This is a genomic window from Kitasatospora sp. NPDC004240, assembly GCF_053603215.1.
In genome coordinates this window covers 1-47,890 of the sequence record NZ_JBSGFD010000054.1, presented here as the reverse complement: position 1 = coordinate 47,890, position 47,890 = coordinate 1, and the positions used below count along the sequence as shown (strand labels likewise).

37 protein-coding genes and 2 tRNA genes are annotated in these 47,890 nt (G+C 72.5%); 12 read left to right on the top strand and 27 right to left on the bottom strand.

The window, feature by feature from the left end:
- The 5 genes from mreC to folC all read right to left on the bottom strand — a co-directional run.
- On the bottom strand, positions 1 to 891 hold an 891-nt coding region (gene mreC, locus ACWEQL_RS17065; RefSeq protein ID WP_452151053.1), incomplete at its 3' end, for a rod shape-determining protein MreC.
- A 106-nt stretch (positions 892 to 997) separates the two neighbouring features.
- The gene (locus ACWEQL_RS17060) at positions 998 to 2,023 is read right to left on the bottom strand and encodes a rod shape-determining protein (protein WP_452151055.1); all 1,026 of its coding nucleotides are present in this window, start codon (positions 2,021 to 2,023) and stop codon (positions 998 to 1,000) included.
- Between the two features lie 307 nt (positions 2,024 to 2,330).
- Positions 2,331 to 2,744 (bottom strand): nucleoside-diphosphate kinase, encoded by a 414-nt coding sequence (ndk, locus tag ACWEQL_RS17055; protein ID WP_452151052.1) that lies wholly within the window; start codon positions 2,742 to 2,744, stop codon positions 2,331 to 2,333.
- A gap of 130 nt (positions 2,745 to 2,874) precedes the next feature.
- Positions 2,875 to 3,219 (bottom strand): DUF4233 domain-containing protein, encoded by a 345-nt coding sequence (locus ACWEQL_RS17050; protein WP_452151051.1) that lies wholly within the window; start codon positions 3,217 to 3,219, stop codon positions 2,875 to 2,877.
- A gap of 2 nt (positions 3,220 to 3,221) precedes the next feature.
- A complete protein-coding gene (gene folC / locus ACWEQL_RS17045; protein ID WP_452151050.1) occupies positions 3,222 to 4,622 on the bottom strand; it encodes a bifunctional tetrahydrofolate synthase/dihydrofolate synthase in 1,401 nt (466 codons plus the stop codon).
- Between the two features lie 554 nt (positions 4,623 to 5,176).
- Here folC and ACWEQL_RS17040 point away from each other — a divergent pair.
- A complete protein-coding gene (locus ACWEQL_RS17040) occupies positions 5,177 to 6,712 on the top strand; it encodes a chitinase (protein WP_452151049.1) in 1,536 nt (511 codons plus the stop codon).
- Between the two features lie 13 nt (positions 6,713 to 6,725).
- Here ACWEQL_RS17040 and ACWEQL_RS17035 read toward each other — a convergent pair whose 3' ends face one another.
- Positions 6,726 to 7,271, bottom strand: a complete 546-nt coding sequence (locus ACWEQL_RS17035) for a hypothetical protein (protein WP_452151048.1) — start codon at positions 7,269 to 7,271, stop codon at positions 6,726 to 6,728.
- Positions 7,272 to 7,542: 271 nt separating this feature from the next.
- A complete protein-coding gene (locus tag ACWEQL_RS17030; protein WP_452151047.1) occupies positions 7,543 to 10,182 on the bottom strand; it encodes a valine--tRNA ligase in 2,640 nt (879 codons plus the stop codon).
- A 187-nt stretch (positions 10,183 to 10,369) separates the two neighbouring features.
- On the opposite strand from ACWEQL_RS17030, the gene ACWEQL_RS17025 reads away from it, so the two are divergent.
- Positions 10,370 to 11,206 (top strand): hypothetical protein, encoded by an 837-nt coding sequence (locus ACWEQL_RS17025; RefSeq protein WP_452151046.1) that lies wholly within the window; start codon positions 10,370 to 10,372, stop codon positions 11,204 to 11,206.
- Positions 11,207 to 11,346: 140 nt separating this feature from the next.
- On the top strand, positions 11,347 to 12,147 hold the full coding sequence (locus ACWEQL_RS17020; RefSeq protein WP_452151045.1) for a hypothetical protein: 801 nt from the start codon (positions 11,347 to 11,349) through the stop codon (positions 12,145 to 12,147).
- A 162-nt stretch (positions 12,148 to 12,309) separates the two neighbouring features.
- Here the strand turns inward: ACWEQL_RS17020 and clpX are convergent, their stop codons facing one another.
- The 5 genes from clpX to ACWEQL_RS16995 form a co-directional block, all read right to left on the bottom strand.
- A complete protein-coding gene (clpX, locus tag ACWEQL_RS17015) occupies positions 12,310 to 13,599 on the bottom strand; it encodes an ATP-dependent Clp protease ATP-binding subunit ClpX (protein ID WP_452151044.1) in 1,290 nt (429 codons plus the stop codon).
- A 248-nt stretch (positions 13,600 to 13,847) separates the two neighbouring features.
- Positions 13,848 to 14,510, bottom strand: a complete 663-nt coding sequence (locus tag ACWEQL_RS17010) for an ATP-dependent Clp protease proteolytic subunit (RefSeq protein ID WP_452151043.1) — start codon at positions 14,508 to 14,510, stop codon at positions 13,848 to 13,850.
- Positions 14,511 to 14,566: 56 nt separating this feature from the next.
- The gene (locus ACWEQL_RS17005; RefSeq protein ID WP_380360698.1) at positions 14,567 to 15,184 is read right to left on the bottom strand and encodes an ATP-dependent Clp protease proteolytic subunit; all 618 of its coding nucleotides are present in this window, start codon (positions 15,182 to 15,184) and stop codon (positions 14,567 to 14,569) included.
- Positions 15,185 to 15,471: 287 nt separating this feature from the next.
- On the bottom strand, positions 15,472 to 16,887 hold the full coding sequence (tig, locus tag ACWEQL_RS17000; protein WP_452151042.1) for a trigger factor: 1,416 nt from the start codon (positions 16,885 to 16,887) through the stop codon (positions 15,472 to 15,474).
- A gap of 339 nt (positions 16,888 to 17,226) precedes the next feature.
- Positions 17,227 to 17,300: transfer RNA gene (locus ACWEQL_RS16995), tRNA-Pro, on the bottom strand.
- 176 nt (positions 17,301 to 17,476) lie between these two features.
- On the opposite strand from ACWEQL_RS16995, the gene ACWEQL_RS16990 reads away from it, so the two are divergent.
- A tRNA-Gly gene (locus ACWEQL_RS16990) sits at positions 17,477 to 17,547 on the top strand.
- A gap of 151 nt (positions 17,548 to 17,698) precedes the next feature.
- Here ACWEQL_RS16990 and ACWEQL_RS16985 read toward each other — a convergent pair.
- Complete coding sequence (locus ACWEQL_RS16985) at positions 17,699 to 18,235, bottom strand: DUF6197 family protein (RefSeq protein ID WP_452151041.1); 537 nt, start codon at positions 18,233 to 18,235, stop codon at positions 17,699 to 17,701.
- 178 nt (positions 18,236 to 18,413) lie between these two features.
- On the opposite strand from ACWEQL_RS16985, the gene ACWEQL_RS16980 reads away from it, so the two are divergent.
- Positions 18,414 to 19,205 carry a DUF6348 family protein gene (locus tag ACWEQL_RS16980; RefSeq protein ID WP_452151040.1) on the top strand — a complete coding sequence of 264 codons (792 nt, stop codon included), beginning with the start codon at positions 18,414 to 18,416 and terminating at the stop codon, positions 19,203 to 19,205.
- Positions 19,206 to 19,250: 45 nt separating this feature from the next.
- Here the strand turns inward: ACWEQL_RS16980 and ACWEQL_RS16975 are convergent, their stop codons facing one another.
- From ACWEQL_RS16975 to ACWEQL_RS16960, 4 genes are all read right to left on the bottom strand, one after another.
- Complete coding sequence (locus ACWEQL_RS16975) at positions 19,251 to 19,445, bottom strand: hypothetical protein (RefSeq protein ID WP_452151039.1); 195 nt, start codon at positions 19,443 to 19,445, stop codon at positions 19,251 to 19,253.
- Positions 19,446 to 20,024: 579 nt separating this feature from the next.
- A complete protein-coding gene (locus tag ACWEQL_RS16970) occupies positions 20,025 to 21,254 on the bottom strand; it encodes a PP2C family protein-serine/threonine phosphatase (protein WP_452151038.1) in 1,230 nt (409 codons plus the stop codon).
- Positions 21,255 to 21,515: 261 nt separating this feature from the next.
- Entirely contained in the window at positions 21,516 to 22,004 is a 489-nt protein-coding gene (locus tag ACWEQL_RS16965; protein ID WP_452151037.1) for a ribose-5-phosphate isomerase, read from the bottom strand.
- Positions 22,005 to 22,061: 57 nt separating this feature from the next.
- A complete protein-coding gene (locus ACWEQL_RS16960) occupies positions 22,062 to 22,658 on the bottom strand; it encodes a biotin transporter BioY (protein ID WP_452151036.1) in 597 nt (198 codons plus the stop codon).
- Positions 22,659 to 22,946: 288 nt separating this feature from the next.
- On the opposite strand from ACWEQL_RS16960, the gene ACWEQL_RS16955 reads away from it, so the two are divergent.
- Complete coding sequence (locus ACWEQL_RS16955; RefSeq protein WP_452151035.1) at positions 22,947 to 24,368, top strand: amino acid permease; 1,422 nt, start codon at positions 22,947 to 22,949, stop codon at positions 24,366 to 24,368.
- Positions 24,369 to 24,553: 185 nt separating this feature from the next.
- Here the strand turns inward: ACWEQL_RS16955 and ACWEQL_RS16950 are convergent, their stop codons facing one another.
- On the bottom strand, positions 24,554 to 25,186 hold the full coding sequence (locus tag ACWEQL_RS16950; protein ID WP_452151034.1) for a mycothiol-dependent nitroreductase Rv2466c family protein: 633 nt from the start codon (positions 25,184 to 25,186) through the stop codon (positions 24,554 to 24,556).
- A 231-nt stretch (positions 25,187 to 25,417) separates the two neighbouring features.
- Between ACWEQL_RS16950 and pepN the strand changes: the two genes are divergently transcribed.
- The gene (gene pepN, locus ACWEQL_RS16945; RefSeq protein WP_452151033.1) at positions 25,418 to 27,985 is read left to right on the top strand and encodes an aminopeptidase N; all 2,568 of its coding nucleotides are present in this window, start codon (positions 25,418 to 25,420) and stop codon (positions 27,983 to 27,985) included.
- Between the two features lie 142 nt (positions 27,986 to 28,127).
- Here pepN and ACWEQL_RS16940 read toward each other — a convergent pair whose 3' ends face one another.
- On the bottom strand, positions 28,128 to 29,429 hold the full coding sequence (locus ACWEQL_RS16940) for a glycoside hydrolase family 18 protein (protein WP_452151032.1): 1,302 nt from the start codon (positions 29,427 to 29,429) through the stop codon (positions 28,128 to 28,130).
- A gap of 293 nt (positions 29,430 to 29,722) precedes the next feature.
- Entirely contained in the window at positions 29,723 to 32,368 is a 2,646-nt protein-coding gene (gene acnA / locus ACWEQL_RS16935; RefSeq protein ID WP_452151031.1) for an aconitate hydratase AcnA, read from the bottom strand.
- A gap of 455 nt (positions 32,369 to 32,823) precedes the next feature.
- Here acnA and ACWEQL_RS16930 point away from each other — a divergent pair, with 455 nt between their 5' ends.
- The 4 genes from ACWEQL_RS16930 to ACWEQL_RS16915 all read left to right on the top strand — a co-directional run bounded on the left by ACWEQL_RS16930 (position 32,824) and on the right by ACWEQL_RS16915 (position 35,945).
- Positions 32,824 to 33,348, top strand: a complete 525-nt coding sequence (locus ACWEQL_RS16930; RefSeq protein WP_452151030.1) for a SigE family RNA polymerase sigma factor — start codon at positions 32,824 to 32,826, stop codon at positions 33,346 to 33,348.
- A 152-nt stretch (positions 33,349 to 33,500) separates the two neighbouring features.
- Positions 33,501 to 34,526, top strand: coding sequence for a hypothetical protein (locus tag ACWEQL_RS16925; RefSeq protein ID WP_452151029.1), 1,026 nt, complete (start codon positions 33,501 to 33,503; stop codon positions 34,524 to 34,526).
- A gap of 244 nt (positions 34,527 to 34,770) precedes the next feature.
- Complete coding sequence (locus ACWEQL_RS16920) at positions 34,771 to 35,193, top strand: type II toxin-antitoxin system VapC family toxin (protein ID WP_452151028.1); 423 nt, start codon at positions 34,771 to 34,773, stop codon at positions 35,191 to 35,193.
- Between the two features lie 182 nt (positions 35,194 to 35,375).
- Positions 35,376 to 35,945 carry a superoxide dismutase family protein gene (locus ACWEQL_RS16915; RefSeq protein ID WP_452151027.1) on the top strand — a complete coding sequence of 190 codons (570 nt, stop codon included), beginning with the start codon at positions 35,376 to 35,378 and terminating at the stop codon, positions 35,943 to 35,945.
- Between the two features lie 46 nt (positions 35,946 to 35,991).
- Here the strand turns inward: ACWEQL_RS16915 and argF are convergent, their stop codons facing one another.
- From argF to ACWEQL_RS16900, 3 genes are all read right to left on the bottom strand, one after another.
- The gene (argF, locus tag ACWEQL_RS16910) at positions 35,992 to 36,993 is read right to left on the bottom strand and encodes an ornithine carbamoyltransferase (RefSeq protein ID WP_452151026.1); all 1,002 of its coding nucleotides are present in this window, start codon (positions 36,991 to 36,993) and stop codon (positions 35,992 to 35,994) included.
- Between the two features lie 214 nt (positions 36,994 to 37,207).
- Entirely contained in the window at positions 37,208 to 39,976 is a 2,769-nt protein-coding gene (locus ACWEQL_RS16905) for a polynucleotide kinase-phosphatase (RefSeq protein WP_452151025.1), read from the bottom strand.
- Positions 39,973 to 41,619, bottom strand: coding sequence for a 3' terminal RNA ribose 2'-O-methyltransferase Hen1 (locus tag ACWEQL_RS16900; RefSeq protein WP_452151024.1), 1,647 nt, complete (start codon positions 41,617 to 41,619; stop codon positions 39,973 to 39,975). Before ACWEQL_RS16900 ends, ACWEQL_RS16905 begins: the two co-directional genes overlap by 4 nt.
- Before the next feature lie 274 nt (positions 41,620 to 41,893).
- Between ACWEQL_RS16900 and dapD the strand changes: the two genes are divergently transcribed.
- A complete protein-coding gene (gene dapD, locus ACWEQL_RS16895; RefSeq protein ID WP_452151023.1) occupies positions 41,894 to 42,883 on the top strand; it encodes a 2,3,4,5-tetrahydropyridine-2,6-dicarboxylate N-succinyltransferase in 990 nt (329 codons plus the stop codon).
- Positions 42,884 to 43,273: 390 nt separating this feature from the next.
- Here dapD and ACWEQL_RS16890 read toward each other — a convergent pair whose 3' ends face one another.
- From ACWEQL_RS16890 to ACWEQL_RS16875, 4 genes are all read right to left on the bottom strand, one after another.
- Positions 43,274 to 44,443: a DUF6099 family protein gene (locus tag ACWEQL_RS16890; protein ID WP_452151022.1), complete on the bottom strand. Its 1,170-nt coding sequence runs from the start codon at positions 44,441 to 44,443 to the stop codon at positions 43,274 to 43,276.
- Between the two features lie 113 nt (positions 44,444 to 44,556).
- On the bottom strand, positions 44,557 to 44,922 hold the full coding sequence (locus ACWEQL_RS16885) for a nucleotide pyrophosphohydrolase (RefSeq protein WP_452151054.1): 366 nt from the start codon (positions 44,920 to 44,922) through the stop codon (positions 44,557 to 44,559).
- Positions 44,923 to 45,025: 103 nt separating this feature from the next.
- Entirely contained in the window at positions 45,026 to 46,576 is a 1,551-nt protein-coding gene (locus tag ACWEQL_RS16880; RefSeq protein WP_452151021.1) for an ATP-binding protein, read from the bottom strand.
- Between the two features lie 128 nt (positions 46,577 to 46,704).
- Positions 46,705 to 47,658, bottom strand: a complete 954-nt coding sequence (locus ACWEQL_RS16875) for a putative RNA methyltransferase (RefSeq protein ID WP_452151020.1) — start codon at positions 47,656 to 47,658, stop codon at positions 46,705 to 46,707.
- Positions 47,659 to 47,890 lie beyond the last annotated feature (232 nt).

The window sequence follows — 47,890 nt, the reverse complement described above, 5'->3', positions numbered from 1 at the left end:
CGGGGCGGCGGGTGCGGCCGGGGCCGCGGGCGTGGCCGGCGGCAGGACGGCGTCGCGGGGGTCGGTGCGCGGCGGGACGACCACCACGCCGACCAGGTCGAGCCGGGTGAACTGGACGAAGGGCTCGACCAGGATGGTCTTGGTGAGCTGTCCGGGGGTGGCCTCGACCTCGACGACCTTGCCGACCGGCACGCCGGGGACGAACGGGCGGCCGCTCTGCGAGCCGAAGGTGACCAGCCGGTCCCCGGCCTTGACCTGGGCCTTCCCGTTGAGCAGCGAGACCTTCATGGCGCTGGTGCCCTGGCCGGCGGCGAAGCCGATCTCCCCGCTGCCCTCCAGCCGGGCGCCGGCGGTGAAGCCGGGGTCGGAGGCGAGCAGCACGGTGGCGGTGGTGGGCGCGACGGTGGTGATCCGGCCGACCAGGCCCTGGCCGTTGATCACGGTCATGTCGCGGGTGAGGCCGTCGTCGCTGCCGGCGTCGACGGTGATGGTCCAGGAGAAGCCCTGGGCCGGGCCGATCGCGATGACCTGCGCGGCCTTGACGGTGTAGCCGCCGGCGCCGGCGGTGCGCAGCATCTCGTCGAGCTGCTTGGTCCGTCCGCCGGCCGCGTCGGTGGAGGCGAGCCGCTGGCGCAGCTCGGTGTTCTCCTTGGCGAGCTGGTCGGTGCGGCCGCTGTGGGTGGCGGCGTCACGGAAGGCGCGGACGGTGTCGGCGACCGGGTCGACGGCGGTGGCGGCGGCGCGCTCGACCGGTCCGAGCACCTCGGCGGCGGCGCGGCGGGCCCCGCCGAGCGGGGAGGTCTCACCGCCCTTGATGTCGACGGTGATCAGGGCGAAGGCGACGGCCACCAGCAGGATGAGCAGCAGCCGGCTCTCTCGTGTGTCCCTCACGGTGCTGGTACTGCCCCTTCGTACCTGGCCGCCCACCCCGGGCCGTGGGCCCCGGGTGAGGACCGTTCAGTTGCGTTCGGTCGGACGTGACTGGCTGTCGGTGGTGCTAGCGGCGCGGCTGGGCGTCGAGTACCTGCTGGAGCGCCTCGAACTCCTCGACGCACTTGCCGGAGCCGAGGGCCACGGAGTCGAGCGGGTTCTCGGCGATGTGGATGGGCATGCCGGTCTCGCGGCGCAGCCGCTCGTCGAGGCCGCGCAGCAGGGCGCCGCCGCCGGTGAGCACGATGCCGCGGTCCATGACGTCGCCGGCGAGCTCCGGCGGGCACTGGTCGAGGGTGGTCTTGACCGCGTCGATGATGGAGTTGACCGGCTCGTCGATGGCCGCGCGGACCTCGGCGGCGGAGATGACCACGGTCTTGGGCAGGCCGGAGACCAGGTCGCGGCCGCGGATCTCGGCGTGCTCGTCCTTCTCGCCCTCCAGGGCGAAGGCGGAGCCGATGCTCATCTTGATCTGCTCGGCGCTGCGCTCGCCGAGGAGCAGCGAGTACTCCTTCTTGATGTGCTGGACGATGGCGTTGTCCAGCTCGTCGCCGGCGACCCGGATGGACTGCGCGGTGACGATGCCGCCGAGGGAGATCACGGCGACCTCGGTGGTGCCGCCGCCGATGTCGACCACCATGTTGCCGGTGGCCTCGTGGACGGGCAGGCCGGCGCCGATCGCGGCGGCCATCGGCTCCTCGATGATGTGCACCTGCCGGGCGCCGGCCTGCGAGGAGGCCTCGATCACGGCGCGGCGCTCGACGCCGGTGATGCCGGAGGGCACGCAGACCACGACCCGGGGGCGGGCGAGGTAGCGACGGCGGTGGATCTTGAGGATGAAGTAGCGGAGCATCCGCTCGGTGATCTCGAAGTCGGCGATCACGCCGTCCTTGAGCGGGCGGATGGCGACGATGTTGCCCGGGGTGCGGCCGATCATCTTCTTGGCCTCGGCGCCCACGGCGAGGATCCCGCCGGTGTTGGTGTTCACGGCCACGACGGACGGCTCGTTGAGGACGATGCCCTTGCCCCTGACGTACACCAGCGTGTTGGCAGTTCCGAGGTCGATGGCCAGGTCGCGGCCGATGAACGACAGGTTGCTCGCCATGGGGTGTAGTGCCTTCCCGGGCTCGGAGTCATTGCGGGGGGTGGACGACAGGCGCACGCTCACTGCTCGGTGTGCGGACACCGGCTGAGCGGCCGTACCGGGCCCGTGAGTTGTGCCCATCGTAGCCACGCCGGTCAGTACGGACGTCGACGTGGGGCATGCCGTCCATTGTCCGGGGCGTGATCGCTTCTCGGAGCATTGGGACGCCGTGTCGGCGACCCTAGTTCCTTATTTCACGATAAGAATGCCCCGGCCGGGCCAACCGTCCCGACCGGGGTATTCCTTCACGCTTCTTTCACGCGTGCGAGGGGAAGAAGATCTTGATCTCGCGCTCGGCGGAGGCCTCGGAGTCGGAGGCGTGGATCAGGTTCTCGCGGGTGATGGTGGCGTAGTCGCCGCGGATGGTGCCGGCGCCGGCCTCCAGCGGGTTGGTCGCGCCCGCCAGCATGCGGATCCCGGCGATGACCTCCTCGCCCTCGACGATCAGCGCGATGGAGGGACCGGAGGTCATGAACTCCAGCAGCGGCTCGTAGAACGGGCGGCCGACGTGCTCCGCGTAGTGCTGCTCCAGCGTCGCCCGGTCGAAGGTGCGGAGCTCGACGGCGGTGAGCCGCCAGCCGGCCTTGCGCTCGATGCGGCTGATGATCTCGCCGGCCAGGCCGCGCTTGACGGCGTCGGGCTTGAGCAGGACGAGAGTGCGCTGGGACACGGTGCGTCTCCTGGGAAAATCGGTTCGGCGCGCACGCGGTCCGACGTGCGGCGTGCGACTACCCCCAGAGGTTACCTTGCGTGAGCAGCCCGGACACCAGCCCGGGCCACCCTCGCGAACCGGCCCCGGATCAGGCCCCGGCGACCTGCGCGGCGGCCCGCGCGGCCTTCATCTCGTCGACCTTGCGGCCGTAGTGCACCGAGCACCACCACAGCCCGGCGAAGACCACGCCGAGGCCGAACATGGTCGGCAGTACGAAGCCACTGGCGATCAGTCCGACCTGCAGCGCCCAGCCGACCGCCACCGCGCCGGGGCGGGTGATGAAGCCGCAGAGCAGCACGCACAGCGTCATGGCGACGCCGGTCACCGTCCAGAGGGTGGCCGTCGGCACGTCCGAGAGCTGCATCGCGACCAGGGCCGCGAACAGCATCAGGAGCGCCTCGCCGATCAGCGTCGAGGAACAGAGCTGCCTCATGATCACTTCCTCCCGAGCAGCAGGCGCGCCTCGCCCACCGTGATGACCGAACCCGTGACCAGCACACCGGCGCCGCCGAGGTCGCCCTCCTCCTCGGCGAGGGTGACGGCGGCCGCGATGGCGTCGTCCAGGCGCGGCTCGACCTGCACCCGGTCCTCGCCGAACACCTCGACGGCGAGCGCGGCCAGCGCGTCCACGTCCATCGCGCGGTGGGTGGAGTTCTGGGTGATGACCACCTCGGCGAGGACCGGCTCGAAGGCCTCCAGCAGCCCGGCCACGTCCTTGTCACCGCTGGTGCCGATCACGCCGACCAGCCGGCTGAAGCCGAAGGACTCGCCGATCGCGGCGACGGTCGCCCGCGCGCCGTGCGGGTTGTGCGCGGCGTCCAGGATGATCGTGGGGCTGCGGCGGACGACCTCCAGGCGGCCCGGCGAGGAGACGCCGGAGAACGCCTGGCGGATCTTGTCCGCGTCCAGCTGCCCGCCACGCGCGCCGCCCACGCCGAAGAACGCCTCGACGGCGGCCAGCGCGAGGGCCGCGTTGTGCGCCTGGTGGGCGCCGTGCAGCGGGATGAAGACGTCCTCGTACTCCTCGCCGCCGAGCCCCCGCAGCGTCATCACCTGTCCGCCGACGGCGACCTCACGGCGGATCACGCCGAACTCCATGCCCTCGCGGGCCACCGTGGCGTCCACCTCGACCGCCCGCTTGAGGATGGTCTGCGCGGCGTCCAGCTGCTGCTGGGCGACCACGGCCACCGCGCCCGGCTTGATGATGCCGGACTTCTCGACGGCGATCTCGCCGGTGGTCTCCCCCAGCTTGTCGGTGTGGTCCAGGCCGATCGGGGTGATCACGGCGACGGCGGCGTCGATGACGTTGGTGGCGTCCCAGGAGCCGCCCATGCCGACCTCGACCACGGCCACGTCCACCGGGGCGTCGGCGAAGGCCGCGTACGCCATGCCGGTCAGCACCTCGAAGAAGGACATGGCCACCGGCTGCCCCTCGTCGACCATCCGCACGTAGGGCTCGATGTCGCGGTAGGTCTCGACGAAGCGCTCGACGCTGATCGGGGCGCCGTCCAGGCTGATCCGCTCGGTGACGCTCTCCACATGGGGGCTGGTGTAGCGGCCGGTGCGCAGCTCGAAGGTGTTGAGCAGCTGCTCGACCATCCGCGCCGTGGAGGTCTTGCCGTTGGTGCCGGTGATGTGGATGGAGGGGAAGGACCGCTGGGGCTGGCCCAGGATGTCCATCAGCGCCTCGATCCGGTCGAGCGAGGGCTCCAGCTTGTTCTCCGGCCAGCGCTCGGCGAGCTCCAGCTCGACGTCGCGCAGCGGGTCACCGGACTCGTCGACGGCGGGGTCGGCGGGGCGGGTGGTGTAGGGGTTCGGGTCGGCCTTGTCGCTCACGACCACAGTCTACGGAGCCCGCGGCCCCCGTCCTCACGGGGTGAGAACCACCACTTTGACCGTAATGGGTGATTTTCCATGCCTGCCATTGATTATGCAAGCTTGGTCCTGATTTAGGCATCGATTCGCACCATCAGTGGACGCAAGACCTTCGAATCACCAGGGATACCTTCGGTCTCGACCCGCTGCGCATCGCCGGGCCCGCCGGCCACGGCGAGCTCCCGGACCCCCGGGCCCAGCCGGCCCGTCGGCGAGTGACCGGGCCGCCACCCCCGGCCCGCACGGCGGCGGCCCGACCTCCGCACGGCAACGGCCCGACCTCCGCACGGATCACCCGGCCGACCTCCCGGATCGCCGGGCCGGCCGGCGACGCAACCTGGGGCCCTGGGCGCCAGGCCCTCTTGACAGCCGGATTGGTCTACTCCACCTTGTGAGGCAAGTCTCCTTCCCCGACAGGGACTTGAGTTGTCGGTAGCTCCCGCACGCCTACTCATCGACACCCGGACGGCTCGCCCCCACATGAGCCGCCGGCCTCCCCCACAGGAGATGGAGCCATGCCACCTGCCCGACACCGGCGCTCGCGCGCCGTGCACTCCCTGCTCGCCGGGGCCAGCGCCCTCGCGATCGGCCTCAGCGGACTGGTCATCGCGTCCAGTGCCTCAGGCGCCGTCACCGCCGCGGACGTCGAACTCGTCACCAACGGCGGCTTCGAGAACTCCGACCGGCTCTCCGGCTGGACCTGCGGCTCGGCCACCGCGGAGACCACCACCGTCCACTCCGGCTCGGGGGCGCTGCGCTCGTTCCCCGGCGCCGGCAGCACCGGCGAGTGTTCGCAGACCGTCACCGTGAAGCCCAACTCGACGTACACGCTGAGCGCCTGGGTACAGGGCTCGTACGTCTACCTCGGGGCCCGGGTCACCGGCGGGGCCGCCCCGAGCACCTGGACCAACGCGGCCGGCTGGACGAAGCTGACCACCACCTTCACCACCGGCGCGAGCGCCACCACCGCCACCGTCTACCTGCACGGCTGGTACGGCCAGCCGTCGTTCCTGGCCGACGACGTGTCACTGGTCGGGCCCGGCGACCCCAAGCCCTCCCCCACCGTCACCACGCCCACCCCCACCGGCACGGTGAGCCCGACCCCGACCGACACCGGCACGCCGACGCCCACCGACACCCCGACCGACCGGCCCGGTCTGCCCAAGCACCTCCTCACCGGCTACTGGCAGAACTTCGACAACGGCGCCACCGTGCAACGGATCAAGGACGTCCCCGCGGCGTACGACATCATCGCGGTCTCCTTCGCCGAGACCACCACCTCGCCCGGGGCCCTGGCCTTCGCGCTGGACGGCACCCTCTCCAGCCGGCTCGGCGGCTACACCGAGGCACAGTTCAAGGCCGACATCGCGGCCAAGCGGGCGGCCGGCAAGAAGGTGATCCTCTCCGTCGGCGGCCAGAACGGCACCGTCCAGGTGAACAGCGCCACCTCGGCCGCCAACTTCGCCAACTCGGCCTGGTCGCTGATGCAGACCTACGGCTTCGACGGGGTCGACATCGACCTGGAGAACGGCATCAACGCCACCTACATGGGCCAGGCGCTGCACTCGCTGGCGGCGAAGGCGGGCAAGGGCTTCGTGCTCACCATGGCGCCGCAGACCATCGACATGCAGTCGACCGGGATGGAGTACTTCAAGCTGGCGCTGAACGTGAAGGACATCCTCACCATCGTCAACATGCAGTACTACAACTCCGGCGCCATGCTGGGCTGCGACGGCCAGGTCTACTCCCAGGGCAGCGTCAACTTCCTCACCGCGCTGGCCTGCATCCAGCTCAAGGGCGGGCTGCGGCCCGACCAGGTGGGCCTCGGCGTGCCGGCCTCCACCAGTGCGGCGGGCGGCGGCTATGTCAGCCCCTCCGTGGTCAACAGCGCGCTGGACTGCCTGGCCACCGGTACCAACTGCGGCTCCTTCAAGCCCGACACCAAGTGGCCCGGCATCGGCGGCGCGATGACCTGGTCGACCAACTGGGACGCCAAGGCGGGCGGCGGCATCGCCAACACCGTCGGCTCCCACCTGCACGCGATGCCCTAGCTCCACCAGGGCGTCACACCCCCGCCCGGGCCTCCGGGATCCCGGCGGGGGTGTCCGGGCAGCGGTCGCCGCAGTGGCGGCGGCGCAGCTCGGCCACGATCTCGGCGACCTCGCCCTCCGGCAGCAGCGGCAGCATCATCGCCACGCCCTGGAGCAGGCCGCCGACCAGGAAGGTGGTGTCGGCGGTCGCGGTGACCAGGTCGCGCACCGTCGACACCTCGCCGGCCGCCACCGCCTCGATCAGCCGGGCCGCGTCGGCGCTGTCCTCGTCGATGAGGACCCCCGAGGTGTCCTCCGGGGCCCGCCGGGCCATCGCGCGCAGTACCCGGTCGCCGACCTCCGGCGCGTACGCCTTGCGGACCGCCTCGGCGGCGATCCAGGTCAGCAGGGTGGTCACCTCGCGCCCGGCCTGCTCGTCGAGGAGGCGGTCCAGCGCGTCGTCGAAGGCGAGCTGGTTGCCGTGCCGGAAGGCCAGCAGCAGGGTCGCCGCCCGGGCCTTCGCCTCCTCGACAGCCTCGGTGGGAAGTTCGTCGGCCAACTCCTCGGTCGCCACCACCACGCCATGCCCTCCCGTCGGTCGCCGACTCAGCGGAACTCCTGCACACCGTACACATCCGACCTGCGAACTTATGGGAACCCGCCCGCACAAGACCCGAATGAATTCGGGCGGAATAGGTCTTCACACGGTCCAGGATGAATATTCGCCGGAACAGAGCAATGCCCGGAGTAATCCCGCGGGGAAACGGGCACCGGCCCGGACGGCGCCGGAAAGCCCCGGGGGCCGCATCCCGCGCGTGCGGGATGCGGCCCCCGGGGGGAGCGTCGGCGGGTCAGCCCTGCGGCAGCGCGGCCAGCTGCGCGGTGATCCGGGCGATGTCGGCCTCGGCGGCCTCCTGACGCGTACGGATCTTGGCGACCACGTCGTCCGGCGCTTTGGCGAGGAACGCCTCGTTGCCGAGCTTGGCGGTGGTCTGGGCCTTCTCCTTCTCGGCGGCCGCGAGGTCCTTGGCGAGGCGCTTGCGCTCCGCCGCGACGTCGATGGCACCGGAGAGGTCCAGCGCCACGGTGGCGCCGGCGACCGGCAGCGAGGCGGTGGCCGAGAAACCCTCCTCGGGCGCGGTCAGCCGCAGCAGCGAGCGGATCGCGTCCTCGTGGACGGCCAGCGCGGTGCCGTCCAGGTCCAGGCGCGCCGGGACCTTCTGGGTGGGCTTGAGGCCCTGGTCCGAACGGAACCGGCGGACCTCGGTCACCACCTGCTGGAGCGCGGCGATCTCGGCCTCGGCCCCGGCGTCGCGGTAGCCGGTGTCCTGCGGCCAGTCGGCGATGACCACCGACTCGGCGCCGGTGAGCGTGGTCCACAGGGTGTCGGTGACGAACGGCACGATCGGGTGCAGCAGCCGCAGCGTGACGTCCAGGACCTCGCCGAGCACCCGGCGCGCCGCGTCGGCCTGCGGGCCGCCCTTGGCCAGCGTGGTCTTGGAGAGCTCGACGTACCAGTCGAAGACCTCGTCCCACGCGAAGTGGTAGAGGGCCTCGGAGAGCTTCGAGAACTGGTAGTCCTCGTAGTACGCGTCGACCTCGGCGACCGTGCTGTTCAGGCGCGACAGGATCCAGCGGTCGGCCGCGGTCAGCTCCTCCGGCGCGGGCAGCGGGCCCTCGACGGTGGCGCCGTTCATCAGCGCGAAGCGGGTCGCGTTCCAGATCTTGTTGGCGAAGTTGCGGGCCGCCTGGACCCAGTCCTCGCCGATCGGGACGTCGACGCCCGGGTTGGCACCGCGCGCCAGCGTGAAGCGGAGCGCGTCGGAGCCGTACTTGTCCATCCAGTCCAGCGGGTTGACCACGTTGCCGAAGGACTTCGACATCTTCTTGCCGTTCTGGTCACGGACCATGCCGTGCAGCGCGATGGTGTGGAACGGCGGGGTGCCGTCCATCGCGTAGAGGCCGAACATCATCATCCGGGCGACCCAGAAGAAGAGGATGTCGTAGCCGGTGACCAGGACGGAGTTCGGGTAGAACTTCGCCAGGCTCTCGGTCCGCTCCGGCCACCCCAGGGTGGAGAACGGCCACAGGCCCGAGGAGAACCAGGTGTCCAGGACGTCCGTGTCCTGGTGCCAGCCCTCGCCGGCCGGCGGCTGCTCGTCCGGGCCGACGCAGACGACCTGGCCCTCGGGGCCGTACCAGACCGGGATCCGGTGGCCCCACCACAGCTGGCGCGAGATGCACCAGTCGTGCAGGTTGTCGACCCAGTCGAAGTAGCGCTTCTCCATCTCCTGCGGGTGGATCTTCACCCGGCCGTCGCGGACCGCGTCACCGGCGGCCTGCGCGAGCGGGCCGACCTTGACCCACCACTGCATGGACAGCCGCGGCTCGATGGTGGTCTTGCAGCGCGAGCAGTGGCCGACCGAGTGGACGTACGGCCGCTTCTCGGCGACGATCCGGCCCTCGGCGCGCAGCGCGCCCACGATGGCCGAGCGGGCCTCCAGCCGGTCCAGGCCGAGGAAGGGGCCGTGCGCCGTGATGACGGCGTGCTCGTCCATCACCGCGATGGAGGGCAGGCCGTGGCGCTGGCCGATCTCGAAGTCGTTCGGGTCGTGGGCCGGCGTCACCTTGACGGCGCCGGTGCCGAACTCCGGGTCGACGTGCTCGTCCGCGACGACCGGGATCTCGCGGTCGGTCAGCGGCAGCTTGATGGTGCGGCCGATCAGGTGCCGGTAGCGCTCGTCCTCGGGGTGGACGGCCACCGCGGTGTCGCCCAGCATCGTCTCGGCGCGCGTGGTGGCGACGACGATGGAGTCCTCGCCCTCGCCGTAGCGGATCGAGACCAGCTCGCCGTCGTCGTCCTGGTACTCCACCTCGATGTCCGAGATGGCGGTCAGGCAGCGCGGGCACCAGTTGATGATGCGCTCGGCGCGGTAGATCAGCTCGTCGTCGTAGAGCTTCTTGAAGATGGTCTGGACGGCCTGGGAGAGGCCCTCGTCCATGGTGAAGCGCTCGCGGGACCAGTCCACGCCGTCGCCCAGGCGGCGCATCTGACCGGAGATCTGCCCGCCGGACTCGGCCTTCCACTGCCAGACCCGCTCGACGAAGGCCTCGCGGCCGAGGTCGTGGCGGGACTTGCCCTCCTTGGCCAGCTCGCGCTCGACGACGTTCTGGGTCGCGATGCCGGCGTGGTCCATGCCGGGCTGCCACAGCGCCTCGTACCCCTGCATCCGCTTGCGGCGGACCAGGGCGTCGATCAGCGTGTGCTCGAAGGCGTGGCCCAGGTGGAGGCTGCCCGTGACGTTCGGCGGGGGGATGACGATGGTGTACGGCGGCTTGTCGCTCTTCGCGTCGGCGGCGAAGTAGCCACGCTCCACCCAGCGCTCGTACAGCTCGCCCTCTACCTCGGCCGGGGCGTAGGTCGTCGGGAGGGTGGCTGCGTCGTCCCCGGCGGAGTTTCTCGCGGGGCGCTGGTTCGTCGTGTCGGTCACGACGCACAGTTTACGTAACGGGGGGCGCTGGTTACGAACCGCTTTCGGTGTGCGGTGTCCGACGCACCGGCCGGGCGCGTCGTCGGCCGGGTGCGGTACCGTGCCCCGACGCTCGTCCGGAAGTTCGTACGGGCACGGACGATTCCACACCACAGGCCGCGGGTGCGGCGGGGGAGCACGAACGCATATGTACGGTCAGGGACAGCAGTACCCGCAGGGTCAGCCGCAGCAGCCCTACGGCGCTCCTCAGCCACCCTACGGGGCGCCGCCGCAGTACGGCCAGCCCCAGCAGCCGCCGGTTCCCCCGCAGGCCGGTCCCCCGCAGTACGGCGCGCCGCAGCCGCAGTACGGCTACCCGCCCCAGCAGCCCGGTGCCGTGCAGGTCGGCTACGGCGCGCCCGGCTACCCGCCGGCGCCCCCGAAGAAGAGCCAGACCGGCCTGGTGATCGGCCTCGTGGTCGGCGCCCTGGTCCTGGCCGGCGGCGGCTTCGGCATCTACAAGCTGGTCTCCGGCGCCGACGACGCGGCCCCCGGCACGTACAAGATCGGCGCGCCGCAGACCCTGCCCGGCGGCTACACCCTCGCCGACACCGACGAGGACCCGGTCTCCGAGTCTGAGGCCGCCAAGGACGGCATGGGCAGCAACCTCACCGAGGTGTCCAGCACCTACAACGACCCCGAGACCAACAAGGCCAGCCTCAAGGTCAGCGGCGAGTACGGCAACGTGGCCGACCCCGACACGGTCATGCAGAAGATCAAGGAAAAGGCCAACGAGCCGTCCAGCTCCGGCAAGGCCCCCGTCTGGCAGAGCCCGCTGCGCGACTACGACGCCAAGGACCCGCACGACAGCAAGGCCCGGCTGGCCTGCGGCGTGATGCAGGTCTCCAGCGCGGCCGCGACCGTCTGCTACTGGGCCGACCACTCCACCCACGGCGCGATGGTGTTCAAGACCCAGGGCCTCACGCCCGACGCCGCCGCCGCCAAGGTGCGCGAGCTGCGCGACGCCACGCTCGTCAAGAAGTAGCACCCGGGCGGGGCCGCGCCACGCGACCGCGCACCACCGAACGACGAAGAGACGCACCACCCGCGGCACGCCCGGCCACCACCACGCGCCCCGCCGCGTACGCCTGCCTGCCCGCACGCCTCCGAAAGGGAGAGCCAGCCTTGTCCGAGCAGAACCCCTACGGCACCACGCCGCCCGCCGGCCAGCCGTACGGCACCGCCCAGCCCCCCGGGTACGGCCCGGCCCAGGGCGCCGCCGCCCCGCAGTACGGCGCGGTGCCCCCGCAGGCCCAGCCGGCCGGGTACCCGGGCGCCCCGGTGGGCGGCCAGCCGGGCTACCCCGGCTACGGCGCCTACGCGCCCGTGCCGCCGCGCAAGTCCCGCAAGACGCTGTGGATCCTGCTCGGCTGCCTGGCCGGCGTGATCGCGCTGATCGGCGGCCTGCTGGCGTACTTCTACTACGACGTGACCTCCGACGCCGGCACCCACAAGATCGTCCTGCCCGCCAAGTACAAGGACCTGACCAAGGACGACAACAACCCGATCGCCAAGCAGCTCCAGTCGACCCTGACCAGCGAGTTCGGCAAGGGCGACGGCTCCTGGAACCCGACCGGCGTCAGCGCGGTCTACCAGGACAGCAACGAAGAGCCCCAGGTGATCGTCGCCGGTGCCTACGGCAAGGTCCTGTTCCCCAAGCAGGAGCTGGACACCATGTGGAAGGGCATGAACAGCGAGGGCACCACGGTCTCCGGCAAGCGCCAGATGGACCCGGGCCCGATGGGCGGCACCCTGGAGTGCGCCAAGGCCGAGAGCAGCGGCGTCGAGTTCGGCGTCTGCGCCTGGGCCGACAAGAGCAGCCTGGTCATGGTGATGAAGACCGAGGACAGCGGCAAGGCGCCCGACCTCGACAAGCTCGCCGGCGAGACCCGTGAGCTGCGCGCCGTCGCCGAGGTCCCGCAGTAACGGCCGGGCCCAGGACGCGCCGCCACCGGACGACCCGGCACCGGACGACCCGGCAGACACCGGCCCGGCAGCGGTCCTGAGGAACGGCAGCGGTCTGAGGAACGGCAGCGGCCCCCGCACCTACCCGAGGTGCGGGGGCCGTTCGCATGTCGTGCGGGCCGGTCAGGCGCTCTTGTCGCGCCGCTCACGCTTGATCATGTCGCGCGGGACCAGCGTCGGGATCGCGTGCTTGGAGACCACGTCCCCGGTGACCACCACGCGGGCGACGTCCTGACGCGAGGGCACCTCGTACATCACGGACATCAGCACCTCCTCCATGATGGCCCGCAGCCCGCGCGCGCCGGTACCGCGCAGGATCGCCTGGTCGGCGATCGCCTCCAGCGCGTCGCGGGAGAACTCCAGCTCCACGCCGTCCAGCTCGAAGAGCTTGCGGTACTGCTTGACCAGCGCGTTCTTCGGCTCGGTGAGGATCTGCAGGAGCGCCTCGCGGTCCAGGTTGTGCACGCTGGTGATCACGGGGAGGCGGCCGATGAACTCCGGGATCATGCCGAACTTGACCAGGTCCTCCGGCATCACCTGACGGAAGTGGTCGCTGGCGTCCGACTCCCGCTTGGAGCGGATGTTGGCGCCGAAGCCGATGCCCTTGGCACCCGCGCGGCCCTCGATGATCCGCTCCAGGCCGGCGAACGCGCCACCCACGATGAACAGCACGTTGGTGGTGTCGATCTGGATGAACTCCTGGTGGGGGTGCTTGCGCCCGCCCTGCGGCGGCACCGAGGCGGTGGTGCCCTCCAGGATCTTCAGCAGCGCCTGCTGCACGCCCTCGCCGGAGACGTCCCGGGTGATCGACGGGTTCTCGCTCTTGCGGGCGACCTTGTCGATCTCGTCGATGTAGATGATCCCGGTCTCGGCCTTCTTGACGTCGTAGTCGGCCGCCTGGATCAGCTTGAGCAGGATGTTCTCGACGTCCTCGCCGACGTAGCCCGCCTCGGTCAGCGCGGTGGCGTCCGCGATGGCGAACGGCACGTTCAGCATCCGGGCCAGCGTCTGCGCCAGCAGCGTCTTGCCGGAGCCGGTGGGGCCCAGCAGCAGGATGTTGGACTTCGCGAGCTCGATCGCGTCGTCACGGCCGTTGCCGCCGCTGCGGCCGGCCTCGCCCGCCTGCACGCGCTTGTAGTGGTTGTAGACGGCCACCGACAGCGCCTTCTTGGCGAGGTCCTGGCCGACCACGTACTGGTCCAGGAACTCGTAGATCTCGCGCGGCTTCGGAAGCTCCTCGAAACGCACCTCGGAGGTCTCGGCGAGCTCCTCCTCGATGATCTCGTTGCACAGGTCGATGCACTCGTCGCAGATGTACACGCCTGGGCCGGCGATCAGCTTCTTCACCTGCTTCTGGGACTTGCCGCAGAACGAGCACTTGAGCAGGTCGCCACCGTCTCCGATGCGTGCCACGAGGTGCTTCCCCTTCGCCAGGGGCCCCGCGGGGGTTCCGGGGCCTGGTGCTGTGGACCGTCAACGCCGTACGGCGATCGGTCTCGCTATCCGACGGTACTCTGCCGGGCCCCTGATTCCGTCCTCTTCGCCGGGTCTGCCCTACGCCCTGGGCGAATTGATACCGAACAGATGCCGTCGGCGCTGCCGCACGGGTGCCGCGGGGCGGGACGCGCGGTGTGGCGCGCCCCGCCCCGCGGGTGCCGGCCTCAGGAGGTCAGCGAGGACTTGCGGGTCGAGATGATCTGGTCGATCAGGCCGTACTCGGCGGCCTCCTCGGCGGTGAGGATCTTGTCACGCTCGATGTCGTCGCGCACCTGCTCCACCGACTTGTTGGAGTGCTTGGAGAGCATCTCCTCCAGCTGCTCGCGCATCCGGAAGATCTCCTTGGCCTGGATCTCCAGGTCGGACACCTGGCCCCGGCCGGTCTCGGTGTACGGCTGGTGGATCAGGATGCGGGCGTTCGGCAGGGCCATCCGCTTGCCGGGGGTGCCGGCGGCGAGCAGCACGGCCGCCGCCGAGGCCGCCTGGCCCATGCAGACGGTGGTGATGTCCGGCTTGACGTACTGCATGGTGTCGTAGATGGCCGTCAGGGCCGTGAACGAGCCACCGGGCGAGTTGATGTACATCTGGATCTCGCGGTCCGGGTCCATCGACTCCAGGCACAGCAGCTGCGCCATGATGTCGTTGGCCGACACGTCGTCCACCTGCGAGCCGAGGAAGATGATGCGCTCCTCGAACAGCTTGGCGTACGGGTCGTACTCGCGGATGCCCTGCGAGGTGCGCTCGACGAAGCGCGGGACGATGTAGCGGCCCTCGGCGCGCATGTCCTCGACGCGTGCCTTGGCGCTGGACAGGCTGGGGATGTTCATGGGGGTTCTTGTCCTCCGGAGCGTTGGGGCTGTGGTCTCGTGGGCCGGGCCGAGGCTCAGGCGCCCGTGCCGCCGCCGCCGGGGACGTCCGCGGCACTGTGCATGATCGCGTCGATGAGGCCGTACTCCAGGGCCTCCTCCGGGGTGAACCAGCGGTCGCGGTCGGAGTCGGAGGTGATCTGCTCGAAGGACTGGCCGCTGTGGAAGGCGATCAGCTCGGACATCCGCTTCTTGGTGCGCAGCAGCTGCTCCGCCTGGATGCGGATGTCGGTGGCCGAGCCGCCCAGGCCGGCCGAGGGCTGGTGCATCAGGATGTTGGCGTTCGGCAGCGAGAAGCGCTTGCCCTTGGCGCCCGCGGTCAGCAGGAACTGGCCCATCGAGGCCGCCATGCCCATCGCGATGGTCACGACGTCGTTCTTGATGTACTGCATGGTGTCGTAGATCGCCATGCCGGCCGAGATCGAGCCGCCCGGAGAGTTGATGTAGAGGAAGATGTCCTTGTCCGGGTCCGCGGCCAGCAGCAGCAGCTGAGCGGTGATCTTGTTCGCGATGTCGTCGTCGACCTGCTGGCCGAGGAAGATGATCCGCTCGTTGAGCAGCCGGTTGTAGACCTGGTCGCCCAGGCCGCCGAGCACGTCACCAGAGGCGGCGTGCGGCGCCATCGGGCCAGGCATCTGCATCTGCGGGAACGTCACTTAGCCACCTGCTCAGTCGATTTGGACGGTCGCTCCACGGCCGTCACGGTGTCGCACAGCTTCTGGGATATCACTGCCGTGATTGTTGCTGTCCAAGGACCCTAACGCGCAGGCCCGGCCGCAGAATCCCCCACGCAGAACTGTTCGCTGTCAGCGCAGGCTCCCGGCTCCGGCCGCGGGAACGCGGCACAGACGCCGGTGGGCCCGGACACCGCGTACGGCGTCCGGGCCCACCGGTCCGGCCCCTGTCGGGGCCTCCGGGGCGATCAGGCCTCGGTCTTCTCCTCGGAGACGGCCTCGGCGTCACCCTCGGCGGCGGCCTCGACGGCCTCGACGGTCTCGGCCGACTCGTCGGTCTCGTCGTCGTCGAAGTTGATCTCGTTGCCCTCGGTGTCGACGACCTTGGCGGCCTCGACCACGGTGGCCAGCGCCTTGCCGCGGGCGACCTCGCCGACCAGCAGCGGCACCTGGCCACCCTGGACGACCTGCTGCGCGAACTGGTCCGGGGTGAGGCCCGAGCCGGCGGCGCGGCGGATGAGGTGCTCGGTCAGCTCCTCCTGGTTAACACCCAGCTCCTCGTCGGCGACGATCTGGTCCAGGACGAACTGGGTCTTGATGCCCTTCTTCGCCTGCTCCTCGGTCTCCGCGAGGTACTCCTCCAGGGACTTGTCCTGGGTGGCCAGCCAGGCGTCGAGGTTCAGACCCATCGGCTCCAGCTGGTGGTGCTCCAGGTTGTGCTTGCGGGTCTCGATCTCGTCCTTGAGGAGCTTCTCCGGGTACTCGATCTCGACCAGGCCGAGCAGCGCGTCCAGCACCTTCTCCTGGGCCTGGGTGGCCTGGTCGTACTCCTTCATGCGCTCCAGGCGCTTGCGGGAGTCGCCGCGCAGGTCCTCCAGGGTGTCGAACTCGCTGGCCAGCTGGGCGAACTCGTCGTCCAGCTCCGGCAGCTCCTTCTCCTGGACGGCGGTGACGGTGACGGTGACCTCGGAGGTCTTGCCCGCCTGGGTGCCGCCCTTGAGCTCGGTGGTGAAGGTGGCGGTGCCACCGGCCTCCAGGCCGACGACGGCGTCGTCGATGCCGTCGATCAGACGGCCGGAGCCGATCTCGTAGCTGACGCCGGCGGCGGTGCCGTCCTCCGGCACCTCGCCGTCGACCTTGGCCTCGAGGTCGACGACCACGATGTCACCGGCGGCGGCGGCGCGCTCGACGTCCTTGACCGACGAGAAGCGCTCGCGCAGCTGCTCCAGCGACTTGTCGATGTCCTCGTCGGTGACGACGACCGGGTCGACGGTGACCTCGATGGACGAGAAGTCCGGCAGGGTGATCTCCGGACGGACGTCCACCTCGGCGGTGAACTTCAGGTCGCCACCGTCGACGAGGGTCTCGACGCCCTCGATGTTGGTGATGTCCGGCTGGCCGAGGACCTCGATCTTGCCCTCGTCGACGGCCTGCGAGTAGAAGCGCGGCAGGGCGTCGTTGACGGCCTCCTCCAGCACGGCGCCACGGCCGAAGCGCTGGTCGATGACACGGTTCGGGATCTTGCCCTTGCGGAAGCCCGGGACCGAGACCTGCTGGTTGATCTTCTTGTACGCCGCGTCGAGGCTGGGCTTGAGCTCCTCGAAGGGCACCTCGACGGTGAGTCGAACCCGGGTCGGGTTCAGAGTCTCGACGGCGCTCTTCACGGTTAGGTCTCCTATGGGCTTGCGGTCAGGTTGCCTCCGCCCTCTCCTGCGGCCGGGGCCGGGTCGGATCGGGCGAGACGGGCGATGGGCGGTTGGAGCTGCATCTCCCGTGGGGGGTGGACGGTGAGCGTGACTCCTCGCCCTCGTGCGGTCGACCTGGGTGGACGCCACAGGGACTACCGCCAGCGCCCCATCCTACCGGTACCACGAAAGGCCGACGCCAGGACGCCGCCGGGACGCCACCGCCGGGCCCGCGCGACGCCGTCCGGCGGACGCCCGGAACGCTCCCGGGAGAGACAGAACAGGGCCCCGCCGCATCGGCGAGACCCTGCCGCACTGTCGGGGTGACCGGATTCGAACCGACGGCCTTCCGCTCCCAAAGCGGACGCGCTACCAAACTGCGCCACACCCCGTGGTGCCGAGAGGAAGCGTACACGCCGGGCCCTGCCCGTTCGGCGACATATCCGGGGCGCTCCGGGGCGTGCGGGGCGGCCGGAAGCGCATACGGAAGTGAATGTGATGTGCACGCACCCGACCGGACCAGGTACGCTGTTCCCGACCTACCGACCGGCAGCGGCCGGAGGGTCACGCGGGCGTAGCTCAATGGTAGAGCCCTAGTCTTCCAAACTAGTCACGCGAGTTCGATTCTCGTCGCCCGCTCAGCACGTGCAGTCCGGCCCCGGAGCGATGCCCTCGCCCCGGGGCCGCTGCCGTTCCCGGACCCGTCGTCCAGGGCTCCGCGCCGGTCCGGAGTGCGGCCGTCCGGGGGACACCGCCCCCGCGCGGACGTCCCGCCGGCCGGGCGCGGGCGTCAGAGGCCGAGGCGCCGGGCGCGGGCCGCGGCCCGGTCCAGCAGCTGGTGCACGTCGCCCTGACGGGTGGTGGGACGGTCGTTGTACTCGTCCGGTGAGCTCGCCGGCCGCCCGGTCGCGTGCAGCACCTCCATCACCTGGACCCGCGCGGTGCGCACGGTCCCCTCCGTCCCGTACCCGTGCGCCAGGACGGCCGCCTGGGCGCCGAGCAGGCAGACCCGTCCGGCCGAGTCCCACATCGCGCCCTGCAGCCAGCCGGCGGCGGCGATGTAGCGGGAGGCGAGCCGCAGGTGGTCCGCCGCGGTGACCGGCACCGGACGGGCCGGACGGCGCAGCGCCCGCTCCAGCAGGGTGGCCCGGGGCCGCGGGTACCCGGCGTGCCAGGGCTGGGTGACCGAGCCCAGCGGGCAGACGTACGGGACCGGCGTGCGCGCCGGGGCGGGCAGGGCGGCCAGGTACTCCTCGATCTCGGCGACCAGCGTGGAGGCGTCCGGGGTGAACAGGGGCGGAGGGAGCGTCAGTCCGGTGCGCGGCATGGGGGTTCTCCTGGCGGTCGCCGACGGGTTGCCGCTACCCAAAATGGTGCATATGGGGCAATCCCGCGACCGGAGGAACGGAGCCCCGCGATCCGCGGCGGCGTCCCGGCGGTTTCCCGGCAGGGCCTCGGGCCGCTAGCCTCGACCGCGTTCGACGTCAGTTCGAGAGGAGTCCCCGGTGCGCCCCCAGGAGCGACTGGACGTCATACAGCGCTGCGTGGTCCGGGAGATGGCGCGCTTCGGGCAGGAGTTCACCGTCGACGGCGAGGTGGTCCGCGGGCCGGGGACCACCGCGGTGGCCGTCCGGGAGCACCCCGGCGACGACGGCGGCGCCGGTCACGTCGACCTCGGCTTCGTGCTGCGGCTGGGCCGGGCGGACGCGCCGGTGGTCTGGGACTGCGCGGCCGGGCTGGGCAAGACCGAGGAGGAGAAGCTCGCCAACGCCGTCCGGATGTGGGCGACCACGACCGCCTCGGCCCTGGTCGAGCTGCAGGGCGGCCACGGCGAGCACGGCGACCACCACGACCACCCCGAACTGCCCGGCTGGCACGCGGTGCAGGGCCCGGCGGCGGTCTTCGGGTTCGGCAACGAACGGCTGGCGGACTGGCTGACGGAGCACCAGGTGCTGCCGGCGCTGGCACCCGCGCTGCTGCCGGAGCTGGCGGGCCGGCCGCTCAACGGCGTGAAGCTGTTCCTGGGCGGCAAGGCCGGGGACGACGTCGCCGAGGTCAGGGTGAACGGCGAGGTGTCGGAGGCCGCGTCGGCGGCCCTGCGCGCACTGGACTGGCCGCGCGGTGAACGGCTCTGCTGGGCCCGGCTGTTCGCGGTGCTGACGGCGGAGGGCGTCCCGCCCGTACCCGTCGTCGCGGCCGTGGCGGCGGCCGCACCCGCCCCCGTGCCGCCCCTCGCGGCGCTCCGGCCGCGGGGACTGTTCAGCCGGTGGCGGCAGGCCCGGCGGGCCGACCGGTAGCACGCACCGTCGGCCCGGTTCCCCCGGTGTCGGTCGGGCGAAGGCTCAGCTGGTGATGCCGGAGATGCTGTTGGCCAGCTGGGTCAGGAAGTCCGCGATCGGCTTGGCCGCCGTGGTCTCGTGGAGCATGAAGCCGAACAGGGCGGCCAGGACGGCGTGGCCGACCTTCAGCTGCTTGTTGCGGATGAAGATCACGCAGATGATGCCGAACAGGACCAGCGCGGAGACGGAGAGTGCCACCCGGACTCACTTCCTCGTTTCATAGCGGGGCCCCGGCCGGAGCCCCCAGTGATAGCCGGACCCCGGCCTGTCCGACGGTCCCGAGGCGGAAGACAGGTCGAACACGCCAGGCCCGGAAGGGAAGTTCCGCGCGGCCCCGTGATGCCCGTCGCGCCGCACCCGCTGCCCCCCATCCCCCGAGTCCCGACCAGTCCCGCCCAGACTCAGTGTGGTCGACCGTGCCGGTTGCGTAAAGGTCTGACCGAAAGGCGACCGTCGACATCCCGTGCGTGGGACGAGTTTCCGCCGACCGAGACGATAGCGGAGGCCTGCTGACGAATCGTCGGCGGGGCACCGCTGAGCGGCCGGGAAACCCCCGGCCGACCGGACCGGAGGAGGGCGGTCCGCTCCGGTGGCGGCCGTCCGGAAATGGCCGAAGATCAGCACTCGGGGCTTGACAGTCCGCGCAGCTGCCCCTGGCATGTGCCAGATCGCGGGGCGGGCCCCGGCCGGCCCTGGTAGGGGCACGGCAGGGCGCGCGGGCAGGGGGCGGGTGGAGGTGCGGAGGTGCGCGAAGGAGCCGGCGGGCGCCGGGATCCGTCAGTCGCGCCAGAGCAGCAGGACGGCCCGGTCGTCGTTGATGTCCCGGGCGACCGTCTCGATCAACCGGCCGGCCGCACCGAGGCCGCTGCCCGGTCCGGCGCCGGGGACCAGCCGGTCGGCCTCGCCCATCAGCCGGTCCATGCCCTCGGAGAGGTCCCGGCCGGGCGCCTCCACCATGCCGTCGGTGCAGAGCATCAGCACGTCGCCGCGGCCGAGCCGGCCGCGGACGCCCTCGAACTTGGCGCCGTCGTAGATCCCGAGCAGCGGGCCCTCGGCCGCCTCCTTGACCTCCCAGCGACCGGCCCCGGCGAGGCGCTGCATGCCCGGCAGGTGGCCGGCCGACAGCAGCTCGTACTCGCCGGTGTCCAGGTCCAGCACCAGGTGGACGGCGGTGGCGAAGCCCTCCTCCCAGGACTGCCGGAGCAGGTAGCCGTTGGCGGCGGGCAGGAAGTCGTGCGCGGGCAGCGAGCCGAGCAGGCCGCCGAAGGCACCGGAGAGCAGCAGGGCGCGCGAGCCGGCGTCCATGCCCTTGCCGGAGACGTCCGCGAGGACCACCTCCAGCACCCGCTGGCCGGGGCCGGTGCGGGCGGCGACCACGAAGTCACCGGAGAAGGACTGCCCGCCGGCCGGGCGCAGCGCCATGTCGGCGTGCCAGCCCTCGGGCAGCGCGGGCACCCGGCTCTGCACCCGCAGCCGTTCGCGCAGGTCGAAGAGCATGGTGGAGCCTCCCCACCAGGGGACGCCGACCCGGCTGCGGAACTGGGCGAGCAGCAGGCCGCCGACCCCGGCCGCGCCGACCACCAGGGCGGCGCCGGGGGTGACCCCGTAGGTGTAGGCGTCCGGGTCGGCGCTGGCGACCCGCTGCCCGGTGTGGATCACGGACTCGGCGGACAGGCCCAGGGCGGCCAGCGCGTAGAGCACCACCAGGCTGCCGGGGCGCAGCAGCAGCGCGGCGGCCAGGATCGGCAGCACCAGCGAGGTCGGCGGGGCCCAGGCGGGGAACCAGATGTTGGCCAGGATGAGCAGCGGGACGAGCAGGGCGAGCACGCAGAGCACGGGCCAGTCGGCGGCGCCGCCGCGGAAGTAGTCGACGCCGGCGGTGCGCAGCCTTCGGCGGACCCGGCGCAGTCTCTTGCCCAGCCGGGCCGTCACGGGGTCCTTCACCGGGGCGGCGTCGGGCCTCGTCGCAGTCGTCCGGGGCGGTGTGCCCTGCGCTCTGCCAGCCATGGTGACCGACCATATCCAGCGTCGTGGGTCGTCGTCGACGGGCCGGACGTGGCCGGTCGGGGCGTGGCGCGGGCGCGTCAGCGGGTTTCGGCCGAATGGCACGGGGGCAGCCGGGGCGTCAGGAGGCGTGCGCCGGTTGGGCGTACCCGCGGCCGGCCGCGGCACGCGCCCCGCGCACCCCTCCGCCCACGCGCCCCCGGCGACGAACGGGCCCTGTGGCCGATGCCACAGGGCCCGTGGGGCCGGTCCGGGGGGTGGAGGTCAGCTCTCCTGCGGGTGGTGGGCCGGGATCGGCGGGAGCTCGCCGGTGGTCTCGTACTCGCTCAGCATGTCGATCCGGCGGGTGTGCCGCTCGTCACCGCTGTACGGGGTGTTGAGGAAGACCTCGACGAACTTGGTGGCCTCCTCCTGGCTGTGCATGCGGCCGCCGATGGAGATCACGTTGGCGTTGTTGTGCTCGCGGCCGAGCGCGGCGGTCTGCTCGCTCCAGGCCAGCGCGGCCCGCACGCCCTTCACCTTGTTGGCGGCGATCGCCTCGCCGTTGCCGGAGCCGCCGATCACGATGCCCAGCGCCTGCGCGTCGGCCGCGGTGCGCTCGGCGGCGCGCAGGCAGAACGGCGGGTAGTCGTCGAGGGCGTCGTAGATGTGCGGCCCGCAGTCGACCGGCTCGTGGCCGGCCTCCTTGAGCCACTCGACGAGGTGGTTCTTCAGTTCGTATCCGGCATGGTCGGAGCCCAGGTACACGCGCATGGGAGCAGTGTGGCACGTGCGTGCGCCCGGGCTCCGCAAGGGGGCCCCGCGGCCGGCTCAGCGGCGGCCGAGCAGCTTCCAGGCGAGCGGCAGGGCGCCGGCGGCGAGGACGGCCTTGAGGGTGTCGCCGACCAGGTAGGGGTAGAGGCCGAGCTCGGCGGCGCGGGCGAGCGGGACGTCGAGCGAGAACGCCAGGTAGGGCACCCCGACGGCGTAGATCGCGACGCTGCCGAGGACCATCGCGACCGCGGTGTCCAGCGGCTTGCGGTCGGCGCCGCGGCGGGCCAGCGCACCGGTGAGGCCGGCCGCCACGACGAAGCCGATGATGTAGCCGAGCGTGGGCATCGACCAGCCGGAGGTGGCGTGGGCGAACCACGGCAGGCCGGCCATGCCGGCCAGCAGGTAGAGGCCGAGCGAGGCGATGCCCCGGCGGGCGCCGAGCGCGGTGCCGACCAGCAGCACGGCGAAGGTCTGGCCGGTGACCGGGACGGGCGAGCCGGGGACGGGCAGCGCGAGCTGGGCGGCGAGGCCGGTGAGAACGGCGCCGCCGGCCACCAGGGCGAGGTCGCGGGCCTGGGCGCCGAGGCGGGTGCCGGCCGCGGGCAGCAGGTCGGCGAGCACGGCGCGGGCGGGGGTCGGGCTGGCAGTGGCCATCGGTTTTCTCCGCTTCCGGATGATCAATGAGGTGAACGGTTGTCAACCTACGCAAGGATCTGACGGTGCGCCGCCTTCGGATCCGACAACCCCCGAGGGCGGTCATTGTCGGATCCGACCGAGTCGATGACAGCTTTCAGTCTCAATGCGATCACTTTCGGTCATTGATCGGTCCGTATCGTGGGCCCGCGCGGAGATTTCTTGGCATGGGCGACGGAGTGCCCGGATATTGGGCGGCCTAGCCCGATATCCGAACGGGGATATCCAGACAGTCGGGATTCCACCCTCATGGCCCGTACCTCCGCGCCCTCGGCGCCCGGGACGACCTCCACCCCCACCCCCACCGACGGACCGCAGCAGCTCACGCACGGCCTCAAGCAGCGCCACCTGTCGATGATCGCCCTCGGCGGAGTGATCGGCGCCGGCCTGTTCGTGGGCTCCGGCGCGGGCATCGCGGCCGCCGGCCCGGCCATCGTGCTCACCTTCGTCCTCGCCGGCCTCCTGGTCATGCTGATCATGCGGATGCTGGGCGAGATGTCCGCCGCCCGTCCCGCCTCCGGCTCGTTCTCGGTGCACGCCGAGAAGGAGATCGGCACCTGGGCCGGCATCACGGCCGGCTGGATGTACTGGGTGATGCTCTGCTGCGGCGTCGCGGCCGAGGCCACCGCCGCGGGCAAGATCATGAACGGCTGGGTGCCCGGCGTCTCCGCCTGGGTCTGGGTCGGCCTCTTCATGGTCTTCTTCTGCGCCAGCAACCTGACCGCGGTGAAGAACTTCGGCGAGTTCGAGTTCTGGTTCGCCGCCGTCAAGGTCGCCGCGATCGTCGCCTTCCTGGTGATCGGCACCCTCGGCGTCACCGGCGTGCTCGGCGACGGCGCCCCCGGCACCACCAACCTCACCGGCCAGGGCGGCTTCCTGCCCAACGGCACCAGCGGCCTGATCGTCGGCCTGCTCGCCTCCGTGTTCGCGTACGGCGGTCTGGAGACCGTCACCATCGCCGCCGCCGAGTCCGACGACCCGCGCAGGAACGTCGCCAACGCGGTGCGCACCGCGGTCTGGCGGATCGCGATCTTCTACATCGGCTCGATGGTCCTGGTCGTCACCCTGGTCTCCTGGAAGGACCCGTCGGTCGCGACCAACGGCCCGTACGTGACCGTGCTCCAGCACCTGGGCATCCCGGGCGCGGACACCATCATGAAGGCGGTCGTGCTGATCGCCCTGCTCTCCGCGATGAACGCCAACATCTACGGTTCCTCCCGGATGGCGTACTCGCTGGTCTCCCGCGGCCAGGGCCCCAAGGCGCTGGCCAAGGTCTCCGGCGGCGTGCCGCGGCTGGCCGTGCTGGCCTCCTGCGTCTTCGGCTTCGGCGCGGTGCTGGCCGGCAAGTTCTGGCCCGACACCGTCTTCACCTGGCTGATGAACACCACCGGCGTCGCCATCCTGGTGGTCTGGCTGTTCATCTGCTTCGTCCAGCTGAAGATGCGCCGTCGCCTGGAGCGCGAGTCGCCCGAGCTGCTGACCGTGAAGATGTGGGGCTACCCGTACCTGACCTGGCTCGCCATGGCCGGTGTGGCCGGCATCCTCGCCCTGATGACCACCACCGAGGGCAACCGCGAGCAGCTGTACGCGGCCGCCGTGCTGATCGCCGCCCTGGTCACCGCGGGCCTGGTCAAGCAGAAGCGGGACGCGGCACGCGCCCTGAACGGCTGACCGGCCGCCGCGTGACGGCCGCGGAAGGCTGACCGCGGCCACCGCGCGCACGGCGAAGGGGCCCGGTACCGAGAACTCGGTACCGGGCCCCTTCGTCGTGCTCCGCCGCGCGCCGCCGACGTGTCCTGTCACGGCGCCGCGGACGGCCGCCCGGGTCTCGCTCCCGGACGGCCGCCCGCCGGCCGTCACTCGAAGGACGGGCCCGCGGTACGGGTGCGCTTGATCTCGTAGAAGCCGGGGGTGCCGGCGACCAGCAGGGTGCCGTCCCACAGGCGGGCCGCGGCCTCGCCGCGCGGGGCCGGCGTGACCACCGGGCCGAAGAAGGCGACCCGCTCGCCGTCCGCGCCCTCCACCGCGATCACCGGGGTGCCGACGTCCTCGCCGACCAGGGTGATGCCCTCCTTGTGGGAGGCGCGCAGGGCCTCGTCGTACGCGTCGGTGTCGGCCGCGTCCGCCAGCTCGGCGGGCAGGCCGGCCGCGACCAGCGCCGCCTCGATCGTCTCGCGGTTCTGCGGCAGCGCCTGGTTGTGGAAGCGGGTGCCCAGCTCGGTGTAGAGGCGGCCCAGCACCTCGTCGCCGTGCTGCTCGGCGGCCGCGATGCAGACCCGGACCGCGCCCCAGGCGTTGTCCAGCAGCTCGCGGTAGTTCTGCGGGAGGTCACGGTGCTCGTTCAGCACCGACAGGCTCATCACGTGCCAGTTCACGTCCACCGGACGCAGCTGCTGGACCTCGATCAGCCATCGCGACGTCATCCAGGCCCACGGGCAGGCCGGGTCGAACCAGAAGTCGGCGGTCTTGCGCTCAGCGGCAGTCGTCAAGGCTGTCGTCCTTCATGAGAGGTACTCGGGACAGGTCCGTACCGGACCCCGGACGGGGCCCTCCACGACCCAACACCCGGCCGCCCCCGCTGATTCCGGGCAGCTGCACCGATTTGTGCAATGGTACCGGCGTGGGGGGCGTGAAAAGATGCCCCCGGTGCGAGCACCGACGCACCGAACCGCACCACCGCGAACCGCACCACCGTGCGAGCCGGACAAAGGAGTACCGCCGTGCCGGGCAAGAACCTGAGTCGCGACGAGGCCCAGCAGCGGGCCAGCATCCTGGCCCTCGACAGCTACCGGGTCCGGCTGGACGTGACCTCCGCCCCCGACCCGGCGGCCACGACCTTCCGGTCCGTCACCACCATCGCCTTCCGCTGCGCCCGGCCCGGTGCCGCGACCTTCCTCGACCTGCTCGCCGTCTCGGTGCGCTCGGTCACCCTCAACGGCCGCGCGATCGACCCGGCCACCGCCTTCGACGGCGCCCGGGTGCACGTGGACGGCCTGGCCGCCGAGAACGTGCTGGAGATCGACGCCGACTGCGCCTACAGCCGGACCGGCGAGGGCCTGCACCGCTTCACCGACCCGGTGGACGGCGAGACCTACCTCTACACCCACTACGAGCCGGCCGACGCCCGCCGGGTGTTCGCCACCTTCGAGCAGCCCGACCTGAAGGCGCCCTTCACCTTCACCGTCAGCGCCCCCGCCGCCTGGGACGTGCGCTCCAACGCCGTCCACGAGAGCGTCACCACCGAGGGCGACGCCCGGACCTGGCACTTCGCGCCCACCCGGCCGATCTCCACCTACATCACCGCCGTCGTCGCCGGCCCGTACCACACGGTCACCGACCACTACAGTCGCGTCCTGCCCGACGGCACCACGCTGGAGATCCCGCTCGCCGCGCTCTGCCGCCGCTCGCTCGCCCGCTACTTCGACGCCGACGAGATCCTCGGCGTCACCAAGCTGGGCCTGGACTTCTTCCACGAGACCTTCGACTACCCGTACCCCTTCGGCAAGTACGACCAGGCCTTCGTGCCCGAGTACAACATCGGCGCCATGGAGAACCCCGGCTGCGTCACCTTCCGCGAGGAGTTCATCTTCCGCTCGAAGGTCACCGACGCCGCGTACGAGGGCCGGGCCAACGTCATCCTGCACGAGATGGCGCACATGTGGTTCGGCGACCTGGTCACCATGAAGTGGTGGGACGACCTCTGGCTCAAGGAGTCCTTCGCGGACTTCATGGGCTCCTACGGCCTGATCGGCGCGCGCACCCGGCACGCCTCCTCCGCCTGGGTCACCTTCGCCAACCAGCGCAAGGCCTGGGCCTACCGCCAGGACCAGTTCCCCACCACCCACCCGATCACCGCGGACATCCGCGACCTCGAGGACGCCAAGCTCAACTTCGACGGCATCACCTACGCCAAGGGCGCGGCCGTGCTCAAGCAGCTGGTGGCGTACGCCGGTTCGGAGGCCTTCTTCGAGGGCGCCCGCCGCTACTTCAAGCGGCACGCCTACGGCAACACCGTGCTCGGCGACCTGCTGGACATCCTGGAGGAGACCAGCGGCCGCGACCTCACGTCCTGGGCCGCCGCCTGGCTGCAGACCGCCGGCGTCAACTCGCTCACCCCGCAGCTCACCCTCGACGCCGAGGGCCGGATCACCGAGCTCGCCGTGCTCCAGGACGGCGAGGTGCTGCGCCCGCACCGCATCGCCGTCGGCCTGTACGACCGCGACGACGAGGGCGCCCTGGTGCGCACCGGGCGGATCGAGCTCGACGTCACCGGCGCGCGGACCGTCGTCACCGAGGCGGCCGGCCGCCCGCGCCCGGCGCTGGTGCTGCTCAACGACGACGACCTCACCTACTGCAAGATCCGCTTCGACGCCGAGTCGCTGGAGACCGTCCGCGTCGGCCTCGGCGACGTCCGGGACGACCTCGCCCGCGCGCTCGCCTGGTCCGCGGTCTGGAACCTCACCCGCGACGGCCTGATGCCCGCCCGCGACTACGTGGCCCTGGTGCTGCGCTTCGCCGGCCAGGAGGCCAACATCGGCGTGCTGCAGTCCCTGCACCAGCAGTCCAAGGGCGCCGTCGACCTGTACGCCGACGCGGCCTGGCGCGGCGAGGGCAACCGGCTGCTCGCCGACGGCGCGCTGCGCGAGCTGCGCGCGGCCGTCCCCGGCAGCGACCACCAGCTCGCCTGGGCCCGGTTCCTGGCCCAGACCGCCAGCGGCTCCGAGCACCTCGGCCTGGTCCGCGGCCTGCTCGCCGGCACCGCCCGGATCGACGGCCTGGACGTCGACCAGGAGCTGCGCTGGTCGCTCTGGCTGGCCCTGGCCGCGGCCGGCCAGGCCTCCGACGAGGAGCTCGCCGCGGAGCTGGAGACCGACAACACCGCCAGCGGCAAGCGCCAGTACACCCAGGCCCTGGCCGCCCGGCCCACCGCCGAGGCCAAGGCCGCCGCCTGGGCCGCCGTCATCGACTCGGACGAGCTGCCCAACGCCCTGGTCGAGGCGAACATCGCCGGCTTCGCGCTGCCCTCGCACCGCGACCTCACCGCGCTCTACGCCGACCCCTACTTCAAGCTGCTGGAGCGGATCTGGTCCGAGCGGACCATCGAGATCGCGATGAGGATCGTCGGCGGGTTCTTCCCGCGCGCCCAGATCGGCGAGCGGACCATCGCCGAGGCCGACGCCTGGCTGGACGGCCACCCGGACGCGGCGCCCGCGCTGCGCCGCCTCGTGCTGGAGTGCCGGGACGACCTGGCCCGCGCGCTGCGCGCCCAGGCCTGCGACCGCCTCTGACGGTCACGCGGCACCGGTCACCGGGCCCGCCGTCGTACGCGTTCGCGTACGGCGGCGGGCCCGGCCGCGTAGGGGCCCGGGCGTGCACGGGCCCCGGTCGCGTACGGGATCAGGCGTGCGCGGCCCCCGGTCGCGTACGGGCTCAGTCGCGCTGGAGGCCCCGGTGCAGGGCGCCGATCCCGCTGCCCCGTTCGTCGTCGCCGTCCAGCGACCACACCATCACCCCGCCCAGGTCGTTCCACCGGGCGTAGCGGGCCTTCTGGGTGAGCACCTCGGCGGTGTCGTAGCTCCAGAAGGTGGTGCCGTCGTACTTCCAGCTCGCGCCGTGCTCGCGGTCGACGTGCACGGTGCCGGGCTTGGCGTTGACCTCCTTGTAGGAGAGGTCGGGGGCGGCCGCGGTGGCCGGCTGGTGCAGTCCGCCGCGGCCGCCGGCCGGCACGCCGGTCCAGCCGTGGGCGTAGAAGGGCACCCCGAGGACGGTCTTCGCGGCCGGCAGGCCGTTCTTCACGTAGAAGTCGACCGCCTTGTCGGCGCTGCGCTGCCGCGGGTCCGGGTCGGTGGGGTCGGAGTAGAGGTTGGCGTGGTGGTTGGCCGGGCCCTTGCCCTCCCACGGGCCGTGCAGGTCGTAGGTCATCAGGTTGAGGAAGTCGACGGACCTGGCGAGCCTCGGCAGCTCCAGCCGGCCGGCCACCGTCTCGTTGGCCGCGACCGCCGCGGTGAGCAGCAGGTGAGGGCCCTTGCGGCCGCTCGCCTGGTCCAGCTGGCGGCGGAACTCCTGCATCAGCAGCGTGAAGTTGCGGCCGTCCTCGGGGCGGACCACGTTGCCCGCGTCACCGCCGCCGCCCGGGTACTCCCAGTCGACGTCGATGCCGTCGAAGACGCCGGCCGCGGCGCCCCGGCCGCCCTCCTCGCCGCCGAGCGTCGGCAGGTTGCCCTTGATGTAGAGGTCCACGCAGGAGGAGACGAACTTGCGGCGGGCCTCCGCGGTGGCGGCGGCGTCCGAGAAGTACTTGGACCAGGTCCAGCCGCCGAGCGAGATGACCACCTTGAGCTGCGGGTTGGCGGCCTTGAGCTTGCGCAGCTGGTTGAAGTGGCCCTTGAGCCGCTGGCCGGGGGCGTCGGCCACGCCGTCCACCGACTCGGCGGCGGTGAACGGACGCTGGTAGTCGTTGCGGGCGTCGCCCTGGCCCGCCTCGTTGCTCTCGAAGCAGGTGCCGTCGGCGGAGACGTTGCCGAAGGCGTAGTTGATGACGGTGAGCTTCCCGGCCTGGCCGGACTCCTGCACCCGCTTCGCCGAGCTGTCGGCGCCCCACTGGGTGAAGTAGCCGACCCGCTGGCCCTTCAGCCTCGGAGCGTGGTCGCGGTCGTGGGCCGAGGCCGTGGGGGCGGCGAGCGCGGAGGCCACCGTGACGGCGGCGAGCAGGGCGGCGGTGCGACTGATCATGCGCATACGAGAAGACCCGCGCTTTCTCTGAGGCAGCGTCAAATGGTCTGGACCAAGCTTGAGATAGAGGTTTAGTCCATTGCGGACGCCGCGGGCAAGAGCGCGGACACGAATGAGGCGGTACGCAGAACGCGGACGGGCTTCGGGAGGCGCGCGGACGGGCTTCGGGTGGGCTTCGGGAGAGCGGCGGGCAGGGGTCGGGCGGGGCGCGGGCATACGGAAGGAACGCGGGAACGCGGGAGGGGCCGGACCGCGCGAACGCGGTCCGGCCCCTCACCGGTCTAGCGGGCGGCTCAGCCGATCAGGCTGCGCAGCACGTACTGCAGGATGCCGCCGTTGCGGTAGTAGTCCGCCTCGCCGGGGGTGTCGATGCGCACGACCGCGTCGAACTCGACGTCGCCGGCCTTGACCTTCACGGTGGCCGGGGTGCGGCCGTCGTTCAGCTCGGTCACACCGGTGAAGGAGAAGGTCTCCTCGCCGGTCAGGCCCAGCGAGTCGGCGTTCTGGCCCTCGGGGAACTGCAGCGGCAGGACGCCCATGCCGATCAGGTTCGAGCGGTGGATGCGCTCGTAGGACTCGGCGATGACGGCCTTGACGCCGAGCAGCGCGGTGCCCTTGGCGGCCCAGTCGCGGGACGAGCCGGAGCCGTACTCCTTGCCGGCCAGGACGACCAGCGGGATGCCGGCGGCCTGGTAGTTCTGCGAGGCGTCGTAGATGAACGACACCGGCGCGTCGGCCTGGGTGAAGTCGCGGGTGTAGCCGCCCTCGGTGCCCGGCGCGATCTGGTTGCGCAGACGGATGTTGGCGAAGGTGCCGCGGATCATCACCTCGTGGTTGCCACGGCGCGAGCCGTACGAGTTGAAGTCGCGCTTCTCCACACCGTTGGCGGTCAGGTACTGCGCCGCCGGGGTGCCCGGCTTGATGTTGCCGGCCGGGGAGATGTGGTCGGTGGTGACCGAGTCGCCCAGCTTGGCCAGGACGCGGGCGCCGGCGATGTCGGTCACCGGGCTCGGGGTCTTGGCCATGCCCTCGAAGTACGGGGGCTTGCGGACGTAGGTGGACTCGGCGTCCCACTCGAAGGTGTTGCCGGTCGGGACCGGGAGCGACTGCCAGCGGTGGTCACCGGCGAAGACGTCCTGGTAGCCCTTGTCGAACATGTCCTGGTCGATGGAGCCGGCGACGGTGTCGGCGACCTCCTGCTCCGACGGCCAGATGTCGGCGAGGAAGACGTCGTTGCCGTCGGCGTCCTTGCCCAGGGCGTCGCGGGTGATGTCGACGTTCATGTTGCCGGCGAGGGCGTAGGCGACCACCAGCGGCGGGGAGGCCAGGTAGTTCATCTTGACGTCGGGGTTGATCCGGCCCTCGAAGTTGCGGTTGCCGGAGAGCACCGAGACGACGGCCAGGTCGGACTCGTTGACCGCGGCCGAGACCTCCTCGGGCAGCGGGCCCGAGTTGCCGATGCAGGTGACGCAGCCGTAGCCGACCAGGTTGAAGCCCAGCTTCTCCATGTACGGGAGCAGGCCGGCCTTCTCGTAGTAGTCCATGACGACCTTGGAGCCGGGCGCCAGGGTGGTCTTGACCCAGGGCTTGACCGTCAGGCCCTTCTCCACGGCCTTCTTCGCCAGCAGGGCGGCGCCCAGCATGACGGAGGGGTTGGAGGTGTTGGTGCAGGAGGTGATCGAGGCGATCACGACCGCGCCGTTGTCGATGGTGTACGAGGAGCCGTCGGGGGCGGTGACCGCGGTCGGCTTGGACGCCTCGGCCGAGTAGGTCGGCAGCGCCTCGGCGAACCTGTCGGCGGCCTCGGCCAGGATCACGCGGTCCTGCGGGCGCTTCGGGCCGGAGATCGACGGGACGACGGTGGAGACGTCCAGCTCCAGGTACTCGGAGTAGACCGGCTCGACCGACGGGTCGTGCCAGAGGCCCTGCTCCTTGGCGTACGCCTCGACCAGGGCGAGCTGCTGCTCGTCACGGCCGGTGAGCTTCAGGTAGTTGATGGTCTCGGCGTCGATCGGGAAGATCGCGCAGGTCGAGCCGAACTCCGGCGACATGTTGCCGATGGTGGCGCGGTTGGCCAGCGGGATGGCGCCGATGCCGTCGCCGTAGAACTCGACGAACTTGCCGACCACACCGTGCTTGCGCAGCATCTCGGTGATGGTGAGCACCAGGTCGGTGGCGGTGGTGCCGGCCGGCAGCTGGCCGGTCAGCTTGAAACCGACCACGCGCGGGATCAGCATGGAGACCGGCTGGCCCAGCATGGCGGCCTCGGCCTCGATGCCGCCGACGCCCCAGCCCAGCACGCCCAGGCCGTTGACCATGGTGGTGTGCGAGTCGGTGCCGACGCAGGTGTCCGGGTAGGCCTGGCCGTTACGGACCATGACCGTACGGGCCAGGTGCTCGATGTTGACCTGGTGCACGATGCCGGTGCCGGGCGGGACGACCTTGAACTCGTCGAAGGCGGTCTGGCCCCAGCGCAGGAACTGGTAGCGCTCCTTGTTGCGGCCGTACTCGATCTCGACGTTCTGGACGAAGGCGTCCGGGGTGCCGAACTTGTCGGCGATGACGGAGTGGTCGATGACCAGCTCGGCCGGGGCCAGCGGGTTGATCTTGGCCGGGTCGCCGCCCAGCTCCTTGACGGCCTCGCGCATGGTGGCGAGGTCGACCACGCACGGCACACCGGTGAAGTCCTGCATGATCACGCGGGCCGGGGTGAACTGGATCTCCTGGCTCGGCTGCGCGGTGGCGTCCCAGTTGCCGAGGGCGGAGATGTGGCCGGCGGTGATGTTCGCGCCGTCCTCCGTGCGGAGCAGGTTCTCCAGCAGCACCTTGAGGCTGTAGGGCAGCCGCTCGGAACCCTCGACGGCGGAGAGCTTGAAGATCTCGTACGACTCGTCGCCCACCTGCAGCGAGCTGCGGGCGTCGAAGCTGTTCGCGGACACGACTGACTCCTTCTAGGTGCTTCGTGCGGTATCCGGCCGCCACGGTGGTAAGGTCAGCCTTACTTAGGCTTACCTTGCCCGCACCGCCGGTGAGCGCCTCTCGGCAAGTATCTTGATGTCGAGATATATCGTAGTGGGCAGTTATCTCGATGTCGAGATAAACCATAGTGCATGCCCGCCGGTTCACCACTTCGGCATGCCCTAGTTCCGCACGGCCCGCACCCGCGGCTTCCCCGTCCGCCGTCCGCCGGGGGCTTCCCCGCCTCTCCGCGCGCCCTCGCCCGGGCCTCCCCGGGTCTCCCCCGGCCTTCCGCTCGGCCTTTCGTGCGGCCTCCCCGACCTTCCCGACCTTCCCGGCCTTCCCGGCCTTCCGCGGTGGCCCGTAACGCGGCCTCCGGGCTCAGGCGTCTAACCGGGCGCAGGGGGAACACACCGCACGGCACGAGGGGACACCGGTGATCAGGAAGCAACGACGGGCCGAGGAGGCCGCGGAGTTCGAGGACTTCGCCCACAGCCGGGGGCACCAGCTCTTCCGCACCGCGCTGCTGCTCTGCGGGGACTGGCACCTCGCCGAGGACCTCACCCAGACCGCGCTCGCCAAGCTCTACGCCTCCTGGTCCAAGGTCCGCCGGGCCGAGCACCCGGAGGCGTACGCGCGCAGCACCCTGGTCCGCAGCTACCTCTCCCACCGACGGCTGCGGCGCAGCGGTGAGCAGCCCGCGTTCGGCGACCTGCCGGACGACATCGTCCCCGAGGGCGACCCCGCCCTGCGCGTCACCCTGCTCGCGGCGCTCGGCGAACTGCCGCCCCGCGACCGGGCGGTCCTGGTGCTGCGGTACTGGGAGGACCGCAGCGTCGACGAGACGGCCGCCGAGCTCGGCGTCAGCGCCGGCGCGGTCCGCAGCCAGTCCCTGCGCGCCCTCGGCCGGCTGCGGACGGTCCTCGGGGACCGCGGCGTGGACCGCCTCGCGGCCTCCTGAGGACCCCGTCGGCTCCGGCGCACGGCCCGGCACGACTTCGCTGCGGCGCGGGGGTCCGGCACGGCTCACCTTCGGCACAGCTCACCTTCGGCACGACCCAGCGATTCGGCACGACCCAGAGCACGATCCAGAGAGAGGGAACCGAGAAGATCATGGACGAACTGGAATCCGACGGCCGGCGGCTGTCCGCCACCTTCGACCGGGCGATGACGGACGTCGCCCCGGACCTCGGCCCGCTGGTCAGCGGGGCCGCCACGCGCGGCCGGGTGCTGCGGCGCCGGCGGCGGGCGGCCGCGTCCGGCACGGTGGCGGCGGCGGTCCTGCTCGCCGTCGGCGGCGTGGTGGCCCTGACGCCCGACGGGCGCGGCGACGGCGGGACGGTGACCGCCGCGGCGGGAGCCGGATCGGCCTCGGGGACGGCATCGCCCCTTCCCCCGAAGGAGAAGGACCCCGGCCCGAACCGGTACACCGACGACGGCCCGGAGAAGGTCCAGGCCGGCACGGGCGCCAACAGCGGGAAGGTCGCCCTGACCGGACACGCGGCCGCCCTCGGACTGGTCGAGTCCCTCCCCCGGAACGGCACCTTCAGCGCCTACGAGGGCTACTACTCCCTGGTGGGCTGGACGCAGGGGGAGCGTGGGAACGTCCTCACCGAGAGCACCCTGATGTATGACGACGGCAAGGGCCCGGTCAACCTCCGGATCAAGTTCGAGGGTGGCCTCGGCGCGCTGTTCAAGCCCGGCTCGAACCCGATGGGCCCCGGGCACGACCCGTCCTCCATCGGGTACGACGACCGCTACGACTGCGCGACGATCACGGCCCGGCCGGGTCCGAAGCTCGACCGGTGCGAGGTGACCAAGCTCCCCGACGGCAGCACCCTGCTGCTGACCGAGCTCACCCAGGACCGCTACCGGAACCGGACCGTCGACCTGCTGCGCAAGGACAACCACCGAATCACGCTGACCGAGATGTCCGGCGGCATCTACGGCAGTCCGCGCGAACTCCCACACAGCCTGGAGCAGTTGAAGGCCGCGGTCACCAGCGGGAGCCTCCAGGAGTGGATCACCCCGGAGCGGGCCGAGCAGGCGAACAAGGGCATCACGCCCTTCTTCAACAACACCCCGGGGCGTGGGGCGCCCGGCACCCCGACCGCCTCGGCCACCCCGGCCGGTCGCTGAGCGGGTGGCCCGGTGAGCCGGTGAGCCCGGCGAACGGTGAGCGGGTGAGCCCGGCGAACGGTGAGCCGGTGGCCCGGGCGGAGGGTCGGCCCTGGCCGCTCCCGGCCGCTCGGGCCGCTCCCGAGCCTCGGCGGGGCCCGGCGGGCCCGGCGGGTACGGCGGGTACGGTGGGCCCGGCGGGTACGGCGGGTACGGTGGGTACGGTGGCCGGTGACTGACACGCCGACGGGCCGGGGGCCGACTGATGATCGTGGTGGACGCGTCCGCGCTGGTACTGGCGCTGGCCGACGAGGGCACGCGCGGGACCGCCGCCCGGGCCGAGCTCGCGGCGGGCGGCGAGTGGGTGGCGCCCGAGCACGTCGTCATCGAGGTGATGCAGTCGCTGCGCGGTCTCTACCTGGCCAAGGAGCTCACCGCCGACCGGGTCGCCGAGATCGCCGCCCGGCTGCCCGGGTTGAGCATCCGCAAGGTCGAGGTGGCACCGCTGCTCGGCCGGATCTGGGAGCTCAAGGACAACCTCACCCCGGACGACGCCGCCTACGTGGCGGTCGCCGAGCAGTACGGGGTGCCGCTGGTCACCGCCGACCTGCGGCTGATGCGGGCGAGCGGCCCGCGCTGCGAGATCCGGGGGATCCACCGCACCGCCCCGGAGAACCCCGAGGGGTGACACCCGTGACGCCCCGTGACGCCCGCGACGGCGGCGCGGGACGGCCCGTGCGGCGCCGGCCGGGGTGACACGTCCGGGTGATCCGCCGAGCGGGAGCGGCCCGGCGGCGGAGCGGGCGGGCCCGGGGCCGGGAACATCGGGAGGTTGTGCTCCACCCGACCCTCCGGAAGGCCCGACCACCGATGCCCGTTCCGTACACCGCCGCCGCGCTGCTCCCGCTCGCCCTGCTGCCGGTCCCCGACCCGGGCCCGGCCTCCCCGGCCGCCGCCGGGCCGGCCCCGAACGTCGTGGTCGAGACCGACTTCGATCCGGCGACGGCCTTCGTGCCGCCGACCGCCATCAGCCACGCCACCGACCTGGTGCCGTACGGCTCGCACGTGCGGGTGGTGGTGGACCGGTCCACGGCCGGGCGGACCGTGCTGGAGGTCACCCTGAGCAGGGTCGCACCGGACCACGTCTTCCCGGCGCACCTGCACACCGGACCGTGCGGCGCCGACCCCGCCGCGTCCGGCGCGCACTACCAGGACGCGAGAGACCCGGTGCAGCCGTCCACCGACCCGGTGTACGTCAACGACCACAACGAACTGCGGCTGACGGTGCGCACGGACGCCCGGGGCGAGGGCACCGCCAGGACGGCGGTCAACTGGCAGCCCCGGCGCGGCGAGGCCCGCTCGCTCGTCCTGCACGCGGGCCGGCCCGCCGGCCGCCACGGCGCGGGCGACCGGGCGGCCTGCGTGAACCTCGATCTCTGAGCCGCCGCGACGCCCCCCGCCCCGAAGCCGGTTGCGCCGGAGCCGATTACGCGCCGAGGGTGGCGACCAGGACCGCCTTGATGGTGTGCAGGCGGTTCTCGGCCTGGTCGAACACGATGGAGTGCGCCGACTCGAACAGCTCGTCGGTGCACTCCAGCTCGGCCATGCCGGTCTCCTCGAACATCTGCCGCCCGAGCACCGTGCCCAGGTCGTGGAAGGCGGGCAGGCAGTGCAGGAACTTCACGTCCGGGTTGCCGGTGGCCCGGACCGTGTCCATCGACACCTGGTACGGCTTGAGCAGTTCGATCCGCTCGGCCCAGACCTCCTTGGGCTCGCCCATCGAGACCCAGACGTCGGTGTACAGGAAGTCGGCGCCGGCCACGCCCTCGGCCACGTCCTCGGTGAGGGTGATCCGCGCGCCGGTGGAGGCGGCCAGCGTGTGGGCGGCCTTCTGCACCTCCTCGGCGGGCCACAGCTGCTTCGGGGCGACGATCCGGACGTCCATGCCGAGCAGGGCGCCGGTGACCAGCAGCGAGTTGCCCATGTTGTAGCGGGCGTCGCCGAGGTAGGCGAGCGTGGTCGCGGTGAACGGCTTGGCGCCGTGCTCCTGCATGGTCAGCGCGTCGGCCAGCATCTGGGTCGGGTGCCACTCGTCGGTGAGGCCGTTCCAGACCGGCACGCCCGCGTGGGTGGCCAGCTCCTCGACGATCTCCTGGCCGTGCCCGCGGTACTCGATGCCGTCGAACATCCGGCCGAGCACCCGGGCGGTGTCCTTGATCGACTCCTTGTGACCGATCTGCGAGGCGGCCGGGTCCAGGAAGGTCGTGGCGGCCCCCTGGTCGTGGGCGGCGACCTCGAAGGCACAGCGGGTCCGGGTGGAGGTCTTCTCGAAGATCAGCGCGATGTTCTTGCCGCGCAGCCGGGGCTGCTCGGTCCCCGCGTACTTCGCCGCCTTGAGCTGGGCGGCGAGGTCCACCAGGAAGCGGAACTCCTGGGGCGTGAAGTCGAGCTCCTTGAGGAAGTGCCTGTTCCGGAGGTTGAACGCCATGCCGGGCTCCCGTGTGAATCCTGAGTGGGCGGGTGGACGGGTGGACGAGCGGATGGCCGCGCCAACCGCGAAGCAGCAACTATATACGACGACCGGAATTTCTATGCAGGCCCGGATGCAGGGATCCATTCAGGGGATCCGCGCGGGATCCGCTGCGTCGTTCCGGGCGGTCGCCGGGGTGACACCCCCGCCGACCGCCCGTGGCAGCGACCGCTCAGAGCCGGGGATCGACCGGCTCCGACTCCAGCGCCAGGACCGCGAACACCGTCTCGTGCACCCGCCACAGCGGCTCGCCGGCCGCCAGCCGGTCCAGCCCCTCCAGGCCGAGCGCGTACTCGCGCAGCGCCAGCGACCGCTTGTGGCCGAGGAAGCGCTGACGGAGCTGGTCCAGGTACTCGGTGTAGTCCGGGCCGTAGATGATCCGCAGGTACTCCCGGCCGCGCACCTTCACACCGGGCTGGACCAGCCCGCCGGGCCGCCCCTCCCCCGCCGCGCCGCGCACCAGCGAGGCGAGCGGCTTGACCACCATGCCCTCGCCGCCGGCCCCGGTGAGCTCCTCCCACCAGGCGGTGGCCGCGGCGACGGACGCCTCGTCGGCGGTGTCGACCAGCACCCGGCCGGTGCGGTGCAGCACCGGGGTGGGCGCGCCCGCCGTACCCGCGGTGCCGTCCGGCGCGGTACCGTCCGGCAGGCCGGTGCCGGCGCAGGCCTCGTGGTCGGCGTCGACCAGGCGGTCGATCCAGGCGAGGTGCTCGTCGTGCGGACGGACCGCGAGGTTCGCCCCCTCCGCCGCCAGCACCTGGAACGGCGCCAGCCTGATGCCGGACAGCCCCTCCGTCGGCCAGCAGTAGCGCCGGTACGCCTCGGTGAACGCCTGCGCGTCCGCCGCCCGCTGCCGCTGGCGGGAGGTCAGCGCGGCCAGGTCCAGCCCGCGCCCGGCCGCCTGTTCCAGGGCGGCCAGCACCTGCGGCAGCGCCGCACCCGCCGCCGCGCCGACCGCCGCGTACTGACGGCGCAGCAGCTCCGCGGCCTTGAGCGACCACGGCATCAGCTCGGCGTCCAGCAGCAGCCAGCCGGTGCCCAACTCCTCGAACAGGCCGGACCGCTCGGCGGCGGCCCGCACCCGCTCCAGGATCGCGGCGGTGAGCCCGTCGTCGGCCAGGAACGCCCGGCCGGTCCTGGTCCAGATCGCCCCCGGGCCGTCCACGCCGAAGCGCTTCTCCAGCGCGGCGGTGTCCCGGCCGACCAGGACCACCGCGCGCGAACCCATGTGCTTCTCCTCGCACACGACGTGCCGCACGCCGTCCTCGCGGTAGGCGAGGAACGCCTCCTCGGGGTGCTCCAGGTACCCGGGGCGGCGCGAGGTCGCGCTGGGTGCCATGGTGGGCGGCAGGTAGGCGAGCAGCCGCGGGTCGATCGCGAAGCGGCTCATCACCTCCAGCGCCGCCGCCGCGTTCTCCTCCCGCACCGCGACCCGGCCGTGCAACGTGGTCTCGACGACCCGGCGGCCGGCCACGTCGGCGAGATCCAGCGGACGGCCCTCGCGGGCACCCGGCGCGTCGGTGAGCATCGGGCGCACCGGCGCGTACCACTCCTGCTCCGCCGGGACGCTCACCAGCTCGCGCTCGGGGTAGCGCAGCGCGGTCAGGCTGCCGCCGAAGACGCAGCCGGTGTCCAGGCAGATGGTGTTGTTGAGGAAGCTCGCGGTGGGGACGGGCGTGTGCCCGTAGACCACCAGCGCCTTGCCGCGGTACTCCTCCGCCCACGGGTAGCGCACCGGCAGGCCGTACTCGTCGGTCTCGCCGGTGGTGTCCCCGTACAGCGCGTGCGAGCGCACCCGGCCGGAGGCCCGGCCGTGGTACTTCTCCGGCAGGCCCGCGTGGCAGACCACCAGGGCGCCGCCGTCCAACAGGTAGTGGCTGACCAGGCCCCGCATGAACGCCCGGACCTCGGCCCGGAACTCCTCCGGCTCCCCGGCCAGCTGGTCCAGCGACTCCTGGAGGCCGTGCGAGACGGTGACCTTCCGACCGTCCATCGCCCGGCCGAGCTTGTTCTCGTGGTTGCCCGGCACGCAGACCGCGTGCCCGGCGGCGACCATGCCCATCACCAGGCGCAGCACGCCCGGGGTGTCCGGACCGCGGTCGACCAGGTCGCCGACGAAGACCGCCGTACGGCCCTCCGGGTGGACGGCGTCCACGGCGCGGCCCGCGTCGTCCCGGGTGAGGGCGTAGCCGAGCCGGGAGAGCAGGGTCTCCAGCTCGGAGCGGCAGCCGTGGATGTCGCCGACGACGTCGAACGGGCCGGTGAGGTGGCGCAGGTCGTTGAACCGCTTCTCCATCACGATCTCGGCCGCCTCGACCTCGGCCTCGCCGCGCAGGATGTGCACCTTGCGGAAGCCCTCGCGTTCCAGGCCGCGCAGCGAGCGGCGCAGCTCGCGGTTCTGACGCGGGACCACGTGGGCGGGCAGCTGGCGGTCCGGACGGCTGCGGTTGCGTTCGGCGCAGACGCCCGGCGGGACGTCCAGCACGATCGCGATCGGCAGCACGTCGTGCTCGCGGGCGATCCGCACCAGCTGCTTGCGGGCCTCCGGCTGGACGTTGGTGGCGTCCACCACGGTCAGCCGGCCCGCCGCCAGACGCTTGCCGACGATGTAGTGCAGCACGTCGAAGGCCTCGGCGGAGGCGGACTGGTCGTTCTCGTCGTCCGCCACCAGGCCCCGGCAGAAGTCGGAGGAGACCACCTGGGTGGGCAGGAAGTGCTTGCGCGCGAAGCTGGACTTGCCCGCTCCACTGGTGCCGATCAGCAGGACGAGGGAGACGTCCGTGACGGGCAGCCGCCGGGGACGCGGCTGCGGCTGCGGCTGCTCGGCGGCCGGCACGTCGGGGGCGGTCCCCTCGGGTGCGCCGGTGGGGTCGGTGGTGCTGGTCGCGTCCGTGGTGCCGGTCGCTTCGGTGGAGTCCGTCGCGTCGGTGGCATCGGTCATCGGGTCTCGCCTCCTTCGGGCGTCGTGGTCGGTGCGGCGGTGTCGACGGGTGCGGCGGTGCCGGCGGGTGCGGCGGGCGTGTTCGGCGCGGCGGGCGTGCCGATCCGGAACAGGGCGAGCTGGGTCGGCGCCCCGACCTCCGGGTCCTCCGGGCCGACCGGACGCAGCACGACCGTGTAGCCGTACGTCGCCGCGACCCGCTCGGCCCAGGCGCGGAACTGCGCGCGGTCCCACTCGAAGCGGTGGTCGGCGTGCCGGACGTGACCGGCCGGCAGGCTCTCCCAGCGCACGTTGTACTCGACGTTCGGCGTGGTGACCACGGCCGCGGCCGGACGGGCCGCGCCGAACACCGCGTACTCCAGGGCCGGCAGCCTGGGCAGGTCCAGGTGCTCGATCACCTCGGAGAGCACCGCCGCGTCGAACCCCTTCAGCCGGTCGTCGGTGTACGTCAGCGCGCCCTGGGCCAGTTCGACCCTGGCCGACTGGCGCTCCGACATCCGCTCCAGCCGGAGCTTGCGCGCGGCCGCGGTCAGCGCCCGTACGGACACGTCCACGCCGAGCACCCGGGTGAACGCCGGGTCCTTGAGCAGCGCGCCGATCAGCTCGCCCTGCCCGCAGCCCAGGTCGGCCACCCGCGCGGCGCCGACCTCGCGCAGGGCGGCGACGATCGCCGCACGGCGCTGCTCGGCGAGCGAGGGGGCCCGCTCCTCGGCCGCCGGGGCGTCCGGTCCGTCGACCGCCCCGCCGGTCGCCCCGGCGGCCGACGACTCCGTGCCGCCCGGGCTCGCCGGACCGTCCGGCTCCTCCGGGTGGTCGCCGTCGTCCACCGCGTTGTCGATCTCCTCGGCCTCCCGGTCGTCCGCCTCGGCCAACCGGGCCAGCTCCAGCCGTTCCATCGCCGTCCGGGTCAGCGACCAGCGACGCGACAGGTAGCGCCGGGCGATCAGGGCCTGCTCGGGGTGGTCCGCGAGCCAGCCCTCTCCGGCCGCGAGCAGCTTGTCGACCTCGTCCGGCGCGACCCAGTAGTGCTTGGCGCCGTCGAGCACCGGCAGCAGCACGTACAGCTGCTGGAGCGCGTCGGCCAGGCGCAGGGTGGTCGCGGTCAGCTCGATCCGGACGTACCGCGACTCGCCCCACTCGGGGAAGGCCTCGTCCAGCGGGATCGCGGCCGCCTCGACCTGCCAGCCCAGTGGTTCGAACAGCCGGCCGACCATCCCCACGCCACCGCCGTCGCCGGCACCGTTCGCCGGCACGGCGGGCATCGAGATCCGCAGCGGCCGTGGCTGCTCGGCCAGGCCCGGCCTGGTCTCGCAGACACCCTTCATCGCCGTGCGGAACACCGTCCGCAGGGCGACCGCGAGCAGCGAGGACGCCGCGTAGGGACGGTCGTTGACGTACTGGGCGAGCGCGAAGTCCGGGGAGCCGCGGCCCTTGCCGCGGCCCCGGCGCACCAGGGCGATCGGGTCCACGTCCAGCAGCAGCGCCGCCGTGCAGACCTCCTCGTCCGCCTCCGGGTAGAAGACGTGCGCCTCGCCGTGGGATGTCCCGAACCGCTGGACCTTGCCAGGGTGCTTGTGCAGCAGAAAGCCCAGGTCAGTGGCAGGGCTCTCGGCCGTGCCCGTGGTGGAGATCGAGATGAACACCTGCACGAGTATCGCCGAGCACCGAGCCCGTGAGCACCCGGATTTTGCTCCCGCCCGATCACCTGCCCGGCGTCGGCCGACGGCAGCCGACGCCGGGACGACGCCCGAACGGCGCCCCTGGCAGCACCCCGCCGACGCCCGCGCGAGTACCATCGGCCACCACGCCGACGCCAGGCCGGCCACGCCCGGATCCCGGCCGCGTGCCCGCCGGACAGGACGTCCGCACGGTGAGCGTGTTCGGCACCCGGCGCCCGCATTCGTTAACGTGCACGATGTGACTGCTGAATCCACCTCCCGCCCGCAGGGCGCCGTCGCCGCCGGTCTGGCCACCATCGCCGCCGACGGCACCGTCCTCGACACCTGGTACCCCGCTCCCGCCCTGACCGCCGAGCCCGGTCCGACCGGCACCGTCCGGCTGACCGCCGAGCAGGCCGAGGCCGAACTGGGCGCCGGCGCGACCGACGCGCTGCGCACCGACCCGCGCCGCGGTGTCGAGGTGGTCGCGGTGCGCACCACCATCTCCTCCCTGGACGAGAAGCCGATCGACGCGCACGACGCCTACCTGCGTCTGCACCTGCTGAGCCACCGCCTGGTGCGGCCGCACGGCCAGAACCTGGACGGCGTCTTCGGTCTGCTCGCCAACGTGGCGTGGACCAGCATCGGCCCGGTTCCGGTGGACGCGGTCGAGCGGGCCCGCCTCGCCGTCCGCGCCCAGGGCGGCCAGCTCGCCGTGTACGGGATCGACAAGTTCCCGCGCATGACCGACTACGTCGCCCCGTCGGGCGTCCGCATCGCCCACGCCGACCGGGTGCGCCTCGGCGCCCACCTGGCCGTCGGCACCACCGTGATGCACGAGGGCTTCGTCAACTTCAACGCCGGCACGCTGGGCACCTCCATGGTCGAGGGCCGGATCAGCGCGGGCGTCGTGGTCGGCGACCACAGCGACATCGGCGGCGGCGCCTCGATCATGGGCACCCTCTCCGGCGGCGGCAAGCAGGTCGTCTCGGTCGGCGAGCGCTGCCTGCTCGGCGCCAACGCGGGCATCGGCATCTCGCTGGGCAACGACTGCGTCGTCGAGGCCGGCCTGTACGTGACCGCCGGCACCCGGGTGACCACCCCGGACGGCGAGGTCGCCAAGGCCGTGGAGCTGTCCGGCCAGGACAACCTGCTGTTCCGCCGCAACTCGCAGACCGGCGCGGTCGAGGTCATCGCCCGCTCCGGCTCCTGGGGCGGTCTGAACGCGGAGCTGCACGCCCACAACTGACGGCACCGGCCACCGGGCGCCCCACGGCGGCCCGGAACGCCGCGCCGGTCCGGGCCCCGGCACCCACCTCGGGTGCCGGGGCCCGCCCGTTCGCCGGCGCCGAGCGCGCGGGAGCGGCCCGGGCCGACCCGACCGGCGGGGCGCGATCGGTGGGCGCGATGGGCAGGTCGCGGTAGGCAAGCCCGGGCAGGCCCTACCCGAGGCGGCTCGCCGACGGCAAGCCGGGCTCACCCGGGAGGCTTACCGCCCCGAGGACTTGGACCGCATCGGGTGGCGGGAGGTGACCGGGCGCGGGCGCGGTTCGTTGGTCGGAGCACCGGGAGCGCCCGGCCCGGCGACGGTGCACCGGGCGTGCCCGGTCGGCGGGTCGGCTGGGGGCCGCCGGCCGCATCAGACCGCACTACCGATCCGAAGAGGTCTCCTCATGTCCGAATCCTGCTCCGAGGCAACCACGGCACCGCAGGCCGCCGACCCGTCGGCGGTGCCCGCCCCGCCCAAGAGCCTGCTGGAGCAGATGCAGGAGCTGCTCGCCTCGGTGACCGCGGACCTCGCCGCGCTGCAGTCCTCCGGCGCCCGTGGCACCGCCCCCGCCCCGGCGGCCCCGTCGGACGGGCCCGCCACCGAACGGCCCGACGCCCCGCGGACCCGGTAGCCGCAGCGGTCACAACCCGGCGGCGGGTCGAGCCGGACCACCAGTAACGGCGTCCCGCCGCCGACCGGCCGCACGGGGACCCGCCGATCCGCCACCGCGCCGCGGTCCCGGCCCGACCCGACGCCGGCCCCCAGGCCCGTACCAGCCTCCGGACACATGTCGGCCTCGGGGCCCACGTCGATCTCCGGACCCACGTCCGTATCCGGCCCGGTGTCCGCGTCCGGGCCCACGTCGGCACCCTCTCCGGCGTTCGTCCCCGTGTCCGGGTCGACGTCCGGTTCCCAGGGCTCGTCCGGGTCGGGCCCCTCGATGCCCTCAGCCCGCCGGACCGCTCGATGGAGATCCGCCACCAGGTCGCGGCACTCCGTACCGGCGTCGATCCCGTCGACGCACGTCCAGTACAGGCTCTCGGTGTCCGCCCCGCAGGCCAGCACCACCAGCGTCTCGGCCATGTCGTGCAGCAGCCGGCCGAGCTCGGCCGTCATCGGCTCCAGCGCGCCGAGCTCGGTCAGCCGTCCGGCCCGTCCGCGCGGCCACGAATCCGGCGATCCGGGCTCCGGCCAGCACCGCACCGACATCCCGGTCACCGACATCCCGGACCCGGATGCCTCCGTCAGTAGCGTCCCCTGTTCGGAATCCGGCGGCGAGGAGCCCGGCGGCGGCTGCTCCAGACAGCCGGCCGCGTGGGTGCCCGCCGCGGAGAGCAACTGGCCCAGCAGCGCCAGCTCGCCGTCCTCCTGGTCCTCCCGCTCGGCCAGTCTGGCCCCCACCGCCTCGGTGAGCAGCGCGGCCTGCCGGGCCTCCGCCAGCACGTCCGGCACCGTCCTGGCCTCCGCCAGGGCGTGCCGGGACGTCTTGATCAGTCGCAGCGCATCCATCGACGGCCACTCCTCCCGCTCGCTACGCACGGTGTCTCCGTGCTCACGGCAGAAGAGTGCACCCGCCCCCGGGTTCCCGCAGCCACCGGCCGGAAAGCTGTGGACAACCCGGGGCTGTGGATGAATCCGTTCCCCCGCAGGGATTAACCCGCGGCCCCCGAGGTGACGTCACCGCCCGTCCCGGGCACCGGGAAGCGCACCTCGTTGCGCTCGATCTTGGCCGCCAGGGCGGCCAGCGGATCCACCCCGACCACCGAGCAGAACTGCACCAGGTAGGCGAGCACGTCGGCCACCTCGTCCCGGACCCGGTGCGCGCTGTCCGGGTCCGCCATCACCGCGGCGGCCTGCTCGGGCGTCAACCACTGGAAGATCTCCAGCAGTTCACCGGCCTCCACGCTCAGCGCGGCCGCGAGGTTCTTGGGGGTGTGGAAGGGCTGCCAACCGCGCGCGGCCGCGAACTCCACCAGCCGCACCCGCAGACCCTCCAGGCTCGGATCCCCGCCGGGCACCGCCGCCCCCGGCCCACCGGCCACCGCCGACCCGGGCTCGCCGTCCGCCACCGACCCCGCCCCACCGCCCACCGCGGCCGCACCGGCCTCCGCCGCTCCACCCTCAGGCCCCGTCGCTCGTTCGCTCACCCCTCAGGTCTACCGCATCCCCTCCCGGCCCGGCGGCCGCGCCCTCCGGCTCCGCCTCCCCCACCCCCCGCACGCACTGGACCGGCACCCGCGCCGACTCCGTCCGCAGCACGCTGTACCCGGAGTCCGGGTCCCGTCGGCACTCGACCAGGGTGACCCCCGGCGGCAGTTCGCCCGGCCCGCCGAGCGCCTCGCGCGCGGCGGAGGGCTCCTGGAGCGTCCCCAGGACCCGCAGCTGGTTGCGCCCGGACATCTCGCGGGCCAGCCTCAGCAGGGTGGCGGCCTGCTCCGGGCAGAGCCCCGAGCCGAGGTCGTCGGCCAGCACGGTGAGCTGCCGGTGGGCCCACGGCACCTCGGCGGCGGGGTCGACGTCCAGCACCCCCGCGCCGGTCAGCAGCACGGCGGCGAAGGCGAGGTGGCGCAGCATCCCGTCGGAGGCCTGGTCGGCGCCGGTCGGGCCGAGGACGCCCTCGTCGAAGACGGCGAGCACGCGCTCGTCCGGCCCTTCGCCGCGCCGGGCGAGTTCGAGTCCGAGCAGCGGGTGCGGGGCGGCGGACTGCACGACCCGCAGCAGCTGGCCGTAGCGCCGGGTGCACTCGTTGCTCAGCCGGGCGATGACCGCGGAGATGTTGGCGGCGGTGCTGACCAGTCGGGCCTGCGGGTCGGGTCGCGTCCAGTCCCGCATCAGGGCGGGCACGGGGTGGACCGGGAACACCTCGCGCAGGGCGGTGAGCAGCTGCTCGGCGGCGGCGAGCACCTTGCGCTCGCCGGTGGAGGAGCCCGCCACCCGCAACGGGAGCTGCGCGGTGATCAGGCCGCCGCTGGGGAAGGGCGCCCGGATGTCGCCCTGCCGGGTGTTGTTGTGCCAGGTGACGTTGATCCGCTGGTGGCGCAGGTCCTGTTCGGCGGTCTCGACGAGGGTCCGGCCGTCGAGGATGAGCTGCTCGCGGGCGATCCGGACGGGCCCGTCGGTCCGGATCACCACCTCCAGCCGGATCTGCCCGACCCCGGAGCGGACGGTGCAGCCCAGGATGACCGCGTCGCGGCCGTGCGGCACGCAGCCGGCCAGACCGCCGCGGACCGGGGTGGCGAGCGGGCCGGTGACGCCGGGCATCCCGTCCAGGGAGTCGGCGATGTCCTCGCCGATGGCGAGCCGGGAGAGGACGGCGAGGGCGTCGAGCGCGTTGGACTTGCCGACGCCTGCGGGGCCGTGCAGCACGGTGAGCGGGGCGAGCGGCAGGACGGCGCGGCGGTAGGACTTGAACGAGGTGAGCCGCAGCTCCTCGACGGTCGGCCGGAACACGGCCCGCTCACCGGGGCCGGCGCTCCCGGCGGACGGGCGCGCGCCCGGTGCGGCGACCGGGCCCGGCACGGACGCGGCCCGGCCGGGGGCGACGGGGGCGGGGGCACCGGTGGCCGGCCCTGCGGGGAGCGGGGTTCCGGAGCCGGAGACCGGCGTTCCGGAGCGGGGAGCGGCGGGTTCGAGGGCGGCCGGCACGGCGGGCCGGGTGGCGTCGCGATTCACCCACCGGACGGTAGCCGCAGGTCAGGGGGCAGAAACGTGCCTGCTCGGGAGATTCATCCCAACGGGGTGGACCGTCCCGGCCCCGCCTGCCACACCCGCCCCAGGGGACACACGGCCCCCGCCCTCGGTCAACGCCGGTAGACCGCGACCGTCACCGAGGCGGTCACCTCGACCGGATCGGGCAGCCGGGCGAGCCTGGCCGCCAGCTCCTCCGGGTCGGTGTGCCAGGCGCTGGGGCCCATGCCGACCACGGTCCGGACGTCGGCGGCGGACAGCCGCAGCGGGAACTCGACCTCGCGGCGCTCACCGGGCGTCAGGTACGGGCCGAGCTTCTCCTCGATCCGGCGCTGCTTCTCCTCGTCGACGGAGAGCAGGCCCAGCGCGGTGACGAGTTCGCGCAGGTGCCGGGAGGTCGGCGCGACCAGCAGCAGGGCGCCGCCGGGGCGCAGCACCCGCCGGATCTCGGGACCGTTGCGGGGCGCGAAGACGTTGAGCACCAGGTCGGCCGAGCCGTCGCGCAGCGGGAGCGGGCGCCAGGCGTCGCACACCACGGCGCCGATCCGGGGGTGGGCCCTGGCGGCGCGGCGCAGCGCGTACTTGGAGATGTCCAGGGCGGCGCCGGCCCGGCCGGGCAGGGCGTCGAGGACGTGGGCCAGGTAATGGCCGGTGCCCGCACCGAGGTCGGCCACCAGACCTCCGCCGGCCGGGTCCGCACCGGTCTGGTCGGTACGGGTCTGGTCCGCACCGGCCGGGTCCGTACCGGTCTGGTCGGTACGGGTCGCGTGGCCGGGGCCGCCCCGCTCCCCACCGGCCTCGGCGCCGGCCACGAGCGCCACCGCCGCCTCGGCGAGGGCGTCGGCGATCGGCCGGTAGTGGCCGGCGTCCAGGAAGTCGTCACGGGCGGCGACCATCTCGGCGGTGTCACCGGTGCCGGTGTGGGCGTCGCCGGCGAGCAGGCTGACGTAGCCCTGCTTGGCGAGGTCGAAGCTGTGCCGGGCCGGGCAGCGCAGGGTGCGCCCGTCGAGGGCGAGCGGCTGCGCGCAGTGCGGGCAGGCCAGATGGCGTTCGATGTCCTGCAGCACGTCCGTCCACTCCCGCGGTCCCTACCCGGCCGGGCCCTCCCCGAGGGCGCCGGCCTGCCGAAAGGGCAAGCCTACGGCGTGTCCGAGGGGGGCGCGGCGGCCCCGACGGGGCCCGACGACGGCACGGCGGACCGCTCGCGCGACCCGCCCTGGGCGGGCCCTCGGAGTTCGGCCAGGAGCGGGAGTTCGGCGGGGCGTCGGAGTTCGGCGAGGTCGCGGACGAGGTGATCGT

Coding starts and splice junctions, on each gene's coding strand:
- ACWEQL_RS17050 (WP_452151051.1), bottom strand. CDS start 3,219: ATGAGGCAGCTCTGTTCCTCGACGCTGATCGGCGAGGCGCTCCTGATG.
- ACWEQL_RS17040 (WP_452151049.1), top strand. CDS start 5,177: ATGCCACCTGCCCGACACCGGCGCTCGCGCGCCGTGCACTCCCTGCTC.
- ACWEQL_RS17025 (WP_452151046.1), top strand. CDS start 10,370: ATGTACGGTCAGGGACAGCAGTACCCGCAGGGTCAGCCGCAGCAGCCC.
- ACWEQL_RS17010 (WP_452151043.1), bottom strand. CDS start 14,510: ATGAACATCCCCAGCCTGTCCAGCGCCAAGGCACGCGTCGAGGACATG.
- ACWEQL_RS17005 (WP_380360698.1), bottom strand. CDS start 15,184: ATGCCTGGCCCGATGGCGCCGCACGCCGCCTCTGGTGACGTGCTCGGC.
- ACWEQL_RS16985 (WP_452151041.1), bottom strand. CDS start 18,235: ATGCCGCGCACCGGACTGACGCTCCCTCCGCCCCTGTTCACCCCGGAC.
- ACWEQL_RS16970 (WP_452151038.1), bottom strand. CDS start 21,254: ATGGCTGGCAGAGCGCAGGGCACACCGCCCCGGACGACTGCGACGAGG.
- ACWEQL_RS16965 (WP_452151037.1), bottom strand. CDS start 22,004: ATGCGCGTGTACCTGGGCTCCGACCATGCCGGATACGAACTGAAGAAC.
- ACWEQL_RS16960 (WP_452151036.1), bottom strand. CDS start 22,658: ATGGCCACTGCCAGCCCGACCCCCGCCCGCGCCGTGCTCGCCGACCTG.
- ACWEQL_RS16955 (WP_452151035.1), top strand. CDS start 22,947: ATGGCCCGTACCTCCGCGCCCTCGGCGCCCGGGACGACCTCCACCCCC.
- ACWEQL_RS16940 (WP_452151032.1), bottom strand. CDS start 29,429: ATGATCAGTCGCACCGCCGCCCTGCTCGCCGCCGTCACGGTGGCCTCC.
- ACWEQL_RS16925 (WP_452151029.1), top strand. CDS start 33,501: ATGGACGAACTGGAATCCGACGGCCGGCGGCTGTCCGCCACCTTCGAC.
- ACWEQL_RS16920 (WP_452151028.1), top strand. CDS start 34,771: ATGATCGTGGTGGACGCGTCCGCGCTGGTACTGGCGCTGGCCGACGAG.
- ACWEQL_RS16915 (WP_452151027.1), top strand. CDS start 35,376: ATGCCCGTTCCGTACACCGCCGCCGCGCTGCTCCCGCTCGCCCTGCTG.
- argF (WP_452151026.1), bottom strand. CDS start 36,993: ATGGCGTTCAACCTCCGGAACAGGCACTTCCTCAAGGAGCTCGACTTC.
- ACWEQL_RS16905 (WP_452151025.1), bottom strand. CDS start 39,976: ATGACCGATGCCACCGACGCGACGGACTCCACCGAAGCGACCGGCACC.